Genomic DNA, 57424 nt, shown 5'->3' with positions numbered 1-57424 from the left:
GCCTTTTTGTAGCCTGATGGAAGAACGCCTGTTGATGTACCTAGAATATCATCCCCAAGTGGTCTGGTATGGACGAGGCGACATCGGTCCTACCTTTGCCTCAACCTACAAAATGACCCTCCCTTTGACAACCCCCTTTGCCATCAACTACCTGTTTGACGGAAATGCCCATGTGTACCTGCCCGATGCCGTCGGTCAGCTTCAGGATGGCTCCTTACTCATTGCAGAAGCTGGGATGGAGCAGGAAAAACGTAGGGAACGCAATCAGGCCAAGGCAGAGGCGGCGCGCAATGTAGCTCGCGCTCAGGGGGGCATGTACTGGATCGGAACGGAAACCACCTTACTCTCCAGAAGGCATGCCAATCTCGTCTTCTTACATGCTCGGCGGCAGCCTTTTCCGTCTTTCCCAGAACTAGCAGAAGCGCTCCAGGTGGTGTGGGCCTGGGGGGAAGCTGCTTGTGTCCAGGAAATCGTCGAACGTCTAGGAGAACGCTGGTCACCAGAGGAAAAAGAAGCGGCGGTCTGGAAAAGGTGTGCTGATGCTGCCGCGAGTGGGCACCTGTTAGTCGATCTGGCGAATGTCCAACTGACTCGATATGCTCCGTTGATCTGTCTTCCGCCTGACTCTCCTCCGATTCTTCCTGATCCTCTGCCTTCCCATCTGGAGAACAGCATCCACGAGGAGGCTTCACCTCCTCTCAATGTCAGTACCCTCGAAGAACACGACAGGAAGCCAGATCACCTTTCCACGTTTGACACTTCTTGCCTGGATGAAAAGCAACGGGAACGCTTTCTGCGCAATCTGCGTGCTGTGGAAGCAGTCAGGAATGGAGCAGGCCTCTGTGAAACGGCAGCAGAAGCCAGCATGGCATGCTCTACCCTGTGCCGACTGGTCAAACGCACCATTGAGTTGGGGCAGGTCGCCTGTGTTCCTCATGGGACCTACCATCGAGACCTGGAACTCCATCCTGCTTTCCAACAAACGATTCGCCTTCTCTACAGCCGACCAACCAAACTGTCAATTCAGGCCATTACCGAACATGTCGAACTCAAACAGGTGGCTTCGCGTTTACGGCAGGACACCGGAGGGACATTCGCCCTCCCAAGTTACGATCAGGTCAGACGGTACATCCACACCCTTCAACAGGAACCCAAGGTGCGAAAGGAGCGCGGCGAGGAGAGAGGCACTCGGCGAGAACGGCAGTCTCCCCTCTCTTTTGCTCTTTCCATTCCTGCCCCTGCCCAATTAGCCCAGGTCGATGAGCATACGATGGAACTCTACGTGGTCACCAAAGATGGCATCCCAGTTGCCAGCCGCATTCATGCTGCCGTTCTCGTGTGTGTGAAGACTGCTGCGATCATGAGTGCCGTCATCGCCCTGGGGCCACTTGCTGAGGAAGATTACATGCGCTTGGTGAAAGGCATGTTAGAGCCGAAAGATCGGCTGGTTCTCAAAGCTGGGTGTCAACACGAATGGCCATGCTCCGGTAAGCCCGCAACCATCTTCCACGATCGAGGCAAAATCTTCACGTCTGAAAGGGCGCGCCAGGCGCTGGTAGACCGCCTAGGCATCATCACCGAACAAGCACCCCCATATTGTCCTTCGGCCAAGGGAACGGTGGAGAGTCTCTTTCGCTGGATGACCCAGTGCTTTGAGCGGCGTTTGCCCAATACCAGTTTTGGGGTTCATGATGCGCACAAAGCGGCAGGGGCTGGGGCATAAAGCTGGAAGAGCTCGAATACTACTTCATCCGTGCTATTGTCGATGATTACCAACAAAACTGGGATGGGTTGCGTCGGCAAAAGCGAAACGTTCTTTGGGAAGAAGCTGTTCGCCAAACAGGGGTTCCTCAGTACTTGGGAGCCCCGGATGATCTCAAACTCCTGCTGATGAAGGCACAAAATCGCAAGCTCAGCAGCCGAGCCTATCGGGTTCATGATCGCTCGCGCCTGTCTTTCCAGGGGAATTGGTATGTGAGTCCAGGCTTGCTCAATCGATTGGCTGGCCGGGAATTCGAGATCTATTACGATCGCAGAGATGTCAGTGTAATCTACCTCTTTGTCGAGGGGAGTTATGTGGGAGAAGCCTACTGCCCTGCCTTCATGGGACAACGAGTGAGCGAATGGGAGGCCAAAGCGATGCGCCAAGCCGATACGAAAAGCGCAAAAGCCGCGAGTGCAGAAGTAGCGAACGCACGCGCTCAGATCCAGGAAGACATCGAAACTACGAAAAAGCAACGGGGCAAAGCTCTTCGCCAGAGAGAAAAGGCACGACAGTTGGATCGACAACGTGAGGAGATTCACCCCTCGTATGTGGCTGAGGCGTTGGAGGGCTTGGCTCCGGCTGCCCGAGAGAGTCTCCAACTTGCCGAAGCCATCCCTGACTCGGAGAAGGTGTATTCCTGGGAGCCCCTGGCCATTCGGTATCGGGAAAAGGAGGGTGGGTGGTAATGATGCGCACACTTCCACTCTTCGATGGCTTCATTGAAACTCCCTTTGAGCGCCGGTTTCAGGCTCTGTTACGTCAGGCGTGGCTCCATCGATCATGGCATGTCATTGTAGCCGAGCCGGGCTCTGGAAAAACCATGGGCATTGGCGACCTCCGAGATGAGGCGGCACGCCAGGCCGGAATGGTAGGAGGACAGCGGTATCCAGTGCTGGCAGTGACGGCTCCTAAAAATGATCCTCGGGAAGCGGCGCTTGGGAACCTGCTCCTGGGAGCATTGGGAGTCGGGGCACGGGGACGCTGGAGCGAACGGAAATATTTACTGTACGATCTGTTGGGCCAATATGGCGTCGAGTGCCTGATTTGTGATGACGCCCATGATCTCTCCATGCCGCATCTGATTTTCCTGAAAGAATTAACCGATCACCTCTTCCTGGCTTTCCCTGCCCATCACCTCGGACTCTGTTTAGTGACCGCTGGAAGAGGAGCATCGATCCCTCTGAAAGATGTCTTCGATCAGCCAGAAACCATGTGGATGCAGTTCCGGCGACGGCTGGATTGCCTTCAACCCTACTGTCGCGTGGTCAGTCATACCGAGGGAGAAATACGTGATATTCTGCTTGCTCTGGAGCAGATTTATCGTCCATCTTTCCCCGCATTAAATTTGCAGCAGTGGACTGGAAGCCTCTACAAATGGCTGACCCATCCGTTACTCGATCCCCAGAAAAGTGGGCGAGTGCTCATGGATCCCTTAATGAAGCTGGTGACAACGGCGCTCAAGTGGTCGTATGCGCAACGAGAGGCCGAGGTAACCTCAAAACATCTGAGAGCTGCTGCGGAACTGCTCACCCTTCGTCGCGACACCATCCAGATCATTGATGCAGAAAACAACCGTTTCAAAGAAGGGGAACCGGAGAAACAGGAGCCAGGAGAAGCACAAGAAAAGCCAAAAGGTAAAAAAGGAAAAGAGCCCAAAAAACAGCCTTCACCTGACGAACCAGAGAACCCATCTCCGAAATGAGTTCGAATTTCCATCCAAACATTTTTTGGGCGAATCTTCGAACAAGTGGATCTGAGGCCAGTATTTGCGTTCGAAGATTCGCCCAATTTACCAATGTGGTCACTTTTTGCCCCCAAACCGGCACTTTTGCCCTGAATGGTGGTTCTGTCTCACTCTTGGTGATTTAGGTTGCTTGCTTTTTTCATCAAGAGATCGTTCTACATGCAGAAATCCATAGATGTAGAAGGATCTGGTGAAGATGGAAGTGAAGCAAGTCGCAGCTCTCCCAGAGAGATTAGAAGTGACAGATATTGAGATGGTTGATGGAGTGCTTACCATCATGGCAGTTTCCATACAAGCACATCCAGCTTGCCCGCTCTGTGGAGAGCCTGCCACACGGGTTCATAGCTATTACACGCGCAAAGTCGCAGACCTTCCTTGTAGTGGACGGCAGGTCCGTTTGTTCATCCACGTGCGAAAATGCTTTTGTGATGCGCCCGACTGTACCCGAAAAATTTTTGTAGAGCGCCTGACGCCTTTCGTTAACACCTTTGCACGAGTCACACAGCGTTTGTATCAGATCGTGCAGATTATCGGCTTGGCAACTGGAGGGAGGCTTGGCGTGCGTGTCACAGATCGTCTGGAGATACAGACCTCACGCCACACCATTCTCCGACGCATCATGGCGCTGCCTACAGAGCCAGTTGGAGCAGTTTCACAGATTGGTATTGACGACTTTGCTTTCAGGCGTGGTCGCAAATTTGGCACAATCATCGTGGATTTACGCACACATAAGGTGCTCGACGTGTTGCCAGATCGGACGGCTGACACTTCCGCCGCCTGGTTGGCAACCCACCCAGAAATTGAAGTAGTGAGCCGAGATCGAGGAGGAGACTACGCTGCCGCAGCCAGGAAAGCGTTTCCAGAAGCCACGCAGACGGCAGATCGGTTTCATGTGTTGAAGAACCTTGGAAAGGCTCTGGAGGGAGTCCTCTCACGTCATCTTGCCGCTCATCGCAGAGGCCAAGCCGAGAAGTCAAGAGCCACTCCCCTCGAAACTACCCAACCTGTCAAGCCGCTGAAATCGAGTCCGAAGGCAGCCGCGCTGAGCCAGGCGAAGCGAGAGGAACGCCTGGCTACATACGAGCAAGTCGTGGCTTTAAGGAAACAGGGCTTCTCGCAGACAGCCATTGCCAACCAGGTTGGGATCGGCCATGCCACCGTTTCGCGCTGGCTGCGCAGTGATGCCTTTCCCCAACAACCACCACGTCCGCGAAAAAGCCGCCTTGATCCCTATCTCAAAGAGGTGAGCAAGCGGTGGGAGGCAGGCTGTCACAACATCGCTCAGTTGCATCGGGAGTTGGTTGCTTCTGGTGTTCCCCTGACCTACAAGGTTGTATACAAGCAACTAGTTCGTTACCTTCCAGAAGGGCGAAAGAATGCCCAAAGGCCCGATCAGCTTCCACGGCCTCCTGTGCTAGCACGACAAGCTGCCTTCCTGTTTCTTCGCAGACCTTCAGAACTGGAGGCCGACGAACAAGAAACGCTGGCGCTGCTCCAGTCTCTGCACACAGAGGTAAAGCAGACCTACGAGCTGGTTCAGCAATTCGCTCAGATGTTACGCACGCGTACAGGAGAACAGCTCGACGACTGGCTCGAACGGGTAAAAGCCAGTAAGATTCGCGAACTGCAGGGCTTTGTTACTGGTGTGGAACGTGACAAAGCAGCGGTGCTAGCAGGGCTTACGCTTCCCCAAAACAACGATCACGTTGCATAATGCACCTCGTCACTTGGATCAATATCATATCGTTTCAGCCAGAAGCGGTTGCCTCTCCTGTGGAAGAAAGAGGCAGGATCCACGATCATTGTAACAGATCCCAATAATACGTTCTTGACGATACCAACGCCAAATGGTTTGGGCTGTAACACCGTAGGAGTGCGCCAATTCGTCAGCGGTCAGCAGCCCTTGAGCTCGCAGGCGGGTACATCGATCTGCAAGCCCGTGATGTCGACGCAGTTGATAGACATGCGTGCTGAGAAAAGGCAACCCCTCAAAGGTGCGGAAACCTTGCTGGTTCAACTGCTCAGCCACCTCTGCATCCGTATATTCCTCAAGAAGGCGGTCCATGGCTGCCAATGTCTCTGGAGGGGTCAAACGCGATTGGGACAACGGCAGAGGGAGTTCTACCATGATCGTCTGTGTAGCCCCTCCCTTGAAGCGAATATGTGCCACAATCTGATCCGTTTTGTGGACCGTTACGTCTTCAATGACCAGCCGAACTGCACGCTTGCGCTCTCGTGCGGTGGTCTTGGGGCCGTTCCAGAACCGGCGAAACCGTTCGGGTACCTGCTCAATATCCGTCCGCTCTTCCACGCTCACTTGCTGCTGATCGCCCTGGTTGTAGCGCTCTTCAACTGCTCGTGCTTCCTCCAAGGCGACCAGTTTCGCGTTCCATTCCGCTTCCAAAACGCTTGCTACCAGACGATTGTTCGGATCGACTTTGAGATAACGCCGTTGCGCTAACTCCGCTTCGTATTGCGCACGCTCCACCTGGAGATGACGCAAGCGACGAGCCTCATCTGCTCGCTGGATGACTTCCTCCTGTACTGCCAAGGTCAAGGCGAGGGCTTCGGGGGTCATGCGCTCCAGGAGCACCGCCCCAACGGCTTGATCCAGATCTCGCCCAGGAATGCGTTGACAGGGAGTATTCCCCTGGGCAATGCTTCGGCTCTGGCACAGATAATCTGGGATGATACGCTGCCCTCTGCGCTGGTGAGAGCGCACCGTCATCCGTTCGCCGCAGCAGCCACAGACTCAAAGTCTTCCCAACTAATATACCCAACATGAGCCTCACGCACAAGGGCTACCCAGTTGGCGCGGGGAACATCCTGAATGTGGAGCTTGCCATCAGCCGTCTTCGTCGTACGTGAACGCCCGTAGACATAGGCTCCCGCATACGCTGGATGATGCAGGAGCCGCAACACATCATGATGCTCGATCTCTGCCCAGACCAGTTCTCCTTGATGCGCTCCCCGACGCAAGCGACGCGGGAAGAGCAAATGCTGTTGACGAAAGTGGCGGACGGTCGTAAAGGCCGAGCCAGTGTGCGCAAAACTGCGAAAGACCTCGCGAATGCTGGCCTGCACTTGGAGATCGGGATCAAGCACCACCACATCCGTTTCGGTGTAGACAAATCCGATGGGTAAGGTCAATTTGAGGGCTCCCCGACGCGCTTTGTTGAGGATACCGCCTTGCAGTCGAGCACGCAGGATAAAAAGCTCAGCCTCACTCATGGTGCCTTTCAGGCCAAGCAAAAGCCGGTCGTTGAAAGTCGCTGGATCATAGAGCCCTTCTTCGTCCAGGATCAAGGTGCGGGTAAGCGCACAAATTTCCAGGAGCTGATGCCAGTCGCTGGAGTTGCGTGCCAGCCGAGAAACCTCCAGCCCCAAGACCAACCCAACCTGTCCAAGGCCAACTTCAGCCACTAGGCGCTGGAAGCCTAAATGATCAGCAGTTGAGGCTCCCGAATGACCCAGATCTTGATCAATCACGACAATACGCTCCTGGCTCCAGCCAAGCGCCAGCGCCCGTTCGCGGAGCGCATATTGGCGAGCAGTGCTTTCGGTATTTTCGAGCACTTGTTGAAGTGTACTTTGCCGCACATACAGATATGCCAGGCGACTGAGATGATGAGCGCTGACCTGCTGGGTCATCTTAGTGATCCTCCTTCTGGTGAGTCTTGAGTAGCTGGTTGAGGGGTCCTATGTCTTCAAAACGAAGCATGGTTCGCCCTGCGGCAACAACCAGAAAGGGATCAGGAGGGGCGAGACTGGTCCAGGCCAGAGGGAGAGAGCGGACCTGATGTGTCTGCGGATCTGTAAAGAAGACGCGCTCTTCTCCCCAGGCGCGGCTCTGCGAGAGCAGAGGGAAGCTATGACCACTGAGAGGATGAAAGGGATGGGTGATGGTAAAGGAATGCTCATCATTCGTGTTATTAGGTGTAGTTGACAGTTCGTTTAAATGGATTAGTTGAGGGTCATGTGAACAAGCTCAATTTGATCAAAAGGATGGGATATGGACGAGCAGGTATCTCTCTGCTCCGCCAGCGAGTTCTTCACGCCTTCTAACAGGAAAGGAGATTTCCCTACCAAACATCGGGCCGTATTGGTGAGCAAGCAAGCTTCACCGAGAATGTGTAAGAACCGCTTTCCACCCGTGATTATCAGTCATTGGGTGTGATTGTACTTCCGTTTTTCGCTCAGTTTCCGTGATGTCGTAGAACTCATGGCAGAGCGTGGAGTAGTGCTCACCTTCGAAACCGTCCGTCAGTGGTGCCTCAACTTTGGCCAAATGTATGCCAATGAGCTGAGACATCGCCGTGCAAAGCCGGGAGACACATGGCATCTGGATGAGGTGTTTTTGACGGTCAAGGGCAAAAGACAGGATCTGTGGCGTGCGGTTGATCAACATGGCAACGTGCTCGATATGCTGGTACAGAGTCGACGCAACAAACAAGCCGCCAAGAGGTTCTTTCGCAAGCTCTTAAAGGGACTCAAGTACGCGCCTCGCGTCGTCATAAACTGAACTATAAGGGGCTTTCCCCACTCATTTTGGTTTCTTCATCATTCTTGCAACACAACCATCGCGGATAGCGATGTTGATCGCGTCATATGTTGGGTTCTTGTTTTGACGAATATTTTTAGTGTGGTGAGGATACATCCCAATGAAAGTTCCCTGACAGGTGCTATACTGTCAGGGAACTTCACTTTATCCAGAAAGGCCCGCAAGAAGGCAAAATATGGCTTTCAAATTATTATCCCAATCGTCCTCGCATACGCGTTACGCTGCCAGCTGGCAGCGAGACACGCAGATGTGCGCCTCGCGCCTGAACTCGCTTCGGTTCAGAAGGTTGTACCGCGAGGGGATGCTCAAAGGTGTTGTGCGCATGAATATCATTGGCAGCAAGTGTGACCGTCTCAACTTCATTGAGTCTGCCCTGATACAGTTCTAGATCGAGTTCAACTGGTTGCGTCGGATGTGTATTTACAACAGTCACACAGAGCATGTCGTCATGAATAGAGGCTGATCCGTGTACCGCTTGTAGTGCAAACGGCTGCTTATCAATGTAGCAGGATTTGCAATGTTCTGCCGCAGCTTCGCCGTTACTTACCGTCTCTGCCGCCGTCAGAAAACGCACCGCCTGAGCCCCTTTGTGTGCCTGATACAGATTAAACACATGGTAGGTTGGAGTCTGGATACAGCGATCTTCTTCCACCAGGAGCAGCGCTTGAAGTACATTGATCAACTGCGCTATATTTGCCATATACACCTTGTCGGCGTGGTTGTGGAAAACGTCGAGTGTCAATGCAGCAACACAAGCATCACGGATCGAATTTTGCTGATAGAGTCCGCCTTGCGGTTTGTCCTGCTCAACCGGGTGCCATGTGCCCCACTCGTCCATAATCAGCTTTCTTCTGCGTGCAGGATCATATTCGTCCATAATCCTGCGATGTCCGGTTACAATCCCTTCCATTGCATAGGCTTTGGATAGCAATTCTAACCATTGTGATTCGGTATACTTCGTTGCCGTGCCTGCCGTCCCGCAATAGTAGTGGGCTGCAAATCCCTGGACCTGATTGAGTCGACAACTGGTGTGGTGATTTGTCATGTATTCGAAGAAGCGCCTCGTCCATTGCCAGTCATACCCATTAGGACCGCAAGCAATTGCTTCTACCTGCGTACCAGGATAGTTGTGGACGTAAGTACGATAGCGTGCAAAAGCGGCGGCATACTCCTCGGGGCTCATATTGCCGCCACAGCCCCAGTTTTCGTTGCCAATTCCCCAGAGTTGTACATTGAACGGTTGTCCAGCCCCATTTGTTCGGCGCTCCTCGGCCAGAGTCGATTTTCCGGCAAAGTTACAATACTCGACCCAATCACGTAGTTCAGCCGGGCTATCGGACCCAAGATTACCAGCAAAATACGGATCGGCACCAATTGCTCGGCAAAAGGCCATAAACTCATGAGTACCGAAGGAATTTGGCTCCTCGGCCATGCCCCAGTGGACATTGACGCGCATCGGCCGTCGCTCGCGAGGTCCGATACCGTCGCGCCAATTGTATGTATCAGCGAAACAGCCGCCTGGCCAGCGCAGAACGGGTATATTCAGTGGTCGCAGGGCCTCTATAACATCGTTGCGCAGCCCGTTTGTATTCGGAATAGGACTTTCCGGGCTCACATAGATACCAGGATAGACCAGCTCTCCCAGGTGTTCTGCAAAGTGTCCATGTAAATATGGATGAATCTGCCCTATAGGTTCTTGTGGCAGTACCATCACTCGTTGTACTGAATCCATATATTTCTCCCTTGATTTGAACCAATTTTGAACCAATTTTTATATTGGTTTTATTCATTTATATGCTATAATTTATACTATGTCAATAGACCAAGCTGTGAAATATGCCGAACTCCGTCAGCTCGTCGAAAAGCTGGCCGGGCAACGTCTCCCTGGAGAGCGTGAACTGGCCGCCCAGTTAGGTATTTCTCGACCAGCCCTGCGCTCCCTCCTGGCAACATTAGAAGCGGAGGGACTGGTCCGGCGTCACCAGGGGAGCGGGACTTATGCCAATAAGTTGCAAGCTGAGCGGCTCACAACGGTAGCACTCCTAATCGACGAAGAACTGAAATTGGGGGACGATCCTTTCTTCTCACTGCTGGTAGAACGCCTCCAGTCTCACCTGCAAGCGGAAGACATTCGCTGCATCATCGAACGCATTCATCACCAGAGGCAGCCGCATAACCTGGGAGATGGCGCTATCACCCTTGGCGTTGCTGGGAGCGCTGTGTTGGCAGGACTGCGCCCAGACGATCCACCAGTTGTTGGGCTATTGCTTGACGCCAGGATTCCTGTGCATACGCGGGCCAGTCTGTTTCAACTGGCGGATCGAGAAGCAGGCATGGAAGCCGCTCGACATCTGCTTGCTTTGCAATGTCAGGAACTAGTCTTCGTAGGAAGACGTGATATCGCTTCCTCACAGGAGCGCCTGAAAGGAGCAGAAGAGATTGCCACACAAGCACGCATCTCTCTCCAGTTTGTCAGAAGCCATTTGAACTACACAGCAGGCCTGCGCCTGGGCCGCGAACTGAATCTCTCCACAATCAAAGGACCAATTGGTCTTATTGCTACCAACGACTGGTTAGCTGTTGGCCTGCGGGCGGGGCTTTCTAGCAATACATCAGTCCATGATCCCATTCATATTGTCAGTTTTGATGGTCTCCCAATGACCAGTGACCCTTTGCTCTGCATTGAGTCACTCTCCGTTCCTATTGATGTTATTGCCATAGATACGATCACCGAATTGCGTCGCCTCTGCCAACCTGCTCCTCTGGCCGGCCGCATCGTACGCTACCCATTATATTGGAGCTAACAACCTCTAAGTTTTCCCGATTTGAGGTGTTGAGAACTCTTTTTCAGGTTTTGAAATTTTGCCCATGTAATTGGTGCTGATAATACCAGGCTGCAAATCCATAGTGGATACCTCCTAGCAGAAAATACGCATCTATGGTTCAACCTGACCAGTGAGTATTGAAAACGATCATTGAAAATGCAGTAATGAGGTACACTCAACAGGATCCTACTGAGTGAGAGGCATTTCTCTATGCACCATGGTTCGTTGTTCAAGTGGCGACATTTTCAAGCCGATATCATTCTGTTGTGTGTTCGTTGGTATTTGCGCTATTCGTTGAGTAGTCCACCACACTGATCTTGATGCATCGCTCCTCTTTCTGTTAAGAAGATATCTCCTTATGTAAGGGATACAAATGTTTGAGTTTGATCCGCGCATCAGGAGGAGTAAAACGCCACTGCACCGTGGCTCTTTGAGTGTTGCGTGCTTGCTCCCACGCAGCGATTTCTTGACGGAGTTGCTCGATATCACCAATACGACGCTTGAGACATTGATTCACCAAAACAGAAAGCTTAATTTCAACCAACTTCCATGCAAAGGGGTGTAATGCCATTCGATTCGTTTGGCTAAACGGAGCGCTTCTGGAAAGGCAAACGTTTCATAGAGTGCAGCAGGAGTATGCGTATTGAGATTATCGAGCACCAACCGTACTTTCGGCACAGAGGCATATTTTTCATCAAGCAGATATTGAAGACAGGCAGCGCGCATCTCGCTTTGTTCGTGTTTCTTTGATGATGGGATGTCGCCAGCCTGCTTGTGGTTCAAACATCAGGAAGGTGCTACATGCGCCATGGCGTGAGAACTCCGTATCTTCACGTGCCAGTCGACCGGGTTGTGGTGGCTCTGGGGATTGGAGATGCCCAATCAATTGGCAGGGACGTTCGTCAATGCAGACCACAGGATACCTTGCGTTATAGGGTTGCATGGAGAGATCCAGGAGATCTTCCATGCGCCAGACAAACTCCGCTCCGACCTTAGGAATGCACCACTCTTCTTTCAGCCAGGGCTTGAGTTCGTTTTTTTAAGACCCGACGCACCGTTTCATCTTTGTTTGCTAACAGTTGCATGGTCCAATTGGTCCGCCCTTCTGGCGCGTCACTGCAGGCTAATGCTACCAGATACGCTTCTTGCTTGCCATCAAGTCGAGGCTTAGCGCCTGGGCGAGGCAGTTCGGTGAGGGCATGATCCAACCCTTTTTGGCAATAGCGTTTGCGAACGCGTTGCACAGTTGCGCGACCAACTTCCAGGGTCTGAGCAATCTCCTCGTCGCTTTTGCCTTGGCTGGCCAGTAAAAGAATATATCCACGAGCAATGCTTCTCGCAGAATGCTCCCCCACTTTGAGCAAATCGTGCAGTTTGGCTCGATCCTCCTCTATCAGGTGGACTTGATGGATCAGGACCATGTGATGCTACTCCTTTTTCTTCAGCATACCTCAGGAAGATGCAATGCATCAAGATCAATGTGGTGGGCTACTGAGCGCGTATCGTAGGTACCAGCGCACGCACAAGAGAATGATGTCAGCCTGGAAATGATGCCCTTTGAATGGATTCTGCTCGGTCATGGGATCCTCTTTTGTTTTTTCGCCTCGCTTTCGCAGATCAGCTTACTTCTTGCAATACAACCCCATAAGGCTCTCAACCTCCATTGGCTCATTGAAAGTGCGCACAACCACTCCTTCCCAGCCTGCTTGTAAGCTCGATTGTATGGGACTGGTGGCTACAAAGGATTCAAAAGCAGAGGTGGATGTGGAATGAGGTACACCATGCTGCATATCTTTTTTAAAAAACTCTTCAATTACTTTGTCAAGTTGATAATACCGTCATACATGGTCCTCATTTGTCTTTTTTACGGTCATCCTAACGGATCAGCTACATACGTTCAAAAGAAAGGATACTTCGAGTGGCTGTTCGGATGAAATACAGTACTCGTCATGCACCGGAGCGCCAAAGCTGTCGTCTCCGCCGACACCCATCTGTTTTGCCATGATATTGATCACCGTGTAGTTTGGCTCGGGTAGCTCCTCACGGTGAAGCGCGTTTTCCAATTCAAACGGCGTGTATGGAAGCACCCCCAGCTCGAACGGCGCGTCCACGGCCACAAAACGCAGGCCCAGGCCCTTGTCCGCGGTTACTTGTGCCCAGCGTACACCGGTGCGATTCCCGCATTCCTGAGGAACAATGTACTGCGAAAGGTTTTCCTGAGCCGTGCTCTCGAAAATACCCAAACGTGCTCCATGAACGCGGTCGATGTAGTTTTCGTCCGGCCCCATACCGTACCACCGAAAACGATGATATTTTGCTTTGACTCGAAAGCTAAGCCCGAATACCGGCAGTTCTGGCAAATTGGGGCTCCCCGGATATTTTGCCTGAATGAGGATTGTTCCATCCGGTCGCACGGTATAGGAGACCGTCACCATCACAGGAACCGGCGTTGGAAGCTGATAAGAGTAGGTTACCGTTACGTAGCCTGATTCCTCCGACACTTTTGCGTCGCAATATCTCTGGCATGCGCTGGCGGCGTACCAGATCGCGCAGCGGAACGGGTAGCCGTTACCTCGGTCATTGTCGGTCGCGGCGCGCCAGTAAAACGGTCTAGGGGGCGAGTAATGAACTCCTCACCGTGTTTACGCAGGGATACGATTCCGCCCTCCTGTAGGGAAAACAAGACGGAAAAGTCCTTACCGTGCACTCCGATATTTACGTCACCATGTACTACGGTCAACGGCAGAGATTGTGTTTGTTCCGGCTCCATTCCAGCGACTGTCCACACATACATACCGAACGCCTGTTCATAGCCCTGTTCTGTCCAGAGATTTGCCGTTCTGTGCCGGAGGGAACAGTTCAGTGCGTATTCCCCACTCTGCCGAAGTTCCGGCAGCCGCAGCGCAAAATACTGCTCTGCCCCGGCGGGCATGGGGCAGTCCATGGTAGCTGAAAATATCGCTTCGCCGTTACGAAGCAGGGAATATTCTAGATAATATTCATCAGTAGAAACAAACAGGTTTTGGTTTTTTATAAGAACGCCCTTTTCATCGGGAAGCAGTTTTAGGTTCTGATACAGGAATTTGACTTCCTGCACCTTGGGTGAGGGCTCCCGCTGGGGATACACTATTCCGTTCGTGCAGAAAGCATAATCCGTTGCTCGATCGTCAAAATCCCCACCATAGGCCATCTTTTCCCTGCCGGAATCATCTTTCGTCAGAATCGCCTGATCGATATAATCCCAGATAAACCCACCCTGATACTTCGGGTATTTCTCCTCCAGTTCTGTGTAAAGGTGCATACCACCGCAGGAGTTTCCCATGGCGTGCATATATTCGCAACTGATGAAAGGTTTTTCTGGATCGGTTTGCAAATAGTCTTCAATCTCCCGCGGCTTCGCATACATGCGGCTTTCCATATCGCTGGTTCCGTTGTATCGCCGGTCGCGAAAAATCCCTTCGTAATGTACCAGACGGGTCGGGTCTGTTTCCCTGAAGTACTGCGACATTTTAAAGATATCCAGCCCGCCGAAGCTTTCGTTGCCGCACGACCAGATGAGCACCGAGGGGTGATTTTTGTCACGTTCCAGCATGGATTTTGCGCGGTCCAGCACCGCATCAAGCCAGTCTTCTCGATCGCCAGGCACAACCCAGTCTGGGTCAACTTTTCCCATTTTCTGCCATGAACCGTGGCTTTCCAGATTCGTTTCGTCGATCAGGTAAATGCCGTATTCATCGCACAGGCGATACCACTCGCTCTGATTTGGGTAGTGGCTGGTGCGTACGGCGTTGATGTTATTCCTTTTTAAAAAGCGGATGTCCCAGAGCATATCTTCTTTGGAAATGGCTCGGCCGCGACGGCAGTCAAACTCATGCCGGTTCACGCCTTTAAACACGATCCGCTTCCCATTCAAACACATGATCTGATCAATCATCCTGAATTCGCGGAAACCAACTTTTTGCAATACGGCTTCCAGAGTTTTTCCGTCCTGACCATACAGATGGATCAGCAGGCGGTACAGATATGGATTCTCCGCACTCCATAATCGGGGCTCCTTCACAGGCAGAGAAAGATTCATATCTTCCCCACAGGCCGTGTTCATAAGGGCAGCTATGGTTCGGCCTCTGTCATCCTGTAAAATCAGATCGGCAAATACGCTGCCCGCTCCTTCCAATTGAAGCCTCATCCTTACATTCAGCGTTGCAGCGGTATAGCCGCTTGCCAGGTCGGTTGTAATACCGAGGTCGTGAACATGCGCCTTTGGCACGGTATAAAGATACACCTCGCGGAATATGCCGGAAAAACGCCAAAAATCCTGATCTTCAATCCAGCTCGCACTACTTCGCTTATAGACTTCCACAGCGACGCGGTTTGTGTTGTCGTGAAGAAACTGAGTAATGTCAAATTCGGCCGGAGTAGAGCTGTCTTCGCTATACCCAATAAAACTGCCGTTCACCCAAACGTAAAAAGCCGTTTCTACGCCCTGAAAAGACAGATATACCTGCTGATTTTTCAGTTCAGGCTTCAGTTCAAATTCTTTCACATAGCTGCCAACGGGATTGTATGCTTCCGAAACCTCCGGGGGGCGCAGCTCGCTATGCCCATCCCATGGATACATGGTATTGATATACTGGCACTTGTCCCATCCCTGTAACTGGATATGACCGGGGACTTCAATCGTTCCCCATCCGGCGCAGTTGTAGTCTTCCCGATAAAAATCACGGGGGCGCTGCTTCGGATTCTGCGCAAAGCAGAAGTTCCATCTTCCATTCAGGCTCTGTTTCAAGGTCATTTCCCGATCCTGCAGGGCTTCTTCCACGTTCGTATAGAACCGGTGGTCGGAATGCGCTTCCTGTCGATTCACTTCAAACACGCGAGGGTCACTCAACCAGGATAAAGTTGGTTTTTCAGCATTCATAATCTTCAACAGTTCTTAACTTAAAATTATCATAGCGCAATGCTCTTGCTTGGCAACAGGAGCGACAATATCTATTTGACGGAACCAATCATGCCCTGTACAAACTGTTTCTGCATCAGGAAAAAGATCAGGGCAGTCGGGATGGTTGCGATGACGATGCCAGCCATAATCATGCCGTAATCCGGGGTGTAGGATGCCCCCATCGTCGAAAGGATCAGCGGAACGGTTCTATTATCCGGAGACAGCAAAGCGACCAACGGCCAGAGATAACTGTTCCAGCTGGCCATAAACGTGATAATCGCGGCAGCGGCAAAGGTGGATTTCATTACCGGCATATACATCCTGAAGAAGATCCCCATTTCACTCAATCCATCGATTCGCGCAGCTTCAAGAATATCTTTTGGAAAGGCCTTCGTGCTTTGACGGAAGAAGAACACCAGGAAGGCGGTAGACAGGGTCGGAATAATTACAGCTGGTAGGGAGTCCAGGCCAATGAAACTCAGCCCGCTGTTATTGAATGAACTGAACAGCCGAAATAACGGGATCATGAGGGCAGAGAACGGCACCATCATAGAGAGAAGCAGTACATTAAAAAGCGCATCTCGTTTTTTGCTGCGATACGTTTCAAATCCGTAGCCAGCAAGAGAGGAGAGCAGCAGCGCCATGAAGGTAGCCACCAGCGCGATCACAGCCGAGTTTTCCAGCGAGTTGACAAACCCGAGATCGGAAGTAAACAGATTGGTCAGATTGGTCAGCAGATTTGTGCCTGGCAGAAGCGTAGTGCGGTTAATCGCCACAGTCGTATTCGTTGCGCCGATGATCATCCAGAAAAACGGGAAAATCGAAATGACAGAAACAATGAGAAGAAAAAGGTATTTAGAAATTTTGGAAACATATTTATGCATCGCGCTTATCTCCTCCCACAATAAACTGAAACAGGGACAGCAAAACGATCATGGCCACAACGACATACGCAATCGCGGATGCATAACCGAAATTCGGTGAAAACTTAAAACACAGGTTGTAAATGTACTGTGAAATACTAAGCGTTGCATTAGCCGGTCCGCCCCCAGTAATATTCTGCACTTCATCAAACAACTGCAGCGTGCCAATCGTGGAAGTGATAGCGGTAAACAAGATAATCGGTTTTAACAGTGGAATGGTCACGCCGAAAAATTTCTGGATCGCATTGGCCCCATCAATCTCAGCCGCCTCGTAGATGCTGGGTTCTATATTCTGCAAGCCAGAGAGATAGAAGATCGTATTGTAGCCCGTCCATCTCCATGTAATGGAAATGATGATCAAAACTTTGGCCCAAAACGGGTCGGTCACCCAAGAAATGGGTTGGGAAATCAGATGCAGATTTAGCATGATCTGATTCATTAGCCCGGTATTGGAGAATACGCTTTTCATAATCAGGGAATAGGCGACTAACGAAGTCACACACGGAAGAAAGATCGCTGTTCGAAAAATGCCCCGGAAGCGTAGCGTTCTATCATTGAGCATAACTGAAATGATCAGAGCAAGGATCAGCATGATTGGCACCTGAATAACCAGATACATCAGGGTGTTGAACAATGCCTCTTTGAAGATCGTATCAGTTGCAAGCCTGGTATAATTGCTAAAACCGGTAAAGGTCAACATACTCCCCATCCCCGACATCAGGGACATGACAAATGCCTGAGCCATGGGATAGAAAACAAAGATGATGATCAACAGAGAACTTATGGAAACAAAGGCCCAACCCCAACGATTTTGTCTTCTTGATGCACTGCCGGATTTCACTTTTGATGTGCCGAATTTCATTTTTGATGTGTCGGATTTCATTATTGATCCCAATTGAGCACCCCCGATTAAATGAAAGGCGGCTATTTGCCGCTTATTCATTGGCAAATATCCGTCTTCCACATGTTTCTACATGTTACAGAAACATCTTATTGCGCGGTGGCGGCTACCGCTTGCGTTTGTTCATTCTTCAGCGCCACGTCGATATTCGCACCGTGGACAATGGATTGAACAGCCGATGTCATGGTGCTTTCAATCGCATAGGTAAAAAGGCCATAGTTGACAGGGGGAATCTTTCCCATCCATACAGAGAAATCTTGCATGATTTTCTGCCCGCCGAAGAATGCCTCGCTTTTTTGATAATTTGACAGGGAACCCGCTGCTGTCATGGTGCTGACCAGATTGATGTCTGTAGCAAGATTATTTATCAGGGCGGTGTCGGAGGCAAACGTTTTGGCCAGGAAGTCGGCAGCAAGGGCTGAGTCGCCAACCTTGTCCAACACATACCAGCCTGCACCACCAAGATTAGATGCGTTCACTGAATTGGGAACATTTCCCAGTCTCGGGAGCGCCGCTACCGCCCATTTTCCACTTTGATCCTTGGCGGAGGCAACCGTCAGAGCAATCCAACAGCCAGTCGGGACGGAAGCAACATTACCACTCTGAAAGGCCGAGACGAACGGATTCCAACCTGAAACCTGAGTTGAAATACCAGCATCGACGATCTTTTTATAGGTGAGGATGGATTCTTTCAAAACCGTGTTGCCGGATATATCAACGGTTTTCCCATCCGGCTTGACATACCAGGAGCCGGCAGACTGCATCATCATACGGATTTGACCCAGATCGGTAGGATCTAACGTCAACATAGATTTGCCAGTTTTCGCCTTGACCGCCTTCCCAATTTCGATGTATTTGTCCCAGGTAAGGTTCTGCATATCTGCCTGAGTATAACCGGCTGCTTGAATGTAATCAGTGCGGTAGAACAAAGCCGTAACACCGCTATCAAACGGAACGCCGTAGAGCTTATTTTCCTGGGACATCACGTTCACTTTATAAGGCGAAAAATTCGCTTTATTCACAATCGAAGAAAGATCTTTCAGTTGGCCTGGATAAGAGGCGAGATAGCCCTGGATGCGATAATCCTCAATGAGGACGATGTTTGGCAGGCCGTTATATGCGCCAGAAGATAGGGCGGTATTCAATTTTTGCACAATATCGGCCTGTGCCATACTCACCACATTCACCGTCACACCTGGATTGTTTTTGAGATACAGCGCTTTCGCCTCGTTGGCCGCTTTGACGTTGAAGTTATCATCCCAGGCCCAAATTGTAATAGTTTTGCTTGAATTATTTCCGGAGCCACTGAAGCTCCCACCACAGGCAGCCAGGAATGCAGCGCTCATCACTGTAGCGCCCGAGACCTGTAAAAAACGTCGGCGGGGGAAAAGGGGAGGAGTCTGTTTCGTGGGCATATTCATTGCCAGGAACCTTTCTGCTTCTCTGCATAAGCAACTCGTGCATTCCTCCTGCCAGGAGGATGCGCATCAAGTTACAAAAATAACTTTATGTTCTGGTGACCACAGATTCTCTGTGCTACATACTAACTGGACAAATGCTTGTCCATATGTGCTTGCATCACGCCACTGGGTAAGCAACAGGAAGATTGCTCTACCACGATGTACCTAACTTGAAAGGACTGGCTACCCTTTCTCACTGCCGACACCGCTTCAAAAGAGAACGGTTCTCACTCTTTCCAGGTTTTTATTCTTCTCTGCTCCCAATTAATTTATTTAGTATGTAAATAAAATATAGGTTTATAGAGGAGGTTTGTCAAGTGGAAAGCGCAGCAAATTTTCCAAGATCTGAAAATTTTTGCCAGGATACTTCCTTTCAGCTTCTCTGCACAAGCAGCCCGTGCATTCCAGGTTTTTATTCTTCTCTGCTCCCAATTAATTTATTTAGTGTGTAAAATAAAAATACGTTCAGAGAGAAGGCTTGTCAAGAAGGCTGGTAGATGACTCTCCGGCGTAGCCCTTCCCCTTGACAAAAATGCTCCTGAACTTCTATATTTATTTTACTATCGCATAAAATAAATCCGGGAGAAGAGGGCCTGCTATGCAGCCAGATACAATATTAACCGCCAACAAAAGCCTGCGCGATAACAATCTGCATCGCTTGTTGAACCTCATTCGCCTGAACGGGGAAATTTCCCGTCCTACTCTTTCTACAGCATCCGGCCTGAGTCCAGCTACTGTGCTTGCCCTGACGAACAAACTGAGCGAACGTGGACTGATCATTGAGAAAGGCACGGCTAACGCGCTGCGTGGACGCCGCCCTGCACTGCTCGCACTCAATCCAGCTGATAGCTACGCGATTGGCTTGATGATCCGCGAATATGAAACTGTCGGTTCAATCATCAATCTACACGGCTCGATCATTGCTTCGTTACACTGGAATCTCAATCTCGCCGAGCAGAGCGAGCACACGATCGTATGTATCGGGAAACTGGTGGAGGAATTGATCAGTCAGAACCAAGTCACGTGCGAGAACATTATTGGCATAGGGTGTGCAGTCTCTGGTTATGTCGATAGCCAAAATGGCATCTGCGTGGATTCCTGGCAACTGGGCTGGCACAATTTCGCGCTCGGCCCACTGCTATCCGAATACCTCCACATGCCGGTTCTGGTGAGTAGTAATGTGAGCTGTATCTCCTGTTATGAAAATCTCTTTGGGCGGGGACAGACCTATCAGAACTTTCTCACAGTCGCACTAGGGCGTGGCTTGGGTCTGGGAATCGTGCTTAACGGCGAGATGTATAGTGGTTCTACCGGTGGTGCTGGTGAATTTGGACATACGGTCGCTGTCGTGGACGGCAGGCGCTGCGAATGTGGTAACCGCGGCTGCCTGGAAGAGTATGTCGCACACCGGGGAATTATCGCTACCTACAGCGAATTGCTCCAAGCAGGGGGCTTCTCGCAGTCAGAACCAACGCTTGAGCAGTTGCTCCAGAGTCCGCCCGACGACCAGATGGCGAGCCTGGCACTCCGGAAAGCTGGCCGTCTGTTTGGCGCGGGCCTGGCCAATATCGTCAATCTCTTCAATCCCGAATGCATTATTATCACTGGTGAAGGTATCGAATATGGTGAACGCTTTTTCGATCCTACCCTGCAAATGCTCCAGGAGCAAGCCTTTTCCCGGCTTGCTAGCTCGCTACCAATCATTCTTGAACCCTGGTCGGGCTATGAAAGCTGGACACGTGGGGCTGGCGCGCTCGTGCTGAGCCAACTTCTTTTTACACCAGCCAAATAGGCATTGCTTTTCATTCCAGCAGGCATTGTCAACTTGTTCGCGAGAATAAAATATATTTATGAGTTATAACAAGGAGAGGCGTTAAAGGGCGATGAGAGATGGGCAAGTTTCTGCGGTTATGAGACCAGCTTTACCCCAGTCACCCGCGTTTCATTGTTGGAATTCGGCCCTATAACGTGCCACGATATTCTTGTGCACGCAAACGGGCCTTCGCGGTTGGAAATACCCACTGATGGGACCGAACGCGGAAAGAAAGCATTGTGCCAGATTGGCTGATTTGAATGTTTGCATCTTCTTCTCTCGCGGTCGTGCGGGCTGATGAGGGTTCCCCGCTCGATTGTTCAATCCTTTGTGCTGCCGATGCTCCACGCCAAGCAGGAGCTCGCGTTTGGCTGCACTATAGCCCTTCAATTTATCGGTAATAATCACTCGTGGGACATATCGCAACCTTCTGAGGGGCTTGCGGAAGAACTTTTTGGCCGCATGCTTGTTGCGTCGGCTTTAGAGAGGATATCCAGCACGTTGTTGTCCTGATCAACAGCTCTCCACAAATAATGGGTTTTGCCATTGATATTCAGGTACACTTCGTCCATATGCCATGTGTCTCCCGTCTTCGTCCGAAGACGACGCAGTTCGTTGACATATATGTGTCCAAATCGATGGCACCGCTGACGCACGGTTTCATACGTCACCACGATTCCGCGCTGTGCCAGAAGCTCTTCGACGTCACGAAAGCTGAGCGAGAAGCGGAAATACAGCCAAACTGCGTGGCTGATAATTTCAGGTGGGAAGCGAAAGCCTTTGCAGCTTGGAACAGTGGGATGTGTTTTCATGAAGCTATTCTAGCACATTGTTCAGCTACGTTCCCAAGTTGACAATATCCTGTAGAGACAGCCACGCTGGACGTGACGCTCCACATTACCTTCGATGCCCAGGCACCGTTGAGTCAAGTGCATATCTGGGCGGAAGAGATAAAGCGAGCACTGCGTCGGGCATATCCCTACCTGGATACTGTCACTATCCATACCGAGCCGCCCGAAGTAGAGTAGAGGAGAAACAGTCTGACCTGGACCACACGTGGTAACGCTTAAACGCCACAGCGAATCACAAGAGACTCATCCTGCTCATCCCAAGTTGTCGGCGTGCCTAGCCCGATACACAAGCGTTGCATCGTCGTCACAATCTTCGCGCGCTCGGGATCATGTGCCCGTCGCGCCTGGAAGTCTTGAATGACAGTGGGATAGAGGCGCAATTCCCGTATTGCCTGACCTTCTCGCTCTACCAGAAACACAAAACTCAGATCGTTGCGCTCAACGGGATCGACCGCATAATCATCGATAAAATCACCGGAGCAATAGAGAATCGGCCTCTCTTTATACAACTCGATTCCGCGCACCACATGACCGGAATGACCGAAAATAATATCGGCCCCCTCATCAATCAAAGCATGAGCAAACGCAACGTGATTCGTCGGAGGAACATAACCCCAATTTGGTCCCCAATGCGCGGACACAATCAGCAGATCAACCTCCTCCCTAGCCTTCCTCACGACCTCGAACAGTTCTTCAGCTCGCTCATCCTGCAAGAATAGAGGCACAAACCACACGCCAGCCTGTGCTTCGGTAGCCTCCCACTCAGGCTGATTATCGGTCAACGCGATCAGACCCAGCTTCTGCCCCTGAACTTCCCACAACGCGACTGTGGAAGCCTCAGTCTTGTTTCTTCCGGCACCAGCGGTAATAATGTCAGCGGCACGCAAAACATCCAGCGTCTCAAAGAGTCCTTCGTAGCCGAAATCAAGCGTATGATTATTGGCAAGCGAGGTAGCAGTTATGCGAGCGACCTTGAGCACCTCTACATTTTTTGCATCCGAACGAAAATGAAACACCTTTGGTGTCGCCCTCCAGAGCGTCCCTCGATCCGCCAGAGCGCATTCAAGGTTACAGAGGCGCGTATCGGCCCGCTGAAACAGAGAGAATGTATCTCCCCAGGGGTAGGTGGGAGGTTCTCTGGTTAAAACATCATTGAGTAGCCGCCCCAGCATCACATCCCCAATGAAGAGAAGTCGCATATTGCCTTCTCCTTCCCGACCGTTGGCTATTTAAGCATGCAATCTAGAGGGGGTCGCGCTAAAGAATATGCGCCTACATATTACCGCCCTCTGCACTCCCCTTCTTTGTTTTCGTCAGGTGCGCCGCCGTTAGGCAGCTACCTCATTACATTTTCTCTTTAAATTATAGCTCTCTGGAAGCATGCTGTAACCAGGGAACGATAAATTCACCTTCTTCGATATGCCACGGTTAGAGCGTCAGCGATGCGCTTATAACCGTCACTTGTTGGATGGATATCATGTTGTGCGCTGTGCATCCAGGTCAGAGTACAGAGCTGCGAATTGGGCGTAACGACGCCTTCGAAAGCAGTGAAGACATCGACCAGGGTACCAAATCCCTGTATATCGCGGGCGAGGTGCTGATTCAGAATCGCAATATACGCAGTGGTAAGGGGGCAGAGATTCTGAAAAGGGGTATAGGCATTCGTCATCAGAATGCGACCATGCGTACTGGCGAGAGCCTGCGACAATTGTGGCAGAATGACCGTAGTCAGATTATGGTCCAACGCCGCAAGCTGCTGTGATAATTCAAGATTATCAATCTTGCAGGTAGCGGGATCGATTTTGGGCAGCAGATCATTGGCCCCAATGCTTAGAAATTGTGTGTAAAGGGTATTGTCAATTTGTTGTTGCTAAAGTGGCTGGAGAGGTATCGAGAGAGAATGCCAAAGAAAAGTGTGCCAAAGAGAAGGAAGAGAGGCGGGGGAAAAGCGGTCTGCGTGCAGACTGTTGTTGATAAAAAGAAAGTAGGCTAATTGGCAGAAAATGCGAAAGAAGAGTAGGCCATGGGGAGGAGAGAGAGTGGTGAGGTGATGTCTGTGGGGGGAGGGGTTGGATGAGGGGAAGGAGTCAGAGAGGCGCTTCCACCGAGAGGGAAGCGTTTTTTGTGGGAAAGAAGAGGAGAAGAGGGATAGAGCAGAAGGCGAGGAAAGCAGAACAGGAGGAGGCCAGAGAGCGTGGAAAGGAGCCGGAGTGTACTTGTCCCGGTTTGGATGACGCAATAAACTGAATGTGAAGAGTCGTAGAAGAAGTGAGGAAATGATGGCAATGGGACAGACATACGACAAGACATTGAAGCAAGAAGCCGTGCAGTTAGTGAAAATGAGTGGAAAATCACAGAGAGGTAGCTGAAGACTTAGGGATAGCGATGAGTACGCTGAGCCGCTGGTGCTCAGAACTCGCGGCCAACAGAGAACAAGCCTTCATAGGCAGCGGACATGTGCAGCTAGAAGCTGAGGAGATACGCCGCTTACGCCGAGAAATTGAGGTCTTGAGGCAGGAGCGTGACATCCTAAAAAGAGGCATGCTCCTTCGGAGCACCACCGCGGATGAACCAAGGTATACTTGGAAGGAAGGGTCCCAACGCGCAGGACGAAGTTCACGCTTGTTAAGCCTTGAGCTTGGCTAAAAAGATGTTCCTGGGTATCGAAATGCACCACCGCATGTCGCTCCTTGAGAGGAAGCACGAAGAGGAAAGTATCATCTGTGCAGATACCCCATTGGTGACCTTTCACCCACCAACGTCTCTCTGTTTCACCAAGGAGGGTGGTTGCCATGCATGTGCTTTACCAATGTTGTTGCGGTCTTGATGTTCACAAGCGCTTCGTGGTTGCGTGTCTGATCTGGTATACCGAGGATGGCAAGCAGCACAAAGAGCTTCAACGCTTCTCCACGCTCACCCCTGATCTCCTCCGCTTGGTTGATTGGCTCCAAGCTGCCCACTGCACGCATGTGGCCCTCGAGTCCACGGGGGTCTATTGGAAGCCAATTTTCAACCTGATGGAGGGGCTCTTCGAGATCGTGTTGGTCAATGCCCAGCACATGCGCGGCAGTCCCTGGTCGCAAAACCGACACCAAAGATGCCCAATGGATTGCTGATTTGTTGCAACATGGCCTCCTCAAAGCCTCCTTCATTCCACCTCAACCCCAGCGCGACTTGCGCGATCTGACCCGCTATCGCAGCAATCTCAAGCAAGAGCGAACGCGTCATGTGAACCGTATCCACAAATTGCTGGAGGAAACCAACATCAAGCTGAGTTCCATCTTCGCCGACATGATGTGCAAAACGGGACGTGACATTCTCCATGCCTTGGCCGCCGGGGAGGCGAGGCCCGAGGTGTTGGCTGATCTGGCGCTGCGACGTATCCCAAGCAAACGAGATGCTCTGGTTCCTGCCTTGCAAGGATGCATGCGAGCCCATCACTGCTTCTTGTTAGGGGAACACCTCTTGATGGTCGAGCACCTTGAACGTCGCATTGCCCGGCTGGATCGCGAAATCGAGGAGCGCTTAGCCCCTCAGAAGGAAACGATGGAACGGCTTGACGCGATCACTGGGGTTAGTCAGCGTGTGCTGGAAACGCTCTTTGCCGAGATCGGATGGGATCTGGGGACCTTCCCAGATGCAGCCCATCTCGCCTCCTGGGTGGGCATCTGCCCAGGACAACACGAAAGTGGAGGCAAGAGGATGAGTGGGCGGACACGCAAAGGGAATCGGCACGCCAAAACCATCCTGGTGCAAGCCGCTCACGCTGCCGGAAAGACCAAGACGTACCTGGGAGCACAATTTCGGCGGATGAGCAAGGGCCGGGGGATCAAACATGCTGCGGTAGCAGTGGGACACAGCATCCTGCTGATCTACTATCAGATGCTCACGACAGGGCAACCCTATGAAGAAAAAGGGGAAGACTACTTTACGAAACGCGATCAACAGGAGAAACAACAGCGATTGGTCAAGCAACTGGAACGGCTTGGGTATCATGTCGATTTGACGCCGCAGCACGTCGCCTAGCTTCTTCTCTTGCTCTCCTCGCACCTGATGCGGGCACAGGGGGACTTTTTTTGCCTTGGACACAGCTGGTTCAGAGGAAAGCCGTCATGCCTCTTCGAGACACCAATGATAATAGAAATACAAGTACAATAGTCCATAAGAAGTAATAGTAGGCGATTTCCCAAGGAAACAATATCATTCATTTGTTTTCTGCGATAAGAACGAAACATGCTTATGGGTACGCACCGGGATTGGGATGTCTGGCATGGTTGTTGATTTTCTGCGAGATTGGGGCGGTTGCGTTACTGAGCCTGGCCTATTGGATTTTGCCCTCTGAGCGAGCAGGTTGCCTCAATCATGAACAGCACAACGATTTGATGCTTGAGAACTCACTCTACCAGCGGCTCACGGTCCTCAAAACTCGTCAATTCACGGGCTTGCCCGTGAATTGAGACTGCACGTCATGTGCGGCCAAAAAAACGGACGAGTACTATCAATGAAGCCATATTACAAACACTCATTCTGGAAGCTGTGAAGCTGAACAAGTCACAAGCAAATGAGCCCTTATTCTATGAAAGCCATCATCTATGATGACTTTTTCGTTCGTTTCTCGAGCACCCACTGAACCGACGGGCTTATTGGCTTGTCGGTGCGGTGAATACAGCCTATCCAACAACAAGGCCGACGCACTCCCTCTTTGAGTTCCGTGCGTACCCTTTCAACGTGCTGCCTTCTGGTTTCTGGTTTTTTTACGGAGATCGCCCAGCATATCCATTCGTTACGCGCAAGAGGCGTAAGATTCTCCCATGCCGCTAGCGCCTCCGCGTCAGAAGCGAGGGCTTGTCGTAAATCCTCTGGCAATTCGTGGACAACACCACCGGAAATGTCATTGTTGGTCATAGCCATACGTCTATCCTACTCCAAAAGAGCTCTCTCTTACAAGGATTGCAGGAGCTAACGGTGTCCTCAATTTGCCTGTTTTCTCCCGTGCCGAATTGACAAAATGGTGTTCACATGTTCGCTTGTGGAGCGGTTTGATCTGTTGCCAATGGCTGTACTGTTCATGATTGGGGGCAATATTCACCAAATGTGAGTCTTGGGGGGCACTCCACTCCACGAGCATCTTAGGAAGATTATGAATTATAATTATCAGTATTGTCAAGCTAGTAATAAGGATGTATGCAAAAAAATAAATACGCTTTGTGCTAATGGTTTAGACAGCCAGATCAGCTAATTGGAGGGCAGGCCTCCCTAAAAGGACGTTGACCATCATCGCAGCACTCTGTGCAGTGACCTTCGTTGCAATCCGGGTGATCAGCCCCCAGAGGCTTTTGGCAGAGTGTCTGGAGAGATGCATTTGTTCTTGTAACTGAGCATTGACGGTTTCACAGATCAAGCGTAACCGGTTGAGCTGCTTTTGGTCAGCCTCTGCCCGTTTTGCCGTCTGGTTGTTTTTTGCAGGAGACAACAAAACAAGGGAACGATGCTGTTCAAGATACCTCTCAAGAGCGGCATCATTGTAGGCTCCATCTCCCAACAATCGCTGGAGGTGATGAGGAAACGAGTCCAGCACATCGACGACTGGCTGATTATCGTAGAGGCTGGCTTTGGTGAGCACAAAGCCGAGAATGAGACCAGTGAGGCTCACGACGGTATGCAATTTGAAGCCAAAGTACTTCATGGCTTTGCTGCTACAAATCCCATAATCGGCATGACCAACAAAATCGCTTGCTCGTTTGCTGCGTTTGTAGCTCACGCAGGGAACAGGAGCTGAGTCAATGGCAGCCGTCTCTTCCAACAAGAGGCCCTCTTGCACCAGTTGCAAGCTTGAACGGATGGCGAGAATCACTGACCAGAGCGCACGCTTGCGACGATTGTAGCGGCTACGTTCGTTGAGTCCAGGAAAGAAGACTCGCAGCGTTGCTTGATACAGTCGGAAGAAGTGGTCCTCTCGTGGTTCGCCAATGAGTTCCTGATAGAGCGCGATGGTCACCAACTCGCTATCGGAGAGATGTGGCGCTCTTCCAGGCCGCTGTAAGGCTTCTTGGATCACGGTTGACCCTTTCATTGTATCGTCAACTATGGTAAAAAGGGTGGTGAGAACTGTTGCTTTGTCAAGCATCATAGGTACGCTCCTTGGTTGTTTTTGCTTACAAACCAAAGCGTACTACAGTTCTCTTTCTTTTTCAGCCTTTAGCACAAAGCGTAAGTGTAAAAACTAGTTTTACAAAATGATGACACCTGTTTGTGCTCAGAGGTGATTGCCTCATATAAGATATCCTTGGGCTTGAAGAAGCAGAGGAGGAAAGGAGGAGGCTATTCTTACAATCTTGATATAAAAAGCTATTGCGGATAGTGAGGTAAGCAGAATGACATGCGTAATGTTTGTGGGGCAAGAGTTGTTTTTCTGCCTGACGCATAGCGCTTCAATGGAACGAGGCCAAAGAAAGGAATCGGATGGCGAACGAAGAGCAGTTCGCTTTGCCCAGACAGGGGGGATGGAATTGTTGGCGGAGTGAGCATGTAGAGGAGTATATAGATCTGCGTGAAGCCGATCTCCGTCACGTCAAGCTCAATCGAGTGAATCTCGGACATGCCGATCTTAGATTTACCAATTTCAGCAAAGCTTCTCTGAGGGGAGCCCATCTCAGTTGAGCGAACCTTGCTAGAGCCCGCCTAAATGAGACACATCTCAGAGGCGCTTATCTCTATGGAACTATCCTCACTGCCACCAACATGTGCAGGGCGGATCTCCGCCAAGCCAAACTCAACAAGGCAGAACTGCTCGCACCAGATCTCCAGGAAGCTAACCTCAGCAACGCGAGCCTCTATCGGATCAATGACATGCTGCCCTGCGAGTCCGCGTGATGGCAGACTCATGTCCTGTGGTTGTTAGTAACGATGAGGATGACGTTTCCTGTCTTCTGCTCTGTTTCGACGTACCGAGTTGCATCAACCACCTCTTCTAGTTTGTAATACCGATCAATGACTGTGCGGTATCTCTTGGCCTCGATAAGTTCTTTGAGATGGCAGACGTCCTCTTTCGTGTAGCGAGGTGGGATCGAGAAGATGATTTTCTTCTCTCCAATCCACGAGGTCCACAGCGCCAGGAAGAGATTTTTGAGCCCATCGGTTGCCAGATAGCTGCCGCCCTTCGAAAGGCGGTCCTTGCACCGCCTGAATGAATGCTTGCCGACTACATCGAAGATGATGTCATATGTTTGATCGTTCTTGGTGAAGTCTTCCTGTGTATAGTCGATGACCTGGTTCGCTCCCAGCGATTTCACAAGTTCAAGGTGCTTCGTGTTGCACACCGCTGTGACGTCAGCGCCAAAGGATCTGGCTAGCTGAACTCCTGCGGTGCCAATGGCTCCTGAAGCACCGTAGATGAGAACTTTCTGCCCAGGTTTGAGATTGGCCTGCCTCAGGCACCACAATGCATTGAGCCCCCATCGCAGATAGCTGCGGCCTCCTCGCTCATATGACGAGGTATCGCCCTGCTTCACACATGCGCGATGAAACAGCCCAAAAAGGCCAACGGACCGGCCTTCCTCTGTCTCCACTGACACTCTCCACTTGTTCAATTTTTTGGCCGAATTGCGCCCGTTTCAATCCCAATGAGCTGGAACTAAGGAAGTCTCCAGCAAATGATACCATGAAATGTGCAAAATTGACTCTTGCAGGGGCTCTCTTTCTAGGCTATGCTTCCTGCCAAGGTCAGCGCTCGTGCAGGTTCCAGAGCCATGTAGTGCAATAGAGCCAGCGTTCCTGTATCCAACGAAGATGAGGGATGCTCTCTCTTACACATCAGGTCTCCTGAGATTGCACTAAGTACAATCAAGCAATGTTTTGTGAAATGAGGTAAACTGTCAGAAAAAATGGAGGGATCCATGCGAGCGCCCCTGGAGATACCGTCCCTGACAACAGAAGAGTTGGAAGCGTTAGAGAAACTGTACCGAACGACAAAAGACCCGCGACTGCGTACCCGGGCTCAAATCATCTTGCTCGCCGGAGAACAGCAACTGAGAGTGTCGGTCATTGCTCCCATTGTGCGGGAAGCGACCCAAACGGTCCGCAACTGGCTCAAACGTTGGATGGCGGAAGGAATTGAAGGGTTGAAAGATCGACCTATGCCTGGTCCTCCGCCAAAGATCACGCAAGCGTACAAAGAGCAGGTCTTGGCAGCAGTCCGGCGTCGGCCCCGCAGCTTAGATCAGCCATATTCGATGTGGGCATTGCAACGGCTCGCCGATTACATGGCAGAACAAACAGGCATTCGAGCGTCCATCGAAACCGTGCGTCAGGTGCTCAAAGCCGGAGAGGTCGTGCTCTCGCGTCCTCAACACAAAGTAAGTAGCCCTGATCCAGAGTATCTGGAAAAAAAAAGACGATCGAAGAGGCGCGTGACGGTCTAAAAGAGGGAGACGTCTTTTATTATGCCGACGAGTTCAATCTCAGTTGGTTTCCAACGTTGCGTGCGATGTGGAGCCGAAAAGGACGGCAGGTCATGATCCCAACGCCCAAGCAGCCGGACAAGTATTATGGCATTGGAGCTGTGAACTATCATACGGGTGAAACGGTGGTCCAGTTTCAGCGTCGCAAGCGCCGAAAGGAGATTGCTCAGTTGCTGGAAGTCCTGGTTGAGAAGCATCCAACTGGAACCATGTATGTCGCCTGGGATAATGCTGGTACGCATGAGGATGATGAAGTGGAAGAAGTTGTGCGAGCGGCAGCTGGACGGCTCATCTTGCTCTATCTGCCAACCTATAGCCCCTGGCTCAATCCTATTGAAATGCTCTGGCGGCATTTTCGTCGCGAAGTTACCCATTGTGAATTGTTTGAGACCAAGCAGGCACTGCTGACGGCGGCCCAAGATTGCTTCGACCGCTTTAACCAGTGCCCGGAAAAAATGCTGTCAGTGATTGGTTCCAATGCCCAAAAAGTTAGTTGAGTGTACTTAGGAACATGTTAAGCAATGGTTTCTGACTGAAGAACAAAAGCCGAAACTTTCAATCAGGATACTGAAGATCGCAAAATGCGTTTTCTCAGGTAGAGTAACCCGTCGTGTGTTACTCTGACAGAAAGCAGCAATGTTTGTGTGGTTTGGAGATGTGGTGAGACTCATCAACTCAAGAAAAACAAGCGAGAAGGGAAAGGACCATGAGCAACAGAGAAGACTATCAATTGCCTCCCAAAGAAGGCTTTGTCTTGACACACTTCTTGACCGTCGCGGATGTGAACCGCTCAGCGGAGTTTTATGTGCGCATTCTCGGAGGTACCGTCGTTCGCAGCGGGGAACCCACCATCATTCAGATTGGCAATAGTTGGCTGATTGTAAACGTCGGTGGCGGCCCAACGGACGATAAACCCACTGTGACGCTTCGTCCCCCCGTGAACTCCAATGTGGTTTCCAGTTTCCTGAATATTCGTGTCGCCGATATTAGGGCTTCGTACGAGCAGTGGCGAAGCAGAGGAGCCGAATTCCTGACCGAGCCAAAGGATCACGGCAGAGAGATTCGCTGCTACATGCGTGACCCTGACAACTATCTCATTGAGGTCGGGCAAGCAACCGGTTTCCAAGGCTGAACGTGTGCTCTCTAAAGGAGAGATAGCTGGACTATCCTTGAACGGGACACGAACCCAGTTGGACCGCATTCCTTGTACCCTGATGTGAACATGTTGTGGATTGTAGAATAACCTTAGAGCAGATGCATGGCTTGCAATAGAGTAAGTGACACTCTGCAATAGAGTAGACATTGCTTGAGATTGTTCAGGGGCGAGGTGTAGGTGAGGCTCAAGAAGAATAATTGCCTTTTCATTGCAGGAGAGATGAAGTGTGCTTCATCTCTCCTTTGTATATAGACATCGAAAATGAGAGGCATGGCTCGGTGAAATTCATGCAAATAGTCGTGCTGGCTGGCTGAAAGACGGATCTATGGATATTGCTTTTGATAGGCTCGTTTGACGAGTATCCTGATCACAGTGAAAGCAATGACCTACCCTTCAAAGGCATCCATTTGATCGTTTCACCCAGAAACAATTCCAATGACTCCTCGCTCTTGTTTGAGATCTCCTTCTTTTTTCCATTTCTCCCACTGTTGAATGGCACTATCATTTACTCCCAGATCACGAGTTATTTCGCTGATGGACTTTCCGCTCGTCTCAGCCAATCGTAACCCTTCAAGCTTACATGCTTTCGTGAGTGTTCTTTGCTCTTTCGGCATGATCCATTCCCCTTGCATCCTTTCTCGTATAATCCATGTTTCCCGACTGGACCAGACTGGGGGAAGCTCAAGATAGAGCAGTGGGCTTTGAAAAATTTCACACGTTTATGCCTGCTGCTGGAGTCCTTCCTCGATCCAGGTAGTATGCATCACTGAGTGAGATGCATTGGTAATCAACACACCACCAATGGTTCCATCAGCCCAGGGAGCCCCAGGAACGGGAAGTGTAAGCTGCTCGTCGGTAAGCTCCTCAAGGAGTTCCAGACTCTTCTGGCGTGTGGCGGTCAGGTTGGCAAATATTTCTTCCAGACTGTCGCCAGCATGCTCATCGACATAGACTTGATTCTGTTGATGAACCCAGGCAATCACTTCTTCCAGATTTGTCGTGCCTACCCTGGTACGAAAGCCAATCGGATCAGTCTCGCCCTCGATGGTTAGGCGGATCATCCCCTGAAATTTTCGTTCGATAAACGCTAGATGCGCGAGGTGATCCTTTGGTCGCCAGGGCTTGCCATTTGGGAGCGCACTCTTTGTACATGGGCGTTCCAGTTCTTCAGGTGTCAATGCCCGGAAGTGGATAAAGAGTTGCTCTTGCGATCTGCTAAGGTTTTCCAGAATTTCCGTGCGTGTTGGCATTTTACCTCCAATATTTACACGTTTGATGTGGGATTCAATGCATCAGTTCCCATTCAAACAACTCAATCTTGCTATATATGTAACATATGGTATTTTGGAATACAAGGAGTACACGGTGCAAATGGTTCCATAACAGTGGATCGTCATAATCGTGAAGTACATCTGCGACTTCCTTTGCCAATAATGGATGGATGTAGGCCTGACTTGCGTTGCTCAACGTGAGGACTAAGACACTTTTGAAGTACGTGTTGGAAATAGAATTCTCGAATTTCTGCTTATTCATCTTTTTATCTATAAATATCTTCTAACCTATTATCAGTAGAAATATATCCTTGCTTTGGTATAGCATCTTTTAGATGATGTCGCTCCTTCAGGGCGTATGGGCTGGCGCGGGAGGTTGGTGGATGAGACTCCTTGGAGGAGCAGGGGCACGACCACGGCAGGAAGGGCTTGGGAGGGGCATCAGGGATCAGCAGCTCCCGTTCACGCAGGCTCGCCAGGGCTTTGAGGAAGGTATGGAGTTGGGGCATGACGCGTCGTTTGGGGACAAAGAACACCTCACACCAGCCTGCGGCATTGCTCAGGTGCGCATGGAGTTCAGGGAGTTGAGCCTCAAAGTGAGCCAGGGCACGCTTGGAGACTTCTGTCGATCACAGGAGCGCGGTCACGGGGGCGTCGAGGCCCTGGAGGCGCTCTGGGTGTACGCGTCTGTCGTGTCTGTGAGCGCGGCGAGGGAGGGTGATTCGTCAGGGGAGTGCTCAAGATCGTCGAGAAGGTGCATCGTCAGCGTGAGCGACGCCTCGAGCGCGCGCATCTTGCCGCGAAGCCGACGGCGTCGCCAAGTGCGAAGAGCCATTGGAGATGCTGTAGATGTTTCCGATTGCCGAAGCGCTGCTCCAGGACCTCGGAGGCGCGTGTCTCTGCCTGCTTAAAGCAGTCCTGTTGGGGTGAGAGGATGGCATGGAAGCGATCCTGTGCGTTCTGTATCAATCCTTTCGTATCCTGCGTCAACGACTTTTATATGATGCTTGATCTTCGGAGCGATAGATTTCTTGGGAGAAGTCTGACCATCATTACGTATTTTGAAAGCGGTTCACCAAAAACTAGGAGATCCGCTATATCATCGGCATTGACGATTCGTCAGATAACCTGCCGATGCATCTAGCCAAAATCCATGTTAGCATAGCCTCGTCTCATCATCTGCCTCTCCAACTCCCGAAGGAGGAAAACTTATACAATGCTCCTGATGATGGAACATAGTCTAGGGAAACATGAGCACATTCTTACTCCGCACGCACGTTCAGATGTATAATGAGTACCGTGCTTGAACGCTTCGCAATCATCTGCCCAGAAGTGAGAGAAGAGAGCTGGTAAATGACCTACCATGTGGATCTGGATCACATTTGGTGAATGATGAGGTTATATTATCGCTCCCTTCCATTGTTTGTGCTCAGGTTTTCGACGCTTAGCAGTCTATTGAAGACCTCATCACCAAAAGCGATACTGCTGGCGAACCCACTCAAGGCACATCATAGAGGCGAACAAAAGCAGAGCGCCGAGTCTGAGCGCGAGGAAGCCCATCGAACCATGCCATACTGCGAACCACATTGAGCGCGGCAGCCGTGGCGACGTGTTGGAAATGCGTTTTTGCCTCCCCAATATATCGTGAACGGCGTAAGCCCATCATGCGAACGCCTTGAGAGAGCGTCCCCTCAATCCCCGCTCGCTTGGCATAGACCTGGGCAAACGCTTGCGTGCCTTCTTGCTCTCGCCTCTGCATCAACGCCCGATACTGCTCCTGGGGGCGAATGGTCACGGTACGACGTGTATGGCGGCTTGATTGGGTACACAGCGATCGAGACGGACAAGCCTGGCAATCTTTGGTCGAGAACTTGATCTTGATCACCTCGTTTTTCCGGTTGTCAATGGCCGGAGTCCAACTGGTGCTGGTGCATCCTTGTGGGCAGGTTGCCTGTTGACGCTCCCAATCGATAGGAAAGTGACTCACATCGAAGCCAGTGTGTAGGGTAGCTTGCCAGTGATAATTTTTTCTAGTCGGTCCTACCAGATCGATCTGGTAGTCGCGCTGGCTTTCAACGAGGAGTTTGGCGTCGACATATCCTGTATCAACAATATGTTTCGTTGGCAGAAGGTGCTTGCGATCCAGTTCAGCATGAATGGTTGCCGTCATGGCGTCGTCGGAGACAGGTGCCGAGGTGGTTGCCACATGAGTGATAAGCAACGGCAAATGCGTTTCACAACTTTCGGTAAGATGCACTTTGTAGCCTACCCACGTCGTGCTACGCTTCTTACTGTAGTGAGACTCTTCGTCATAGGGGGAGCCGATGTAGCGAGAGGGTGGAGGGATCTGCTCAGAGGAACGCCAACGAACCACATCATCAACCCGCTGGTAATTTTGCACCCACACTTGGCGCAAGACGTTGACAGCAGGAATGTGTCGGAGCCACTGGGGAGCCATGGGATCATACACGGCATCAAGCAGTTCTCTTCCCTGCTCTCCGATCTCTTCAGCAAAAGCGACTCGTTCCGCTTCCCCCACAGGTGAGCGCGAGTCTTCACTGCGAGGTCCATAGCGTTCTACCCACTCGGGGTGGCTGTGAGCACGGAGCCACTCCGGTGCCACCACCGCCAGGCTATTGAGAGCCGCACGCATCGTTTCCCACACACAGAGTACGCGATTGAGGGCACGAATCTTGGCGAGCACATGCGTCGAATCGGTGCGTTGTCTTCCACGTGCTTTGAGCCAGCCTTTCTGTTGAAAGAGCGTGAGCATACTTTCAAGCAAGCGATGTTCAGCCTGCTTGTCGATGAGACGAGCGCGAAATTCGGAGAGCACTGAGGCATCAAATCCCGCGTCAGCAAGGTCGAGGCCGAGGAGATATGCGCCAATCGATCCTTCCCCGCACCGCATCGGCGGCTTGCCGATCGGAGAGATTCTCCACAAATTGCATGATCGTCACCAGGGCGAGTCGCCAGGGGGCTTCGGCAGGTTGCCCTTCTTTGGGAAAGAGATCGGCAAAATCCTCATTCGTGTAAACACTTCCCAACACATCACGCATCTGCATGTACAGATTCCCTTTAGGGTAAGCTGCTCGTGCAACTCGAGCAGTTTCTTGAGGCACTGGTTCTATGGGTTGTGGTTTGAGTGACATCAATAGAATCCTTCTGGCGTTCCCTGACCGTTTTTTCTTTCCTTTGCTTCCTTCTCTCTTTCAGTATGCTCACATGCCCCAAGGTTCGCCAGCAGTATCTTCTGAGGTTGCGTAAACCTCATCAAGAGTGGTGCATCTGTGACGCATGGCGTATCTTCTGAGGTTGCGTAAACCTCATCAAGAGTGGTGCGTCTGTGACGCATGGCGTTTCAAAAGCGGGACAGAACCACCATGTGAGCGACTTTTGCCCTCAAACATGAGCAGTTGCCCTCAATCTTGAGCAAGACAACTGGTGATAGGCTGACAATCCGCATTTTAAGCGGATTGACTCACATCATTTTTGTAAATTCAGCGCTCATGATGTGACAAAAGTCCCCTGTTGAATGCTCAGAACCGGCCAGTTTCAAGCCGAATGTTCGGATAGGAGCCAGGTATGGAGGGTTCCGCTACGTAGGGGTAGTGCTACGTAAGCTGTCACCAGGAGCAGAGTAGCAGGCAATACGGGTATCTTTCTTAAAGCTTATTCATGGTAATTGGCAGGTCACGCACACGGCGGCCTGTAGCGTGGTAGATGGCATTGGCAATGGCCGGCGCAATACCGACGATGGCGATTTCGCCAACACCCTTGACGCCAAGTGGATTGAGTTCTAGATCAGGCTCTTCGACAAAGAGCACTTCGAGCGGGGGAATATCCGCGTGAACCGGGATGGCGTAATCGGCAAAATTGGCGTTGACGATGCGGCCTGTTGTCTCGTCCATGCAGGTTTGTTCCAGCAGGGCCATGCCAATACCACCAACGGTACCACCGATAACCTGGCTGCGCGCAGTTTTCTGGTTGAGAATACGGCCAGCCGCGATGACCGAGAGCACTCTACTCACGCGGATTCTGCCCAACTCAGCATCTACGCGCACCTCGGCAAATTTTGCTCCGAAAATGCCCGTGCCAAACCGCTGGGCCTCGTCACCAGGGGCCGCTTGGCCTGTGGCCTCAAGCATATCCAGGCCATGGCGGCGGAGAATGGCGGTATAGCTCTCGCGGCGCGTGAGATCGCTTTTGAGCGCGATATATCCGTCGCCGGTTAGTACCATCTTCCGGCTTGCACCGCACAATGGCGAATCCTCATCTTCCTGAACGAGCTCAAGTGCCTGTTCCAGCAACATGGCAGCGGTCTCATGGACCGCCGAGCCGGCGCTGGCGGCGAGCATAGAGCCACCCTGGTGAGGCGAGGCAGGGAAGTTGCTGTCGCCCAATTCGCAACGAATCCTTGCCAGGGGCAGGCCGAGCACGTCTGAGGCAATCTGAGCCAGAATGGTAGCGGTGCCGGGGCCGATGTCGGTCGCACTGGTCTGGATCAGCACGCTGCCATCGGCCAGCAAGCGCACATGAGCTTCTGCTGGCTGGCGATTGTAGGGATAGTAACTGCCAGACACGCCCCAACCAATCAGTTCATGACCGTCGCGCAGAGAGCGCGGAGCGCGTGGGCGACGTTCCCAGCCAAAGGCTTGGGAACCCAGTTCAAAGCATTCGCGCAGCTTCCGGCTTGACCACGGTTTACCGTTCTGGGGATGGACCGGCGTGTCATTGCGCAAGCGCAGTTCAAGCGGATCAATGTCCAGGGCGTAAGCCAGTTCATCTAGGGCGCTTTCAAGCGCGAAAAGGCCGGTTGATTCACCAGGGCCACGCATCCAGGTGGGCACAGCAACGTTGAGGCGCACCTGACGATAGGCGGTGCGCAGGTGAGGGCTGGAGTAAAGCAGAGCGGTGGCGCGCGTCAGGCCTTCACGAAAGTCGTCATTCATTGCCACTGGCTCTGTGCCCTCATGAATTGTAGCAAGAAGCTGGCCCTCGCGGGTTGCGCCAAGAGCTACACGCTGTACACTGCGCGGGCGGTAGCCAGTAGTTGTGTACATCTGCTCGCGGGTGAGCACCAGTTTGACAGGGCGGCCTACCTGACGGGCCGAGATAGCAGCCAGAACCACGTGTGGCCAGGGGCGCAGTCCACTGCCGAATGCGCCTCCAATGAATGAAGCCAGCACTCGTACTTGCGTTATTTCCAGGTCGAGCATCATTGCCAGTTGGGCGCGGGTATTGTAGACTCCCTGCGTCGAATCGTGGAGCGTTAATGTTTCACCGTCCCAATTGGCAATAGTCGCAGCCGGCGCCAGCGGATTGTGGTGCTGCGTCGGGGTGGTATACATTTCTTCCACGCGTATCGGAGCCGTGGCTAGAGCAGTTTCGGGCTCCCCACGCACGACATCGGGAAAAGCGTTGTCAAGCATCTGCGCGCGTGGATCATCGAGTCGAAGCAACGGCGTTTCCTCCTGGTAATCGACCGTGATCAAAGTTGCGGCAAAAGTAGCTTGCTCAAGTGTTTCTGCTACGACCACAGCAATATGCTGGCCATGATAAAAGATGTGTTGATCTTGGAGAGGCGGCGGCGGCGCTGTCCCCACCACAAAGCTGGGAGGGCTGGAATGCAAGCGCGGAGCGTTGAGATGCGTCAGCACTGCAAGCACACCTGGAGCTACTTCCGCCGCAGCTGTCTCGATCGTTTTAATGCTACCGCGCGCGATGGTGCTCTGCACAATAACCGCATGTGCCATGCGCTCAAAGGGAAATTCCGCGGGATAGCGGGCCTGTCCTGTTACCTTGAGCAGCCCATCGACGCGGTCAACCGGCTGGCCCACGCTGGGTGAGGATGTTTGTGGAGCATTTTGAATCATGCGATGCCTCCTACCATGGTCAGAGCGCGTATCAGTGTACGCCGGGTGAGTTCAATCTTGAACGCGTTATCGCGTTGGGGGATAGCCCCTGCCAGGGCCGCTTCCGCGGCGGCGGCGCAGGTTTCTCTGGCAAGAGGCGCATTCTGGAGCAGTGCTTCCGCGTCGCGTACCCGCCAGGGGATTGTTCCCACTCCACCCAGGGCGATCCGCGCCGCGCGGACCGTTGAGCCGTCCAGTTCCAGAGCCACGGCGGCTGAAACCAGAGCGAACTCGTAGGAGGCACGATCGCGCACCTTGAAATAAGTTGAGCGAGAGGCATTGAATGTTGTCGGAATTTCCAGCGCGGCAATCAGCTCACCAGGTTTGAGAACATGCTCATGTTCTGGCGTTGCGCCGGGCAAGAGATAAAAATTGGCCAACGGAATGCGCCGCGAGCCGTTTGGCCCGCGCACCTCCAGCGCAGCATCCAGTGCCATCAGAGCCACAGCAAGATCAGAGCCGTGGGTTGCGATACAGCTCTCGCTGGTACCCAAAATGGCGTGCGCGCGGTTTTCGCCAACCAGCGCGGCACAGCCGGAGCCAGGCACGCGTTTATTGCATGCAAAGACGGGATCGCGGAAATAGGAGCAGCGCGTGTGCTGGAGCAGATTGCCCCCGAGCGTTGCCATATTGCGTAGTTGTTGTGACGCGCTGGCCAGCAGCGCTTGCGTGATCAACGGATATCGCTCGCGGAGCAGCGCGTCATGTGCAGCCTCACTCATGGTAGTCAGCGCACCAATCACGATCGTGTCTTTGGTAACTTCAATGCCCCGAAGAGGAAGGTGTGTAATATCTACCAGCAGATCGGGATGAAGTACATCATCCTTCATCAGGTCCAGCAGCGTCGTGCCGCCAGCAATATACGTTGCTCGGGGGTGGGCTGCCAAGCGCGCAATGGCACTCGCCTCGTTTTCGGCGCGCCAGTAGCTAAAAGGCCGCATCTTTTTTCCCCTCTACCACGCTCCAGATCGCGGCCACAATATTGGAATAAGCGCCACAGCGACAGAGATTGCCACTCATAAACTCGCGGATCTCTTCCTGAGAAGTCGTGTGCCCTTCGTTGAGCAGAGCCACAGCGGACATAATCTGTCCCGAAGTGCAATAGCCGCACTGAAAGCCATCGTGAGCGATAAAGGCTGCCTGTATGGGGTGAAGCTCTTCTCCATTGGCCAGGCCTTCAATCGTCGTAATCTCTCGTCCATCGCACATCGTGGCGAGGGTGAGGCAGGAGAGAATACGCTGGTTATCTGCCAGAACCGTGCAAGCGCCGCAGGCTCCGTGGTCACAACCCTTTTTTGTGCCTGTCAATCCAAGATGTTCGCGCAGCGCGTCTAGCAGTGTTACACGTGTATCCAGAAACAGCGCGTGCTTTGTGCCGTTAACACGCAACGTCACAGCAATCAGTTGAGCGTCCAGGGATGTCTCTGTGGAAGTAGTCATATCTTTTCCTATCGATTCTCTCGTTAAATAACGGTATCCGTGGGTTTATCTTGAAGTGCCGCGTAGACCTGAGCGGCTGCTGCGTTATGGCGCTCTTCAATCTCGCGCATGTGTGAGATCTTCCGTTGCAGCGCAGCCATATGCTGCTCTAACTGGCGCATATGTTCTTCCAGAGCGCGTTGGTGTTCTTCCAGCATCAATCGGCGCTCGGTCACCGTTGCATCACCCTGGAAACGCAACGCTGCAAAATGAAGCATCTGCGCCAGCGGCATATCCGTCTCGCGCAGACGGACCAGCGTCTGGAGCCAGGTTATATCTTGCTGACTATAACGGCGATGGCCGTTTGGCGCTCTCTGTACCCTCTCAATGAGTCCGATGCGTTCATAGTAGCGCAGCGTATCGATGCTCAGTCCGGTCTGCTGAGCAACCTGTTGAATCGAGAAATATGTTTCCATGTCACAACTATACAACCTGGAGTGCACTCCAGGTCAAGAGGTTAGAGTGGCTTTTTCTGTCCCGAATGGCGCGAATCTGATGATCTAATGCTCAGTTCCTTATGTAACAGACGCAATCTTATATGAATAGTGAACTGTTCGTTGGGTATGATAGGCAATATGAGATGCATTGCCGCATGTCAGGCAAGTAGTCGAGAGCGGCTCAAAAGTCTGGAGAGGAAGCTTGACCAAAGCATGAGAAGGTCTTACCATACGACCGTTTTCTTTCTGTTCATTGCAATGCGACAGTGAGCGTGAAAATCCAGTAACGTAAAGAAAACCTTCCGTCTCTGAAAAGATGCGATCTTTGACAACTTTTGGAGCACTCGAATGGCAGAGAATCTGCCATTCGAGCAGGGGGTATTCTCTGTACTCTGGCTTATGGACAGAGTACGATTTTGCCATAGGAGGTTCGCGACTCAAGCAAGCGATGCGCTTCTACAACGTCTTCGAGCGCAAAGGTGCGCATGATGTGGGGGCGCACCTTTCCTTGCTCGACGTAATGTCGAAATGCCTGTCGTCCTTGTGCGATAAGATCAGGATGCTGCTGCATGAAGGTGAAAGACGAGAAGCCCTCAATTCGTTTCATACCCATCATGAGACTCAAAAGGCTCTCTGGTGACAATGCAGGAATATTTCCACTGGCCGCGCCGTAGATAATGAGACGACCAAAGGGAGCCAAGAGTGGAAGGCTTTCGATCAGAATCTGGCCACCAACCATGTCCAGAAGAACATCGACACCTTTTCCCTCTGTTGCCTGCATGATCTGTTCGGTCCACCCCGGCTCCGTGTAGTTGATGAGGGTGTCAGCTCCCAGCGCCTGTGCCATGTCAAGTTTAGCCTCAGAACTGGCGGTAGCGAGAATCTGCCCTGCCCCCATCGCCCGCGCAAGCTGTACCGCAAAATGTCCGATGCCCCCGGCAGCCGCGTGAATGAGTACACGTTCCCCAGGGCGTACCTGCGCCGAGGTCGCCAGGAGATGATACGCTGTCTCGCCCGCCACTGGGAGAGTCACCAGTTCCTCTGGAGAGAGCGAGATATCCGGCAGAGGATGAAAACGGAGAGCCAAAGGCACCAGCGCGTACTCTGCATAGGCCCCTGATGGAGCAAAACCGAGAATATGCTCTCCCACATGAACCTCGTCCACCCCTGACCCCACCTGGACCACGGTGCCATACACATAGTCACCTGGTGCCACCGGGAAAGAGGGCGTTCCCCACGGTGACCCCTCGTTGCGCATTTGCGTATCAACAAACCCAACATCAATAGCTTCGACTTTGACTAATACCTGGCCTGCCTCGGGTTGGGGAACAGCCACTTCCTCGATCTGTAAGACTTCTGGCCCTCCAGAGGTGTAATATCGTACCAGCTTCATTTCTTTCTTCCTTCTTTTTACTCGATTTCAACATGTTCGCACACTCACGCTATGCCGTTGGCGAAACCAGAACATCAGGCATGCATCAGGATCATTCCTGACCCCGGTGCCTGCGGCGCATCTGAGACGCGGGCACCGGGGATTCCACGTGGGAAGCAAGATCACGTTGTCTGGCTGGTGATAGTATGAAGCAATACCTCTGCATTAACCAGGAGTGTGTTGTATCATATGTCTGGCGAGACATAGCCTCATGGTGAGAGCATGCGAGAAGAGAACGAGGGACACATGAGAGAACGAATCAAGAGCCGTGCGGGATTGGCCGATTTTTTACAAAACCGTCGTGCTCGCCTGCATCCAGAACAGTTTCATTTTCCAGCATTTCAGAGAAGGCGCACACGTGGTCTCAGACGAGAAGAGCTTGCCGGGCTCGTGGGAGTGGGCATCTCCTGGTACACCTGGCTTGAACAAGGTCGGGACATTCAGGTTTCTGATCAGGTGCTCTCCCGTCTGGCATCCGTCTTGCAGCTCAACGAGGAAGAGCGCCGCCATCTGTTTCTCCTAGCCCAGGGAGCGGGTCCATTCCTAGATGACCAGGTAGATCAAAAGTACATCCCCAATGCCACTACTCAAACCATTCTGGATGGCCTCATGTATCCGGCCAGGCTCTTCGATCCCCGTTTGAATGTGGTAGGTTGGAATGAAAGCGCCAATCGGGTCTTTGGGGATTATCCCAGCCGAACGGCCCGAGAGCGCAATGCCCCCTGGTTTCATTTCATGCATCCGTCTTCACACACATTTGAAGTCCATTGGGAGAGAGTGGCATGGCGCTGCCTGGCCTCGCTGCATGCCAGGTATGACCAGTACCCCGATGATCCATGGTTGACCGAGTTGATTGCTGAGTTGCAGCAGGCCAGTCCGGAGTTTCGCACCTGGTGGCCGGAGCATGACATTGTGCTCGACTGCGGTAGTCTCTATGAAATCAATCATCCACTGGTTGACCGTCTTGCCTTGCACCCCACCGTTTTCCCCATGCCTGAGCAGCCAGACTTGCAGATGATTGTCTATACACCGCTGGCGGAAGTCGACACCACAGCCAAACTGCGAGCATTAATGACTGAAGAAGGCTACTATGAGAAGATGAGATCGTAATACCTCGACAGCCGGCTGCTTGAAAAGGCTCAAGCATTGCTGTTTCGGTGTAGCCATCCCAGAGAAAAATGCAGTCCTAGAAAAAAAGCAACCAAGGCAGAAAATTCGAAACGAGGGATGCTGTACGAGAATCTGAAGTGGAGTCATAATCTTATTGTCCTCCATTACAAGGTATGTTTCTGCCATTCAGAGAGCGTATCTCTTTGAGTGGAAAGTGAGGAGAACGCGACGAGTTGAATATCATATGATGGGATAGGTGTTTCCACATTCTCTCCGCTGAAGCCAATAAACATGTCTGTTTGTATTGAATACCCTCTATATCTAGAGATTTTTCTCACAAAGAGTGTATCATTACAGATGAACATTCTGCCATGGAAGGGGTGTTTGCCATGTACTTATCCTCACAAAAAAGAGTGCATACGACAACAGATCAAGCGCTGTTTCTTTTGCCTACTTTGTGGATTTGTTTCTCCGAGAGGCCGTGTACCTGAGAGTATTGAAGAAAACAAGTTTTTGCTTCATATCTTGGCTTTGACATAGCTTGAAGTAAACTCTTCCACAGGTGGAGTAACCTTGGGAAGATCTGCTTGAGGGTGCGCGCCACTGTCTGCCCTCAGACATGCTGTACGAGAAGCCCTGTGAGATGAAGGGGAAGGGGGAGAGTTGTTGAAGGGGCCAAGGGAGATGGTGGAGATGGGGGGCGTCTTCGCGCCGTCCGTTGGAGCGCTGGCATATTACCACGCTCGCGATCCAGAAGCTGGTTGGTGGGTGTAAAGAAGCCATCAATGCCTCCCTCGAAACGCATGAGGAGGAGATCAAGGCCCATCATGCGCGGTTGGAGATCAAGCCTTCTTTCAACCGCAAGCCCGAACCGATCACGGAGATGATCCATATCGCTGAAGAGCCGACGGCGTTCCCCTGGGGCCATGCGGGAACGCAGGAAATAGAAGCGTGAGCATGGAGGCCTTACTTGCGAGGGAGGTGAAGAGTCACGGAGAGGTGCTTCGTGACTCTTTTTTGGCTTGTCTGCTGACAAGAGGATGAGATGTTACAAGTGTGTCCAGGTGGAGCGTGGTGAGAACACCACCTTGTTCCCTGAAACTCCATGAACATAGAGAAAGGCAGTTAGTATGGCGGTGACACCAGAAGAGAGTGCTGAAATGCCACTCGAAGAGTACATTCCTGTTTGAGGCACTAGTCTTCTTTGTAAAAGGGAGGTATCGCGGCCTGAATCAGGAGCGGAACAAGCTCATAATGAGAGAACAGCATCGAGCCTCCACCGACACCTCTACATTCTATATGGGGTCCGGCGACAGAAGCTGACATGGACCGCAAAATAGCGGGCATGAATAGCACAATAAGCGCTATCTTCAAAAAGAGAGTTCACCTGTAGCGCTTGTCAATACTTCTGGTTTACCAGCCTCAAAAAGAGAGGTTGCTCATGAGCTCAGTTTTAACCAGGTATGGTAGGCAGATCCGAGCTTTCCTTCCCTATTTGCTGGCTCTCATGAAGTGCATGAAGAGCCTCCCGAATACCGTAGTAGATGATGACGAGCGAAGCAAGCGGATCGGCCCACCACCACCCAAAGAGCGTATTGAGCAGGAGCCCTAGCAGGACGGCTCCTGCCAGATAGGCATCCACCAGGGTCACACGCCCTTCAGTCAGCAGCACTTCATTCTGAAGTTTCTGTCCAGTCATCCGCTTACCAAAGGCGAGCAGCAGCATGGCGGCGAAGGTTGCTGCTGTCCAGACAATTCCTCCAACCGAGGTAGCAGGGCGTGTCCCCGAGAGGAACGTATAGAGCAGTTGGGCTAGAATGTAGATGATGAGCACAAGAAAGGCGATTCCGATGAGGCGAAGCGCCAGGCGTTCACGATTCAGATGCATTCCTCTGAGCTGCCAGATCACGACCACAGATGCAAAGATTTCGATGAGCGAGTCCAGGCCAAAGCCTGCCAAAGCAACGGAACGGGCGGCATATGCCGCCAGAATAACAAGAATGACTCCAACAACATTCCATCCCAGAGTGAGATATTCGAGCAGTAATCCTCGTTTGAGAAGAGCCATTTGATCCAAAATAGCCTCCAGTTTCTATGTGGGTTGCTCCTCATTGTATCTCATCTGGAACTGGCAGCGCTTGCGCATCCCTGTTGTTGCTCAACACTCCTGCGCGCCGCGTCATACTCATATGGCGAGGTGCCAGAACTCTCTCCGGTCCCTCTTGCCAACAGGTGCGCTCTCATTTATACTAGTAAATGCAACATTTGTTTCATAAATCATAGTAACAAATACGAAAAATCATGGGAGAGCATTCATGACCCTTGAGCCTCGAAGAACGTGGAAAGAGCGCGCACGGCAACTCAAGCTGGAGTTGTTTGCGCTCCTGTTGGCCTATAAAGATCAGCGTGTGCCCTGGTACGCTCGGCTCTTTATCATCTGTCTGCTGGGATATGCCTTTAGCCCCATCGATCTTATTCCTGACTTTATCCCTGTCCTGGGCTATCTCGACGATCTCATTTTGCTTCCACTCGGCATTGTGCTCGCGATCAAACTTATTCCTCCGGTGGTTCTACAAGAGAGTCGGGTACAAGCGCAGGAGATCATCAATCAGGGCAAACCAAGAAGTTGGGGTGGCGCGCTTGCCATTGTCCTGATCTGGTTCCTGTGTGCCGGAGTGGTTGCGCTGCTATTTGTGCGTTGGTGGTGGTAACCCCATTAAGAGTATCATTACATAAAAGAGAGTGTGGATTGAGATGACAGAGACAACAGAAAGAAAAGCCACCTGGTTGGTGTTTCTCCCTCAAACACCCGCGACCCCATCGAGTTTGCGGGTATCGGTCTGGAGACGACTACAACAGACTGGAGCCGTCAATCTCCAGGGTGGAGCATGGGTTCTTCCCTATGCAACAACATACGACCAGATCCTCCAACGACTCTTAACCGAGATTGAGCATCAAGGAGGGAGCGGATGGCTTCTAGAAGCCAGAGCGCCGAGCGAGGGAATGCATCAACGGCTGATAGCACGTTTTCAGCAGGAGCGAGCAAAGGACTATCAAGAGTTTCGCGAACGCTGCCAGGAGTTTCTTCACGAACTGGAGAAAGAAACACAGGCGCGCAAGTTTACCTTTGCGGAACTGGAGGAAAATGAGCAAGACCTGCTGAAATTAACCCGATGGCTGCGAAAAATCCAACGGCGCGATTTTTTCGAGGGAACTGCAAGCCAGGCGGCGAGGGAGATTCTCGCCCGCTGTCGTTCTGCTCTTCATACTTTCACAACCGTTGTGTATGAGCAGGAAGGACTCCCTGCTCCAGATCAAGAAACGGAGTTGCACGATGAGACGGAGCGCGAAGCGTAAAAAGGCTGACTCATGCTTGCCCTCCATATGGAGGCGGTAGAGAAACGTTTTCGCCCAGCTCTGTTGATGCACTCTTCTCTCTTTTTCATCTCTTGCGCCGTTTCCCCTGGCTGCGAATCATCGTTGTCGTGGTGATGCTCTTGCTCGTGGGAGGTATTGGTCTCTCGCGGATCTACCTGGGGCACATTATCCCAGCGATATTGTGGCCGGATTTCTTGCCAGCGGCATCTGGCTCGCGACCGTTATTAGCGTCACGGAGATTGCGGGGAGACTCTCGCGCTTCATCCAGGCTCCCCCTCGTGGTCTGTAAGCCAGGATACCATTCAAGAGAATGGAAGTAGAGGAAAGGAAAGATCACGTATGTCCCCCGCTCCCGATTCCACGCTCCGGTTGAGTGATGGACGACGATTGGGCTATCGAGAGGTTGGCAAGAGGGTACCACTCTGCGATCTCAGCTAGATGGTGACCGCCTTTCTCTGCCCTGGGGGGGGAACTAGACCTGTTGGGAAAAGGAAAAGAGGGGGTGTTCAATTGTGTCTCACCATCTAGCGAGACGCTGATCCCGAAACGGTGCGTAACAAGAAGCGGCAATTGCGGCGGTGGCGGCAAGGGAGGGGCCTGCGAGAGGAGGGATGGATCGAGGTGTGCAGGGTGAGAGGACACGGTCCATATGTGTATGATCGATGGCGAGAGCCAGGGTCGAGGAAGGTGCACACGAAGTACTCTGGGTGCTCTGAGAGCATCTTGTGTGAGTTGGCGCTTGATGCGGGTCTGGAGCCGTCGCGTTGGTGCGTGTGAGACCGGTGTGGTGGTGGGAACAGTTTGTGAAACGTTGTGAGCCTGGTGCGTAAGAGGCGATGTGTGGGAGGATCATTTACTGCTTCGCTTGGCGGCCTGTGTCACTGGCAGGAGTTAGCATGGCCTGGAGACGATCTACGTCAAGGAGCATGCCCGCCGGAGAGGGATGTGTGAGCTTGTGGCAAAAAGGAGAAGATGATGTACCTATGCTAAGCACTCCTTACAACGCTCTGCTTTTGCGATAGGCACTGGGAGAGATGCCCATGATCTTACGAAAGACCTCGGTATAATAACTAGCCCCATTGAAGCCACATGCCTCGGCAATGGCAGTAATCGCGAGATGGTCATCTGCAAGCAATGAGAGACTTTTCTGGATACGGTAATGCAACAGGTACTCAATGGGCGTTTGATGGAGGGTTTGTTGGAAAAGGCGACAGCACTTGCTGCGGCTCATCAAGCCTGCCGAGGCAATGTCGTGTAAGGATATTTTTTTTGGATAATGCTTTTGGATATAGCCGATCATCTCTTTCAGGTGGTTGCTCGGCGCGGATGTGCCTTGAAACGAACCGTATTGGGCCACGGTATGTTCGTACAGGAGCAACCAAAGCGTTGCAAACTGGATGGAGATCTGGAATTCATAATGGGCTGGCTGTTGCTGGCCTAACTGAAACAAAGTGGCGATCATGTGCAGGGCCTGGCGGTGCCACGCCACCTCTCCTGACAACAGAATCGCATCACTGTTGGCATCGTAGAGCAAGGGATTGATATAGTGGCTCTCCAGATATGCATTCCCGCTCAGCAGAGAAGGATGCAGGAGCAGCACAAGAAACTTGCAGTCACGGTCATTGACCGCATACCCGAAATGCAGCCGATTCGCATTGACGACAATTCCCGTCCCTTGTGCCAGTCGATACACCTGTTCATTGACAAAATAGTGCATCTCTCCCTCCAGCGCGATAATACACTCCACTTCGCTATGCCAGTGGCAGACAGCGGCCTTGTTGGGAAAATGCAATAACGTCCCCTCAACAGTCCGGATCGGCACGTTGGGTGAGGTATAATCAATCACTTCTGACAGGTCATCGCGAATCGTTAACTGGAACACTGACGGTTTCCTCCACAAGAAAGATACAATCGTTATAAAAATATAGCAGAAGGTGATGGTTTTTTTCAAGAAAAATGGACTATTGTTATGGTATGAAATAGTTCACCCTCACGAGACTCCACAAGCAAAGGGGAGGGCAGCTTCGATCTTTGAGCATACCGCAAACTAGCGCGCGTTTTCTCGTACATAGTTGGCGTATACCTATCAACGCATGGGCGGGGACACGAATGCGCGGTGTTGCTTTGTATGCTCTGCTTTTCAGCGTGGTTGAAGGTGGTGCTGAAGACAAGAGTCTGCCTGGAGAGGACGTTCAGAAAGGGAATATATGAGTATCATAGCATTGCAGTTGTACACAGTACGCGACGAAACAGCACGAGACTTTGCGGGGACACTCAGACGCGTGTCAGAACTAGGCTATCCAGCGGTTGAGTTTGCCGACTATGGTGGCCTTTCCATTCCACAGATGCAAGCGCTCCTGGCTGAAACCGGCCTCCAGGCGCTCTCTTCTCATATTTCGCTGGAGAGCCTGGAACAGCGCTTTGAGCAGGAAACTGCGTATGCTTTGGCCATCGGCTGCCCAACGCTCATTGTTCCCTGGCTTCCGCCCCATCAACGCACCACGGAAGCCTTGACTATGCTTGCAGGAACCCTCAATCATCTTGGCCGCAAGGCGCGAGCATGCGGTCTAACTCTGGGGTATCATAACCACGACTTTGAATTCGCGCCCATAAGCGACAAGAATCCGACGCTGGTGCTTGATTATCTCATTGAGCAGACCGATCCTGCCAGTGTCTCGTTTGAACTTGATACCTACTGGGCAGCCTTTGCTGGTGTCGATCCCGTCGAGTATCTGCAACGTCATGCTGGACGCGTCACGCTGGTTCATGTGAAGGATATGACCCCGGAGCGCACATTCACCGAAGTCGGCGCAGGCATCCTCCCTATTGCTGAGATTGTTGCGGCAGCACGCACCAGTGGCGTCCAGGGCTTTCTTGTGGAAAACGATCAACCACGCATTCCTTCCCTGGAAAGCGCTAAGCGTTCTCTCCAATTCTTGCGCATGTTGCCCGAATAAGCAGAGAAACAGCCTCACTGTACATGTGCATGTGCCAGGGCGCAAGCCCACCCGTCTGACAGGCTTGGGCGCCTAGCACAGAACTGGCAAGAAAGATACGATAGTTATAAAATCGGAGGAGAAACTGATAGCTCTTCTGATGAGAATGGGCTATGGTTATGCTATGGACAAACGCATCATCAGGCTACCTCGCTGGAAAAGGGAAGGGCTACGGCCTCTTGAAAGTACACTCCAAACCAGCGCACGTGAGGAGAGACGTGCTTTCTCTCAAACCTTGTTTGCTCTGGTCTTCCCCATTGCGTTGCAGAATCTCCTGACTGCCGTGGGAAGTTCCGCGAACGTCATTATGTTGGGTTCGGTGAGCCAGACGGCCCTTTCCGCCGTCTCTCTAGCCAGCCAGATCTTGTTCATTTTGAATCTCTTCTTTGCTGGACTCACCATTGGGGCGACCATGCTGGTGGCGCAGTATTGGGGCAAAGGAGACACCCAGGCGATTGAGAAACTCTATGGGATTTCCCTGCGGCTTTCGCTCTTCGTGGCCTCCCTCTTTTGTATCGCTGCGTGTTTGTGTCCCCAGTTCTTGATGCAGCTCTTTACGTCGGATAAGGCGCTCATCGTCATAGGTGCATCCTATCTACGCCTGATTGGCCCCTCCTATCTTTTGATGAGCATTTCACAGATCTATCTGTGCTTTCTCAGAAGCACGGGACGGGTCCGTGTGAGTACCCTCATCACGTCGATCTCCCTGGCCCTGGGTGTTAGCCTGAATGCGGTCTTGCTCTTTGGGTTGCTCGGGCTCCCAAACTCGGCGTCGTTGGGGTTGCGCTTGCCACCACAATCGCCCAGGCGATGCAACTGGCTTGGTGTCTGCTTGACTCCCGACGACACGCTCCTGAGTTGCAACTGAGGCTGCGCGCACTGTTTGTCCGAAGCCCGTTGCTTTTCGGGGATTACTTGCGATATTCCCTACCAGTTCTGGGGAACGAATGTGTCTGGGGTGGGGCGATTGCCATGTATGCAGCTATCCTGGGACACCTGGGAGCCGATGTCGTCGCGGCGAATGCGCTGGCGAGCGTGGTATTCGATCTCGCAGTCGTGGTGAGTTTGGGTCTGGCCAGTGGTGGTGCGATCCTGATTGGCAAAGAAATTGGGGAGAATCGCCTGGAACAGGCCAGAAGAGACGCCTCCCGGCTATGTAAACTGGCGTTGTTCTGTGGCGCTACGGGAGGTATCCTAATCCTGCTGACGAGGCCACTTCTCCTTCACATCGTTCCCCTGACTGAGACTGCATCAGGATATCTGGCAATCATGCTGATGATCAACTCCTATTACATCATTGGGAAATCCATCAATGCCACAGTGATTGTCGGGGTATTCTGCGCTGGTGGTGACTCCCGCTTTGGATTGATCACTGATGCTCTGGTTATGTGGGGGGTCTCCATCCCCCTTGGTCTGTTGTGTGCCTTTGTGTTTCGGATACCAGCTATGGTGGTATTTTTCGTGCTCTGTCTGGATGAATTCGTGAAAATGCCCTTTATCTATCGGCATTATCAACAGTTTACCTGGCTCAAGAATATCACCAGGGATTTCTCCGCAGAAGAAGGCACGGCACAAGGAACCTGAAAAGAACGAACGAGAAGGTGCCATTCGTCAATGGCAGATATGTGAAGTCACGGAAAGAAGAGGGTAGTATGACTCAGGACGAGAAGACGCTGACACAACGTGAACGGATTGCCAGTGGAAGACTGTTCACTGATATGAGCGAAGGGCTTCCTGAAGAACGGCTCCGCGCGAAAGAACGGATGTATGAGTTCAATCATACCAGACCGACAGAAATCGAAAAGCGTCTGGCACTGATGAAGGAGATGTTTGGATCAATCGGGGAACATTGTTGGATTGAACCTCCCATTTCCTTCTGCTATGGAACCAATGTGTTTTTCGGGGATATGGTCTACGTCAATTTTAACCTGGGCTTGGTAGACGATTACAAAATCATCATCGGAAACCGGGTCATGTTTGGGCCAAATGTCACGATTGCGGTGACCGGGCACCCCATTGATCCTGCACGCCGGGGATACATGTATGCTCTTCCGGTGACCATTGGCGACAATGTGTGGGTCGGGGCTGGCGCGGTGATTTGTCCAGGCGTCACCATTGGAGAGAATAGCGTCATTGGAGCAGGCAGTATTGTCACCAAGGATATCCCGGCCAATGTGGTGGCTGCGGGCAACCCTTGCAAAGTGCTGCGCGAAATTAACGAGCAGGACAAACTCTACTATTATAAAGGCCGTCCATTTGAGGAATGACGACACAGGTTATCTGAAGGAAGAGAAGAACTGAGTAGACGGTGGTTCCATGCATTAGTCAAATACTCCATGACATGCGTGAAGGGGCCACCAGAAGGAAAAGCATGTGAGTACGAACGAGACCCATCTCCAACAAGCTGACACACTGCTCGCTGCCATGACCCTTGAAGAGAAAGCCGGGCAGATCAGTCAGTATTTCTATCTGGCCGGGATGTCGGCCCAGGCCGAGTTTGTCGAGGCGGAAGTCCGCTCTGGCCGTGCTGGCAGCCTGTTGTTCATTTCTGATCCCGCTGAGACCAACCGCCTGCAACGCATCGCCGTCGAAGAAAGCCGCCTGGGAATCCCGCTGCTCTTTGGTTTCGATGTGATCCATGGGCTACGGACGATCTTTCCTGTCCCGCTCGGTCTGGCCGCCTCCTGGGACCCGGAGCTTGTCGAACGTGTCCAGGGCATTGCGGCGCGCGAGGCACGCGCGGTGGGCATTCACTGGGCATTCGCGCCCATGGTCGATATTGCCCGCGACCCACGGTGGGGCCGCATCGTCGAGGGGGCTGGGGAAGATCCATATCTCGGTTCCCAGATGGCCGCCGCACAGGTACGTGGCTTTCAGGGGGACGGCATTGGCACTCCTGACCACATTGTCGCAGGCCCCAAGCACTTTCTCGGCTACGGCGCGGCTCTTGGTGGGCGCGACTATGACGAAGTGAATCTCTCAGAAAACGAGCTGCGCAACGTGTACCTACCGCCCTTTGCTGCGGCGGTCAAGGCCGGAGCGGGCAACATCATGACATCCTATGTGGGGACGGGCGGTGTTCCTGGGGCTGCTGACCGCCGACTCATTACCGATGTCCTGCGTGGTGAGCTAGGCTTTGAGGGGTTTATCGTCAGTGACGCCAGCTCCGTGGTTGACCTCACGACGCATGGATTTGCTAAAGACGACCTCGATGCGGCCACACGAGCGATTCGCGCGGGTCTGGACATGGAAATGTGGTTTGGGCTTCGCTTCCAGGAGGGTATGATTCCCACCCCTGGTGTCGGTGCCTTCGCGACGTTGCCAGACGCGATTCGCCAGGGCCTGGTAGACGAGCAGCGCCTGGACGAGGCTGTCAGGCGTGTGTTGCTGTTGAAGTTCCGCCTGGGACTCTTCGAGCAGCCCTACGTTGATGAGGGACGGGCAGCAAAAACACTGGGCCTCCCTGAACATCGCGAGATGGCACGCATTGCAGCGGAACGCTCGGCAGTGCTGCTGCGCAACATTGGATCGGTGTTACCTCTTGACCGTTCAGCCGTGCGCTCTATCGCGGTGATCGGGCCATTGGCAGACGACAAACAGGCCACCCTCGGTCCGTGGGCCTTTGCCCACGATCTGGAAGCGACCGTCACCCTACTGGAGGGTATGCAGCGGGTGGCGGGCTCCGGCGTCACGGTAGCGTATGCCCCCGGTGTGCCTGTCCCGACACGGGTATTTCCCTCTCCTTTTGCTGCCATGGAGCAATTCGTGGGTGACACTTCTCCGCAGGCCGCACTGTTCGATGAGGAGGCCGAGTTCAGCCGAGCTATCGAACTTGCTCGCACATCTGATGTGGTGGTGCTGGTGCTGGGGGAGGCAGCAGATATGAATGGAGAAGCGGCTTCTCGCTCGACGCTCGACCTACCAGGGCGCCAGGTGGAGTTGCTGGAAGCAGTTGCAGCCACAGACACACCTGTTGTTCTGGTCCTGCTGAGTGGGCGACCCCTCGATCTGCGTCGAGCCATCGAACGGACGGCGGCGATCCTCGTGGCATGGCATCCAGGCTCTGAGGGTGGGCTGGCTGTGGCGAGAGTCCTGTTTGGAGAGGTGGCTCCCGGCGGCAAACTGCCATTCAGTTGGCCACGCAGCGTTGGTCAGGTGCCGCTCATCTATTCGCACTTGCGTTCACATCAACCACAGACCAGCATGATGCGCTACTGGGAAGAAGAGAGCACTCCGCTGTATCCTTTCGGCTTTGGCCTGACCTACGGCGAGGTGGCATACACCAATCTTTGCCTGCACGCTTCAGCCATTGGGCTTGATGAAACCCTGGAAATCCAGGTTGAGGTACAAAACCGTTCTTCGCGTGCCATCGAGGAGGTAGCCCAGCTCTATCTGCACCAACGGTATGGGCGTGCTGCGCGACCAGTACGCGAACTCAAAGCGTTTCAACGGGTGGTGCTTGAATCCGGAGAGACTCGCACTCTCCACTTCCAACTCGATGCGGCAGCGCGGCGCTACTGGAGTTCGGCGCAAAATACCTCTGTCCTGGATGCATCGATCTTCGATGTGTGGGTCGGTGGCGTTTCAACGGCCTCGTTACACGCGGAGTTCACGGTGCAGGACAGCACTGGGTCGTTTCTCTCGCCAACCAATAAGCCCTGATAGGCTTCAAGCCTTCCTTAAAGTCGCGCCACGCCAGCCTCTTCTCACGCTGTCAACCCGTGCAGCGTGAGAAGAGGCAAAGCTTCCATAGAAGTGCGCCTTTCCAATATGCACAAGCATCACAGAACCATCATCGTATTGATGTCACATGTTTCAATATTTTCTTTGCACTCTTCCCACCACCCAGCATGGAGGGTAAGACGATTGTTTGCGTGAATGACGAATTCACGACGGCATAGTTCTATCTTAGATGCTCCTTTATAGTTAGGGAAAAATGCGTGTGTATCCTAGTGTTCTTCTCGCATTTCTTGGAGACGGAATTCGCTTTGGAGGGGGCGAGCCCAGAGCAGGCGGGCATCCTCTGGCAGTTCCGTCCAGTCGCCCAGCCCAAGCAGGTTCAGGATATCATCAAGCTGACTCACGATGACCCAGTCCGGGAAGAGGCGAGTGGTGGTATCCTCCAAGAGGACCTGTCCACGAATCTCGATGGTCGCGATGACCTCACATTGTTCGGTGAAGCGGGCTGCCGCCTCACGTCTGGCGTGGACGTGTTCAGGCAGCGGGAGCACGACAGATTCGCTGATTCTCATTTCCATACATCTTACTTCTTCTATAGAAAGCTGTGTATATTCTATCATGTTGTCATCAATGTGTCTACGTTTTGTGCTGTGAGCGCCCGTCACGTCCTATAGTCGTTGCTATCTATCGTTGGAAGGACAGTTCGCCCATGCTCTGGTTGAGGATTGAAGAAGGTGGAGGGAAAGGAGGTAGGAGAAGGCAGGGGGAGTGGAACAGGAGGAGGAGGCATGTTGTGTGTGTTTCTTGTGCGTTGTTCCAGGAGAGAGCACTTCCCCCATGCTGCGACGAGGACGGAGAGAGTTGCATACTTCATCAAAGGCACGACAAAAGCGAGATGCTGACGCAAAACTCCCGAAGCCATGCATGGGATAGTATCGCTGTTTGATCCCTCGATGGTTTTGTTCTATCCGGTTGTTTCAGTTCTGACAGACCTCATTTCAGCATACGCAAGCCTCTTCGCCTGTATGCCGGCTTTTTCCTTTTCCTCTGCCATAATTTTGCTTTTCGCGCCGCATACCGGTACTAGCCCTCTGTGCTGATCTGAAGAACGCGCACCCCCCGCATATCCAGCCAGTAGCACCCCCTTACCTGCGCCACACGAATGAGCACTGTATCGCAGGAGGGGCAGCGGATGACCGTCCCCATCCCGTGCATGTAGACAGCCAAAGCACCGATGGCTGCGGTTGCGCCGCAGCCTGTGCAGGTTGCCTGGACCTGCGTCATTTCAAAGGGGAAGATCTCTTGCAGGATGCCCCCGGCAGCGTTGCCATCAAGCGTGTTCTCCATCATGTTTCTCCTGTCGGTCCGAAGCGTTCGGTTTTGATGCGCCCTGGCTCATATCCCAGGGTGACGAGACTCGTGGCGGTTGTTTCGACGAATGGGGTTGGGCCACAGATGAACAGCAACGGGCGTTGATCAACTGGCCATGCCACCTCACGCAGCATCTCGGTATCGATCCGGCGGTGATACCCTGTCCATCCTGACGGTTGCTCACGGGTGAGCGTATGTGCCACCTCAAGCTTCGTGTTACTCTTGACCAGGCGAGCGAGTTCGTCACGGTAGATGACCTCTGTGTATGATCGCGACGAATACAGCAAACGGATCGGAATCGTGCTCTCTAGATCAGCCCAATAGCGGATCATCGCCATCAACGGCACAATCCCCGAGCCCCCAGCTATCAGCAAGAGAGGGCCACCCATCTGCTCCTCCCAGACGAAGTATCCCCCGATTGGACCGCGCAGTTCCAGCTGGTCACCGACACGGAGTTCACCCGTGAGGTAGGGCGATACTTCCCCTCATCGAGCCGTTCAACGGTAAGCGTCACATGTGGTTCCAGCTGAGGAGCAGACGCGATCGAATAGCTGCGCTCTGCCTGGTAGCCATCTTCAGCCGTGAGGCGCACATCCACATGCTGCCCTGGTCGATGCCCGTTCCAGCGGGGGATGGCAAGTGTGATGCTCTTCGCCCGCGCTGTTTCTTCCTGCGTCACAACCACCTCGCCGAGTTGCCAGCTTAGTCGCCCCGGTATCGTTCTTCTTTCCATGGATCACCGTGATTGTGGTAGCCAAGCGACTCCCAGAAGCCCGGTTCATCCTGCGCGACCAACCGCAGCCCCCGGACCCACTTGGCGCTCTTCCAGAAGTAGAGATGGGGAACCAGCAGGCGGGCCGGTCCACCGTGTTCAGGGGGGAGTGGCTGCCCCTCATACGCATCCACCACCCATGCCTTCCCACCCAACACATCTTCCAGCGGAAGGTTGGTGGTATAGCCGCCATCGCTAAAGGCGATCACGTACTTGGCATCATACGCAACCTGCTCAAGCAGTGTCTCGACAGAGACGCCTTCCCAGTGGGTATCCAGTTTCGACCACTTGGTTACGCAGTGGATGTCTTTGGTCACCATCTCATGTGGCAGTGCGCGAAAGGCATCCCAGGTCCACTGTTTTGGTTGATCGACCTCCCCAAGCAGGGAGAAATCCCAGGTTGCGAGGGGCATGTGTGGCGTTGGTCCTGCCGAAAGGACAGGGAAGCCACGCTCCAGATATTGTCCTGGCGGGATTCGCCCACGCTCGTCGCCAGGCTTTCGGCGACCTCGGAATCCCCGCGAGACGAAACCTTCGCTCATTTCTTCACTCCTGATCTCTTTCTCATGGTATTTTTGATGAACGACAACTTGTCCTACGAATCGAGTGTCATAAACAGAGCGCATCTTCACCCATCCGCCAGAGCGGATGGGTGAAGATGCCTTCCTTGCGTTGCGGTCAGACGATTCTGGTAGCCGTTACGCGCACCCTCGACGATCCCTTGTTTGCGTTGGCGGACGGCTTGCAGATCGACTGAAACGGGGCCAATGTGAATGCCGTACTCAGTATCACGCCGTGCCAGGTAGGCGAGGCGTGTGCTGGTAACCATCATTTTGGTGGGGGACAGCCCACGTTGACACAGACCCCACCGATATGGTCCCGCTCAATCACCGCCACGTTTCGGCCTGCCTTTGCCAGGGCGATGGGGAGAAATCCGCCGCCCTGACTGGTCCCGATCACGATTGCATCGTAGGTGGCGGCTTGGGGCATCTCACTGTTCTCCTTCTGCTTCTCTGTAAAGGGAATAGGTGCTTCCCACGAGCGAAATAGATCCATCGAGAGTGGCGTTCTATCTCCAAGATACACGTTGAGTACAAGAGTGGATACTTCTTGAATGCGCTGTGGGGCAGCCAGACATCCATATTGGTCTGTCCCTGCGCGTGTGATCTTTCCGATCATGGGAGCG

The 57424-nt window shown here is 52.4% G+C and carries 49 protein-coding genes and 11 pseudogenes (1 of these 60 only partly in view); 26 read left to right on the top strand and 34 right to left on the bottom strand.

Annotated elements, in window-relative coordinates; translation table 11 throughout:
• The 4 genes and pseudogenes from K3T82_RS27905 to K3T82_RS27890 form a co-directional block, all read left to right on the top strand.
• Window positions 1-1723, top strand: the 3' portion of a protein-coding gene (locus K3T82_RS27905) for a hypothetical protein (protein WP_220196815.1). The gene continues 107 nt to the left of window position 1, outside the view; 1723 of the gene's 1830 nt are visible here — the last part of the coding sequence; its start codon lies beyond the left edge, outside the window; it ends in the stop codon at window positions 1721-1723.
• Window positions 1724-1857: 134 nt separating this feature from the next.
• A complete protein-coding gene (locus tag K3T82_RS27900) occupies window positions 1858-2451 on the top strand; it encodes a Mu transposase C-terminal domain-containing protein (RefSeq protein ID WP_220196814.1) in 594 nt (197 codons plus the stop codon).
• Window positions 2451-3467, top strand: a complete 1017-nt coding sequence (locus K3T82_RS27895) for an ATP-binding protein (protein WP_220196813.1) — start codon at window positions 2451-2453, stop codon at window positions 3465-3467. Before K3T82_RS27900 ends, K3T82_RS27895 begins: the two co-directional genes overlap by 1 nt.
• Window positions 3468-3705: 238 nt before the next feature.
• A pseudogene (locus K3T82_RS27890) lies at window positions 3706-5208 on the top strand (ISL3 family transposase); the annotation flags it as partial.
• Between the two features lie 39 nt (window positions 5209-5247).
• Here K3T82_RS27890 and K3T82_RS27885 read toward each other — a convergent pair.
• From K3T82_RS27885 to K3T82_RS50145, 3 genes are read right to left on the bottom strand one after another with little or no spacing between them, the layout of a single operon-like run.
• Complete coding sequence (locus tag K3T82_RS27885) at window positions 5248-6237, bottom strand: hypothetical protein (RefSeq protein WP_220196812.1); 990 nt, start codon at window positions 6235-6237, stop codon at window positions 5248-5250.
• Window positions 6234-7160: a recombinase family protein gene (locus K3T82_RS27880; RefSeq protein ID WP_220196811.1), complete on the bottom strand. Its 927-nt coding sequence runs from the start codon at window positions 7158-7160 to the stop codon at window positions 6234-6236. The genes K3T82_RS27885 and K3T82_RS27880 overlap by 4 nt, the downstream gene beginning before the upstream one ends.
• Window position 7161: 1 nt before the next feature.
• The gene (locus K3T82_RS50145) at window positions 7162-7413 is read right to left on the bottom strand and encodes a DUF5372 family protein (RefSeq protein WP_420799359.1); all 252 of its coding nucleotides are present in this window, start codon (window positions 7411-7413) and stop codon (window positions 7162-7164) included.
• A gap of 225 nt (window positions 7414-7638) precedes the next feature.
• Between K3T82_RS50145 and K3T82_RS27870 the strand changes: the two are divergent.
• A pseudogene (locus K3T82_RS27870) lies at window positions 7639-8025 on the top strand (IS6 family transposase); the annotation flags it as partial.
• A 235-nt stretch (window positions 8026-8260) separates the two neighbouring features.
• On the opposite strand, the gene K3T82_RS27865 reads toward K3T82_RS27870, so the two are convergent.
• The gene (locus K3T82_RS27865; protein WP_220196810.1) at window positions 8261-9802 is read right to left on the bottom strand and encodes an alpha-N-arabinofuranosidase; all 1542 of its coding nucleotides are present in this window, start codon (window positions 9800-9802) and stop codon (window positions 8261-8263) included.
• Window positions 9803-9881: 79 nt separating this feature from the next.
• On the opposite strand from K3T82_RS27865, the gene K3T82_RS27860 reads away from it, so the two are divergent.
• Both K3T82_RS27860 and K3T82_RS27855 read left to right on the top strand, forming a co-directional pair.
• Entirely contained in the window at window positions 9882-10874 is a 993-nt protein-coding gene (locus K3T82_RS27860) for a GntR family transcriptional regulator (protein WP_220196809.1), read from the top strand.
• 231 nt (window positions 10875-11105) lie between these two features.
• Window positions 11106-11195 (top strand): annotated as a pseudogene (locus K3T82_RS27855) (IS6 family transposase); the annotation flags it as partial.
• A 40-nt stretch (window positions 11196-11235) separates the two neighbouring features.
• Here K3T82_RS27855 and K3T82_RS27850 read toward each other — a convergent pair.
• The 6 genes and pseudogenes from K3T82_RS27850 to K3T82_RS27820 all read right to left on the bottom strand — a co-directional run bounded on the left by K3T82_RS27850 (window position 11236) and on the right by K3T82_RS27820 (window position 19004).
• A pseudogene (locus K3T82_RS27850) lies at window positions 11236-12316 on the bottom strand (IS630 family transposase).
• A 69-nt stretch (window positions 12317-12385) separates the two neighbouring features.
• A pseudogene (locus tag K3T82_RS27845) lies at window positions 12386-12475 on the bottom strand (IS6 family transposase); the annotation flags it as partial.
• Between the two features lie 303 nt (window positions 12476-12778).
• A pseudogene (gene lacZ, locus K3T82_RS27835) lies at window positions 12779-15813 on the bottom strand (beta-galactosidase, LacZ type).
• A gap of 71 nt (window positions 15814-15884) precedes the next feature.
• Window positions 15885-16718: a carbohydrate ABC transporter permease gene (locus tag K3T82_RS27830; protein WP_220196806.1), complete on the bottom strand. Its 834-nt coding sequence runs from the start codon at window positions 16716-16718 to the stop codon at window positions 15885-15887.
• Window positions 16711-17619, bottom strand: coding sequence for a carbohydrate ABC transporter permease (locus K3T82_RS27825; RefSeq protein WP_420799358.1), 909 nt, complete (start codon window positions 17617-17619; stop codon window positions 16711-16713). The genes K3T82_RS27830 and K3T82_RS27825 overlap by 8 nt, the downstream gene beginning before the upstream one ends.
• 128 nt (window positions 17620-17747) lie before the next feature.
• Window positions 17748-19004, bottom strand: a complete 1257-nt coding sequence (locus tag K3T82_RS27820) for an ABC transporter substrate-binding protein (RefSeq protein WP_420799357.1) — start codon at window positions 19002-19004, stop codon at window positions 17748-17750.
• A gap of 712 nt (window positions 19005-19716) precedes the next feature.
• Here K3T82_RS27820 and K3T82_RS27815 point away from each other — a divergent pair.
• Entirely contained in the window at window positions 19717-20910 is a 1194-nt protein-coding gene (locus K3T82_RS27815; protein WP_220196803.1) for an ROK family transcriptional regulator, read from the top strand.
• 150 nt (window positions 20911-21060) lie between these two features.
• On the opposite strand, the pseudogene K3T82_RS27810 reads toward K3T82_RS27815, so the two are convergent.
• A pseudogene (locus K3T82_RS27810) lies at window positions 21061-21743 on the bottom strand (IS6 family transposase).
• 72 nt (window positions 21744-21815) lie between these two features.
• On the opposite strand from K3T82_RS27810, the gene K3T82_RS27805 reads away from it, so the two are divergent.
• Window positions 21816-21959 (top strand): cation transporter dimerization domain-containing protein, encoded by a 144-nt coding sequence (locus tag K3T82_RS27805; protein WP_236031611.1) that lies wholly within the window; start codon window positions 21816-21818, stop codon window positions 21957-21959.
• Between the two features lie 38 nt (window positions 21960-21997).
• On the opposite strand, the gene K3T82_RS27800 is transcribed toward K3T82_RS27805, so the two are convergent.
• Together K3T82_RS27800 and K3T82_RS27795 are read right to left on the bottom strand one after the other, a co-directional pair.
• On the bottom strand, window positions 21998-22981 hold the full coding sequence (locus tag K3T82_RS27800) for a CapA family protein (RefSeq protein ID WP_220196802.1): 984 nt from the start codon (window positions 22979-22981) through the stop codon (window positions 21998-22000).
• A gap of 206 nt (window positions 22982-23187) precedes the next feature.
• On the bottom strand, window positions 23188-23526 hold the full coding sequence (locus K3T82_RS27795; RefSeq protein WP_220196801.1) for a hypothetical protein: 339 nt from the start codon (window positions 23524-23526) through the stop codon (window positions 23188-23190).
• Between the two features lie 1048 nt (window positions 23527-24574).
• Here K3T82_RS27795 and K3T82_RS27790 point away from each other — a divergent pair.
• A pseudogene (locus K3T82_RS27790) lies at window positions 24575-25808 on the top strand (IS110 family RNA-guided transposase).
• Between the two features lie 182 nt (window positions 25809-25990).
• Window positions 25991-26239, top strand: coding sequence for a hypothetical protein (locus K3T82_RS27785; RefSeq protein WP_220196800.1), 249 nt, complete (start codon window positions 25991-25993; stop codon window positions 26237-26239).
• Between the two features lie 133 nt (window positions 26240-26372).
• On the opposite strand, the gene K3T82_RS27780 is transcribed toward K3T82_RS27785, so the two are convergent.
• The 3 genes from K3T82_RS27780 to K3T82_RS48080 form a co-directional block, all read right to left on the bottom strand.
• Window positions 26373-26693 carry a YdeI/OmpD-associated family protein gene (locus K3T82_RS27780; protein ID WP_220196799.1) on the bottom strand — a complete coding sequence of 107 codons (321 nt, stop codon included), beginning with the start codon at window positions 26691-26693 and terminating at the stop codon, window positions 26373-26375.
• A 307-nt stretch (window positions 26694-27000) separates the two neighbouring features.
• Window positions 27001-27912 carry an IS982 family transposase gene (locus K3T82_RS27775; RefSeq protein WP_220193845.1) on the bottom strand — a complete coding sequence of 304 codons (912 nt, stop codon included), beginning with the start codon at window positions 27910-27912 and terminating at the stop codon, window positions 27001-27003.
• 218 nt (window positions 27913-28130) lie between these two features.
• Window positions 28131-28382: a hypothetical protein gene (locus K3T82_RS48080; protein ID WP_236031610.1), complete on the bottom strand. Its 252-nt coding sequence runs from the start codon at window positions 28380-28382 to the stop codon at window positions 28131-28133.
• Here K3T82_RS48080 and K3T82_RS50140 point away from each other — a divergent pair.
• The gene (locus K3T82_RS50140) at window positions 28368-28442 is read left to right on the top strand and encodes a pentapeptide repeat-containing protein (protein WP_420799356.1); all 75 of its coding nucleotides are present in this window, start codon (window positions 28368-28370) and stop codon (window positions 28440-28442) included. The genes K3T82_RS48080 and K3T82_RS50140 overlap by 15 nt on opposite strands.
• An 81-nt stretch (window positions 28443-28523) precedes the next feature.
• On the top strand, window positions 28524-28655 hold the full coding sequence (locus K3T82_RS50135; protein WP_420799348.1) for a pentapeptide repeat-containing protein: 132 nt from the start codon (window positions 28524-28526) through the stop codon (window positions 28653-28655).
• An 8-nt stretch (window positions 28656-28663) separates the two neighbouring features.
• On the opposite strand, the gene K3T82_RS27760 is transcribed toward K3T82_RS50135, so the two are convergent.
• Window positions 28664-29350: an NAD(P)-dependent alcohol dehydrogenase gene (locus K3T82_RS27760; protein ID WP_220196797.1), complete on the bottom strand. Its 687-nt coding sequence runs from the start codon at window positions 29348-29350 to the stop codon at window positions 28664-28666.
• Window positions 29351-29677: 327 nt separating this feature from the next.
• Here K3T82_RS27760 and K3T82_RS27755 point away from each other — a divergent pair, with 327 nt between their 5' ends.
• From K3T82_RS27755 to K3T82_RS27745, 3 genes are all read left to right on the top strand, one after another.
• The gene (locus K3T82_RS27755) at window positions 29678-30202 is read left to right on the top strand and encodes a helix-turn-helix domain-containing protein (RefSeq protein WP_220196796.1); all 525 of its coding nucleotides are present in this window, start codon (window positions 29678-29680) and stop codon (window positions 30200-30202) included.
• Entirely contained in the window at window positions 30178-30738 is a 561-nt protein-coding gene (locus K3T82_RS27750) for an IS630 family transposase (protein WP_220197484.1), read from the top strand. Before K3T82_RS27755 ends, K3T82_RS27750 begins: the two co-directional genes overlap by 25 nt.
• 209 nt (window positions 30739-30947) lie before the next feature.
• Complete coding sequence (locus K3T82_RS27745; RefSeq protein ID WP_220196795.1) at window positions 30948-31373, top strand: VOC family protein; 426 nt, start codon at window positions 30948-30950, stop codon at window positions 31371-31373.
• A gap of 440 nt (window positions 31374-31813) precedes the next feature.
• Here the strand turns inward: K3T82_RS27745 and K3T82_RS27740 are convergent, their stop codons facing one another.
• On the bottom strand, window positions 31814-32011 hold the full coding sequence (locus tag K3T82_RS27740; RefSeq protein WP_220196794.1) for a hypothetical protein: 198 nt from the start codon (window positions 32009-32011) through the stop codon (window positions 31814-31816).
• 105 nt (window positions 32012-32116) lie between these two features.
• Window positions 32117-32647, bottom strand: a complete 531-nt coding sequence (locus K3T82_RS27735; RefSeq protein WP_220196793.1) for a DinB family protein — start codon at window positions 32645-32647, stop codon at window positions 32117-32119.
• Window positions 32648-33051: 404 nt separating this feature from the next.
• Here K3T82_RS27735 and K3T82_RS27730 point away from each other — a divergent pair, with 404 nt between their 5' ends.
• Entirely contained in the window at window positions 33052-33579 is a 528-nt protein-coding gene (locus K3T82_RS27730) for a hypothetical protein (RefSeq protein WP_220196792.1), read from the top strand.
• A gap of 587 nt (window positions 33580-34166) precedes the next feature.
• Here the strand turns inward: K3T82_RS27730 and K3T82_RS27725 are convergent.
• The 6 genes and pseudogenes from K3T82_RS27725 to K3T82_RS27700 all read right to left on the bottom strand — a co-directional run bounded on the left by K3T82_RS27725 (window position 34167) and on the right by K3T82_RS27700 (window position 41892).
• Window positions 34167-35820, bottom strand: a pseudogene (locus K3T82_RS27725) (IS1182 family transposase).
• A 513-nt stretch (window positions 35821-36333) separates the two neighbouring features.
• The gene (locus K3T82_RS27720) at window positions 36334-38544 is read right to left on the bottom strand and encodes a xanthine dehydrogenase family protein molybdopterin-binding subunit (protein WP_220196791.1); all 2211 of its coding nucleotides are present in this window, start codon (window positions 38542-38544) and stop codon (window positions 36334-36336) included.
• Complete coding sequence (locus K3T82_RS27715; protein ID WP_220196790.1) at window positions 38541-39524, bottom strand: FAD binding domain-containing protein; 984 nt, start codon at window positions 39522-39524, stop codon at window positions 38541-38543. The genes K3T82_RS27720 and K3T82_RS27715 overlap by 4 nt, the downstream gene beginning before the upstream one ends.
• Window positions 39511-40023 carry a (2Fe-2S)-binding protein gene (locus K3T82_RS27710; protein ID WP_220196789.1) on the bottom strand — a complete coding sequence of 171 codons (513 nt, stop codon included), beginning with the start codon at window positions 40021-40023 and terminating at the stop codon, window positions 39511-39513. Before K3T82_RS27710 ends, K3T82_RS27715 begins: the two co-directional genes overlap by 14 nt.
• A gap of 23 nt (window positions 40024-40046) precedes the next feature.
• Window positions 40047-40478: a MerR family transcriptional regulator gene (locus K3T82_RS27705; protein WP_220196788.1), complete on the bottom strand. Its 432-nt coding sequence runs from the start codon at window positions 40476-40478 to the stop codon at window positions 40047-40049.
• A 418-nt stretch (window positions 40479-40896) separates the two neighbouring features.
• Window positions 40897-41892, bottom strand: a complete 996-nt coding sequence (locus tag K3T82_RS27700) for a quinone oxidoreductase family protein (protein ID WP_220196787.1) — start codon at window positions 41890-41892, stop codon at window positions 40897-40899.
• 285 nt (window positions 41893-42177) lie between these two features.
• Between K3T82_RS27700 and K3T82_RS27695 the strand changes: the two genes are divergently transcribed.
• Both K3T82_RS27695 and K3T82_RS27690 read left to right on the top strand, forming a co-directional pair.
• Window positions 42178-43041, top strand: coding sequence for a helix-turn-helix transcriptional regulator (locus tag K3T82_RS27695; protein ID WP_220196786.1), 864 nt, complete (start codon window positions 42178-42180; stop codon window positions 43039-43041).
• 718 nt (window positions 43042-43759) lie between these two features.
• The gene (locus K3T82_RS27690; protein WP_220196785.1) at window positions 43760-43996 is read left to right on the top strand and encodes a hypothetical protein; all 237 of its coding nucleotides are present in this window, start codon (window positions 43760-43762) and stop codon (window positions 43994-43996) included.
• Between the two features lie 498 nt (window positions 43997-44494).
• Here the strand turns inward: K3T82_RS27690 and K3T82_RS27685 are convergent, their stop codons facing one another.
• Window positions 44495-45109 (bottom strand): cation efflux transmembrane domain-containing protein, encoded by a 615-nt coding sequence (locus K3T82_RS27685; protein WP_236031662.1) that lies wholly within the window; start codon window positions 45107-45109, stop codon window positions 44495-44497.
• Window positions 45110-45356: 247 nt separating this feature from the next.
• On the opposite strand from K3T82_RS27685, the gene K3T82_RS27680 reads away from it, so the two are divergent.
• Both K3T82_RS27680 and K3T82_RS27675 read left to right on the top strand, forming a co-directional pair.
• Window positions 45357-45752, top strand: a complete 396-nt coding sequence (locus K3T82_RS27680) for a YkvA family protein (protein ID WP_220196783.1) — start codon at window positions 45357-45359, stop codon at window positions 45750-45752.
• Between the two features lie 43 nt (window positions 45753-45795).
• A complete protein-coding gene (locus tag K3T82_RS27675; protein WP_220196782.1) occupies window positions 45796-46398 on the top strand; it encodes a Chromate resistance protein ChrB in 603 nt (200 codons plus the stop codon).
• A gap of 1018 nt (window positions 46399-47416) precedes the next feature.
• Here K3T82_RS27675 and K3T82_RS27670 read toward each other — a convergent pair.
• Window positions 47417-48301 carry an AraC family transcriptional regulator gene (locus K3T82_RS27670; protein ID WP_220196781.1) on the bottom strand — a complete coding sequence of 295 codons (885 nt, stop codon included), beginning with the start codon at window positions 48299-48301 and terminating at the stop codon, window positions 47417-47419.
• Window positions 48302-48626: 325 nt separating this feature from the next.
• Between K3T82_RS27670 and K3T82_RS27665 the strand changes: the two genes are divergently transcribed.
• The 5 genes from K3T82_RS27665 to K3T82_RS27645 all read left to right on the top strand — a co-directional run bounded on the left by K3T82_RS27665 (window position 48627) and on the right by K3T82_RS27645 (window position 54077).
• Entirely contained in the window at window positions 48627-49376 is a 750-nt protein-coding gene (locus K3T82_RS27665; protein ID WP_220196780.1) for a sugar phosphate isomerase/epimerase family protein, read from the top strand.
• 163 nt (window positions 49377-49539) lie between these two features.
• Window positions 49540-50283 carry an MATE family efflux transporter gene (locus tag K3T82_RS27660; protein ID WP_220196779.1) on the top strand — a complete coding sequence of 248 codons (744 nt, stop codon included), beginning with the start codon at window positions 49540-49542 and terminating at the stop codon, window positions 50281-50283.
• 47 nt (window positions 50284-50330) lie between these two features.
• The gene (locus K3T82_RS27655; RefSeq protein WP_220196778.1) at window positions 50331-50999 is read left to right on the top strand and encodes an MATE family efflux transporter; all 669 of its coding nucleotides are present in this window, start codon (window positions 50331-50333) and stop codon (window positions 50997-50999) included.
• Window positions 51000-51067: 68 nt separating this feature from the next.
• Window positions 51068-51682, top strand: coding sequence for a maltose acetyltransferase domain-containing protein (locus tag K3T82_RS27650; RefSeq protein ID WP_220196777.1), 615 nt, complete (start codon window positions 51068-51070; stop codon window positions 51680-51682).
• 157 nt (window positions 51683-51839) lie between these two features.
• A complete protein-coding gene (locus K3T82_RS27645) occupies window positions 51840-54077 on the top strand; it encodes a glycoside hydrolase family 3 N-terminal domain-containing protein (protein WP_420799355.1) in 2238 nt (745 codons plus the stop codon).
• 287 nt (window positions 54078-54364) lie between these two features.
• Here K3T82_RS27645 and K3T82_RS27640 read toward each other — a convergent pair whose 3' ends face one another.
• The 7 genes and pseudogenes from K3T82_RS27640 to K3T82_RS48050 all read right to left on the bottom strand — a co-directional run bounded on the left by K3T82_RS27640 (window position 54365) and on the right by K3T82_RS48050 (window position 57228).
• Complete coding sequence (locus K3T82_RS27640; protein WP_220196775.1) at window positions 54365-54673, bottom strand: hypothetical protein; 309 nt, start codon at window positions 54671-54673, stop codon at window positions 54365-54367.
• Between the two features lie 243 nt (window positions 54674-54916).
• A pseudogene (locus tag K3T82_RS48070) lies at window positions 54917-55072 on the bottom strand (IS6 family transposase); the annotation flags it as partial.
• Window positions 55073-55178: 106 nt separating this feature from the next.
• Window positions 55179-55445, bottom strand: a complete 267-nt coding sequence (locus K3T82_RS27635) for a DUF6510 family protein (RefSeq protein ID WP_236031607.1) — start codon at window positions 55443-55445, stop codon at window positions 55179-55181.
• A pseudogene (locus K3T82_RS50130) lies at window positions 55442-56199 on the bottom strand (ferredoxin reductase). The gene K3T82_RS27635 and the pseudogene K3T82_RS50130 overlap by 4 nt, the downstream one beginning before the upstream one ends.
• A complete protein-coding gene (locus K3T82_RS27625) occupies window positions 56169-56780 on the bottom strand; it encodes a sulfite oxidase-like oxidoreductase (protein ID WP_220196774.1) in 612 nt (203 codons plus the stop codon). The pseudogene K3T82_RS50130 and the gene K3T82_RS27625 overlap by 31 nt, the downstream one beginning before the upstream one ends.
• Before the next feature lie 86 nt (window positions 56781-56866).
• Window positions 56867-57070, bottom strand: a complete 204-nt coding sequence (locus tag K3T82_RS48055) for a hypothetical protein (RefSeq protein WP_236031604.1) — start codon at window positions 57068-57070, stop codon at window positions 56867-56869.
• Complete coding sequence (locus K3T82_RS48050) at window positions 57067-57228, bottom strand: hypothetical protein (RefSeq protein WP_236031603.1); 162 nt, start codon at window positions 57226-57228, stop codon at window positions 57067-57069. The genes K3T82_RS48055 and K3T82_RS48050 overlap by 4 nt, the downstream gene beginning before the upstream one ends.
• Window positions 57229-57424 lie beyond the last annotated feature (196 nt).

This window comes from Ktedonospora formicarum (genome assembly GCF_016587355.1).
Taxonomy (GTDB): Bacteria; Chloroflexota; Ktedonobacteria; order Ktedonobacterales; family Ktedonobacteraceae; genus Ktedonobacter; species Ktedonobacter formicarum.
The sequence above is the reverse complement of the archived record's forward strand: the minus strand, read 5'-3'. Positions and strand labels throughout refer to the sequence as shown.

Excerpts from the sequence above, each read along its gene's own strand:
- K3T82_RS27895 (WP_220196813.1), top strand. The coding sequence starts at position 2,451 with ATGATGCGCACACTTCCACTCTTCGATGGCTTCATTGAAACTCCCTTT.
- K3T82_RS27885 (WP_220196812.1), bottom strand. The coding sequence starts at position 6,237 with ATGACGGTGCGCTCTCACCAGCGCAGAGGGCAGCGTATCATCCCAGAT.
- K3T82_RS27880 (WP_220196811.1), bottom strand. The coding sequence starts at position 7,160 with ATGACCCAGCAGGTCAGCGCTCATCATCTCAGTCGCCTGGCATATCTG.
- K3T82_RS27865 (WP_220196810.1), bottom strand. The coding sequence starts at position 9,802 with ATGGATTCAGTACAACGAGTGATGGTACTGCCACAAGAACCTATAGGG.
- K3T82_RS27860 (WP_220196809.1), top strand. The coding sequence starts at position 9,882 with ATGTCAATAGACCAAGCTGTGAAATATGCCGAACTCCGTCAGCTCGTC.
- K3T82_RS27830 (WP_220196806.1), bottom strand. The coding sequence starts at position 16,718 with ATGCATAAATATGTTTCCAAAATTTCTAAATACCTTTTTCTTCTCATT.
- K3T82_RS27825 (WP_420799358.1), bottom strand. The coding sequence starts at position 17,619 with ATGAAATTCGGCACATCAAAAGTGAAATCCGGCAGTGCATCAAGAAGA.
- K3T82_RS27820 (WP_420799357.1), bottom strand. The coding sequence starts at position 19,004 with ATGAGCGCTGCATTCCTGGCTGCCTGTGGTGGGAGCTTCAGTGGCTCC.
- K3T82_RS27815 (WP_220196803.1), top strand. The coding sequence starts at position 19,717 with ATGCAGCCAGATACAATATTAACCGCCAACAAAAGCCTGCGCGATAAC.
- K3T82_RS27800 (WP_220196802.1), bottom strand. The coding sequence starts at position 22,981 with ATGCGACTTCTCTTCATTGGGGATGTGATGCTGGGGCGGCTACTCAAT.
- K3T82_RS27780 (WP_220196799.1), bottom strand. The coding sequence starts at position 26,693 with ATGGCTATGACCAACAATGACATTTCCGGTGGTGTTGTCCACGAATTG.
- K3T82_RS27775 (WP_220193845.1), bottom strand. The coding sequence starts at position 27,912 with ATGATGCTTGACAAAGCAACAGTTCTCACCACCCTTTTTACCATAGTT.
- K3T82_RS48080 (WP_236031610.1), bottom strand. The coding sequence starts at position 28,382 with ATGTCCGAGATTCACTCGATTGAGCTTGACGTGACGGAGATCGGCTTC.
- K3T82_RS50135 (WP_420799348.1), top strand. The coding sequence starts at position 28,524 with ATGTGCAGGGCGGATCTCCGCCAAGCCAAACTCAACAAGGCAGAACTG.
- K3T82_RS27755 (WP_220196796.1), top strand. The coding sequence starts at position 29,678 with ATGCGAGCGCCCCTGGAGATACCGTCCCTGACAACAGAAGAGTTGGAA.
- K3T82_RS27745 (WP_220196795.1), top strand. The coding sequence starts at position 30,948 with ATGAGCAACAGAGAAGACTATCAATTGCCTCCCAAAGAAGGCTTTGTC.
- K3T82_RS27740 (WP_220196794.1), bottom strand. The coding sequence starts at position 32,011 with ATGCCGAAAGAGCAAAGAACACTCACGAAAGCATGTAAGCTTGAAGGG.
- K3T82_RS27735 (WP_220196793.1), bottom strand. The coding sequence starts at position 32,647 with ATGCCAACACGCACGGAAATTCTGGAAAACCTTAGCAGATCGCAAGAG.
- K3T82_RS27730 (WP_220196792.1), top strand. The coding sequence starts at position 33,052 with ATGAGACTCCTTGGAGGAGCAGGGGCACGACCACGGCAGGAAGGGCTT.
- K3T82_RS27720 (WP_220196791.1), bottom strand. The coding sequence starts at position 38,544 with ATGATTCAAAATGCTCCACAAACATCCTCACCCAGCGTGGGCCAGCCG.
- K3T82_RS27715 (WP_220196790.1), bottom strand. The coding sequence starts at position 39,524 with ATGCGGCCTTTTAGCTACTGGCGCGCCGAAAACGAGGCGAGTGCCATT.
- K3T82_RS27710 (WP_220196789.1), bottom strand. The coding sequence starts at position 40,023 with ATGACTACTTCCACAGAGACATCCCTGGACGCTCAACTGATTGCTGTG.
- K3T82_RS27705 (WP_220196788.1), bottom strand. The coding sequence starts at position 40,478 with ATGGAAACATATTTCTCGATTCAACAGGTTGCTCAGCAGACCGGACTG.
- K3T82_RS27700 (WP_220196787.1), bottom strand. The coding sequence starts at position 41,892 with ATGAAGCTGGTACGATATTACACCTCTGGAGGGCCAGAAGTCTTACAG.
- K3T82_RS27695 (WP_220196786.1), top strand. The coding sequence starts at position 42,178 with ATGAGAGAACGAATCAAGAGCCGTGCGGGATTGGCCGATTTTTTACAA.
- K3T82_RS27685 (WP_236031662.1), bottom strand. The coding sequence starts at position 45,109 with ATGGCTCTTCTCAAACGAGGATTACTGCTCGAATATCTCACTCTGGGA.
- K3T82_RS27680 (WP_220196783.1), top strand. The coding sequence starts at position 45,357 with ATGACCCTTGAGCCTCGAAGAACGTGGAAAGAGCGCGCACGGCAACTC.
- K3T82_RS27675 (WP_220196782.1), top strand. The coding sequence starts at position 45,796 with ATGACAGAGACAACAGAAAGAAAAGCCACCTGGTTGGTGTTTCTCCCT.
- K3T82_RS27665 (WP_220196780.1), top strand. The coding sequence starts at position 48,627 with ATGAGTATCATAGCATTGCAGTTGTACACAGTACGCGACGAAACAGCA.
- K3T82_RS27660 (WP_220196779.1), top strand. The coding sequence starts at position 49,540 with ATGGACAAACGCATCATCAGGCTACCTCGCTGGAAAAGGGAAGGGCTA.
- K3T82_RS27650 (WP_220196777.1), top strand. The coding sequence starts at position 51,068 with ATGACTCAGGACGAGAAGACGCTGACACAACGTGAACGGATTGCCAGT.
- K3T82_RS27645 (WP_420799355.1), top strand. The coding sequence starts at position 51,840 with ATGACCCTTGAAGAGAAAGCCGGGCAGATCAGTCAGTATTTCTATCTG.
- K3T82_RS27640 (WP_220196775.1), bottom strand. The coding sequence starts at position 54,673 with ATGGAAATGAGAATCAGCGAATCTGTCGTGCTCCCGCTGCCTGAACAC.
- K3T82_RS27635 (WP_236031607.1), bottom strand. The coding sequence starts at position 55,445 with ATGATGGAGAACACGCTTGATGGCAACGCTGCCGGGGGCATCCTGCAA.
- K3T82_RS27625 (WP_220196774.1), bottom strand. The coding sequence starts at position 56,780 with ATGAGCGAAGGTTTCGTCTCGCGGGGATTCCGAGGTCGCCGAAAGCCT.
- K3T82_RS48055 (WP_236031604.1), bottom strand. The coding sequence starts at position 57,070 with ATGATGGTTACCAGCACACGCCTCGCCTACCTGGCACGGCGTGATACT.
- K3T82_RS48050 (WP_236031603.1), bottom strand. The coding sequence starts at position 57,228 with ATGCCCCAAGCCGCCACCTACGATGCAATCGTGATCGGGACCAGTCAG.